We start from the raw sequence: 56,380 nt of genomic DNA, 5'->3' as shown, positions 1-56,380 counted from the left end.
GGGGGCTCGCCGAGTTCGTGGCGGCCGAGGAGATGGACCGTCACCGCGGCTTCTGGTGGGCGCCCGACGGCGAGTCGCTGCTGGTCGAGCGGTACGACGAGTCGCCGGTCACGACCTGGCACGTCGCCGATCCCGCCGACCCGTCGAAGGCGCCGGTCGAGCACCGCTACCCCGCCGCCGGCACCGACGACGCCCTCGTGACGCTGTGGCACGTGCGCCTGGACGGTTCACGCACCGAGGTCGCGTGGGACCGCGAGCGCTTCCCCTACCTCACCCGCGTGTCGTGGACCGCTCACGGCGACCCGCTGATCCAGGTCATGGCGCGCGACCAGAAGGACGCCGCCGTCCTCGCCGTCGAGCTCGAGACGGGCGAGACGACGCTGGTGCGCGGCCAGAGCGACGAGGTGTGGGTCGACGTGATGCCCGGCGTCCCCGCGTACGCGCCCGGAGGCCGCCTCGTCACGCTCGAGGACCACGGCGACACCAAGAGGCTCTTGGTCGACGGCGAGCCGGTGTCGCCTCCGGACCTGCAGCTTCGCGCCGTGGTGTCGCTCGGCGCCGAGGGCGCGATCGTGACGGCGTCCGAAGACCCGACGCAGGTCCACCTCTATGCGGTCGGCTACGACGGCGACACGGTCGCGCTGTCCGACGGGCCCGGCGTGTGGAGCGGCACCGAGCGCGGGGGCACCGCGGTGCGCATCCGCGCCGGCATGGAGTCGCCGTTCCCGACGATCACCGTGATGCGCCGCGGCGAGACGGTCGGCAACCTCGCCTCCCACCCGCTACACCCGGGCCTGCACCCGGAGGTGCGGTTCCTCGAGGCTGGCGACGACGCCATCCGTACGGCAGTGCTGTTCCCACGCGGTCACGAGCACGGCAACGTCGCGAGCCTGCCGATCATCATGAACCCGTACGGAGGCCCCCACGCGCAGCGCGTCCTGCACTCCGCCAAGCCCTACCTCGAGGCGCAGTGGATCGCCGACCAGGGCTTCTGCGTCGTCGTCGCCGACGGGCGCGGGACGCCGGGGCGTGGTCGGGCGTGGGACCGCGCGATCCGCGACGACTTCGCCGGTGTGACGCTGGACGACCAGATCGTCGCGCTCGACGCGGTAGCCGACAAGTACGGCACGGACGTCGACACGTCGCGCGTCGGGATCATGGGCTGGTCGTACGGCGGCTACCTGTCGGCCCTCGCGGTGCTGCGTCGCCCTGACGTCTTCCATGCGGCGGTGGCGGGCGCGCCGGTGACCGAGTGGCGCCTGTACGACACGTTCTACACGGAGCGCTACCTCGGGCATCCCGACGAGCAGCCCGAGGTCTACGACGCGAACTCGCTGCTGACCGGGATCGATCCCGACGTCGCGCTTCCGCCGCTGATGATCGTGCACGGCATGGTTGACGACAACGTCGTGGTCGCGCACACCCTGCGGCTGTCGTCGGCGCTGCTGGCCGCAGGCAAGGCGCACAGCGTGCTGCCGCTGACCGGGGTCACGCACATGACGCCGCAGGAGGTCGTCGCGGAGAACCTCGCGCAGCTGCAGGTCGACTTCCTGCGCCGCGCCCTCCACGCCTGACGCCCCGGGTCACCCTCTGCCGCCCGCGGGTCACTCTCTGCCGCCCGTGACTCTCCGTTGGGGCCAACGCAACGTGCGGGCACCTCGCGAGTCAGTCTTTCCGCTTCAGCCGCTTCAGCCGCTTCGGCCCGGTCGGGAGCGGCGGAGGTGGTACGGGCGCGGGCGCGGCGTGGTCGATCATCCAGGCGAGCTCGACGTCCGCGACCAGCGCGGCCAGCGCATCGGCAGCGGCCGTGCCCTCGACTCGTACGAGCCAGGCGCGGTCCTCGCTGTCGTCCTCGCCGGCGAAGCCCTCGCGCCGTACGACAGCCTCGTACCCGTCGGCCCGCAGCGCGGCCACGACCTGGTCGGCGTCGTCGCCCTCGTCGAAGTGCGCCTCCGCGCCCTCGCTGTGCGTACGACGCAGGAGCGCGGCGACCTCGGGCAGGAACGGCCGGTCGGCGTCGAGCCACGGCACGTCGTCCAGCTCGTCCGGGCCGAGCCAGCGGAGCCGGTCGTGCTCGGTCGGCACCGGATCACCCGACACGACCTCGCCGACGTACACGCGGAGCACCATCCCCGCTGCCAGCGGGACCTCGCCGTCGAGACGCTGAACGACTGCGGCCTCGCACCGCAGTTCCTCGGCGACCTCACGGCGTACCGCCTTGGCCTCGCTCTCACCCGGCTCCACCTTGCCCCCGGGGAACTCCCATCCACCGGCAAGCGCAGGCGGTGACGTCCTCCGCGCCGCCAGCACTCGACCGCCGCGAAGCAGCGCCACGCCGACGACGACCGCCGGCACCGGCGCGGGTTCGGTGCTTCGGGGATCCACAACCGGCGAGATTAGCGCGTACGGTCAAGAGATGGACGCACCCGACGCCTCCGACAGCCTGATGAGCGACGCAGAGATCGCCGAGGCTCTCCTGGAGCGGCCTGCATGGGTCCGCGACGGCGACACGATCGTCCGCTCCGTCCGCGCACCCACCTACATCGACGGGATCGCACTGGTGGATGCGGTCGCCGCCATCGCCGAGGAAGCCGACCACCACCCCGACATCACCATCCGCTGGCGCGAGGTCACGTTCATCCTGACGACACATTCCGCCAGCGGGCTGACGGCCAGGGACTTCACTCTCGCCGGGGTGATCGACGTGATCGCCGACGCCGCCGGCGACACCTGACGGGCGGCCTCGTACCCGCCTGCGGACATGGGACGCTTGGCCCGTGACCCACGACCTCCACAGCCACTTCGGGACCGGCGAGGACGAGGGGCGGCGCGGCCTGGCGACCGTGCTCGCCGGCGTCGTCGGAGCGCTGGCCCTCGTGCTCGGCGTCGCAGTCTGGGTCCTGTGGCCGGACGCGGACGACGTCGCCAAAGCACCCAACCCGTACGGGACGCAGGGCGTGTCGATCGTGTCCGGCACGGTCACCGACGTACGTGCCATCGACTGCGGCGGCGGAGCGGTCGGGCCCGACGGGCTGCCTGCCGTCGAGGGTGACTGCGGTGAGCTGCTCGTACGGACGGCGGGCGACGAGTCCGCGACCGTGACCGTCCAGCCGGCGGTGTTCCGTACGGGTATGGAGGTCGGCGACTCCGTCGAGCTCGTACGGGTCGAGCCCGAGGGCACCACCGAGCCGACGTTCGAGTTCCTCGACTTCGACCGCGGTATGCCGCTCGTCTGGCTCGGCCTCGCGTGCGCGGGCGTCATCGTCGCTGTCGCGCGGTGGCGAGGTCTGCTCGCGATCGTCGGAGTGGTCGCCACGATCGGCGCGATCGTGGTGTTCGTCCTGCCCGCGCTGCTCGCCGGCGAGAATCCGCTCATCGTCGCGGTCGTGGGGTCGAGCACGATCATGCTCGTCGTCCTCTACCTCGTCCACGGCGTCTCGATCCGCACCACCGCGGCACTGTTCGGGACGTTGATCGGCATCGCACTGACAGCAGTCCTGGGATGGTTCACGACCGACTGGACCCACCTGACGGGCATCTCGTCGGAGGACGACCAGATCCTCATGGCGGTCGCGGGGCAGATCAGCCTGTCGGGTGTCGTCACGGCGTCGATGGTGATCGCGGGGCTCGGTGTCCTCAACGACGTCACGGTGACGCAGGCCAGCGCGGTGTGGGAGCTGCGGGCCGCTCAGCCCGAGGCGAGCCGGCGCAGCACGTTCGTGTCGGCGATGCGGATCGGGCGCGACCACATCGCCTCCAGCGTCTACACGCTGGTCTTTGCGTACGCGGGCACGGCGATGACGGTGCTGCTGCTCGTCGCCGCGTACGACCGCTCGCTGATCGAGATCGCTGGGACCGAGCAGGTCGGTGCCGAGATCGCACGGACTCTCGTCGGACTCATCGGCCTCGTGCTCGCGGTGCCGGCGACGACGGCGATCGCCGCCGCGCTCGCTCCCGCTCCCTCCGAACCCGTCCCGGACGTCATCCCGGATGAGGGTCACGACCCTCGTCTCGTATGACGTCAGGGGGTCGGCGCGGAGAGCACCGCGGCGATCTCGTACGAGGCGTCGAGCGCGACGAGGTTCGCCGGACCGCCGACCGCGATCGTTCCTCCGGGCAGGCCGAGCGCGGTCGCCGGAGCGCACGATGCGGCGCTGGCGACGGCGACGGGATCGAGCCCCAGCACGCCCAGCGCGCGTCGTACCGCCGTGTCCATCGTCAGCGTGCTGCCCGCGATCGCGCCGGTGTCGACGAGTCGCGCGGTGCCGTCGGCAACCTCGACGATGAGCCCTCCGAGCTCGTACGCGCCGTCGCGCGCGTCGGCGGCAGCCATCGCGTCCGTGACAAGCACTCCGCGTGATCCGGCATCGAGGAGCAGCCGGCGCGCCCAGGCGTCGTGCAGGTGGACCCCGTCGAGGATGAGCTCGAGCGCGACCCCCGGAGCGTCGAGCGCGGCCACGATCGGGCCGGGGGCGCGATGGTGGATCGGGAGCATGGCGTTCGACGCGTGGGTCAGCACGGTCGCGCCGCGGGCGAACGCCTCGGCGGCCAGCGCGTAGTCGGCGTCGGTGTGCCCGACAGCCGCGGCGACCCCCGCGGCGGCGAGCTGCTCGATGGCCTCGAGCCCGCCGCGCAGCTCAGGAGCAAGCGTCACCATCCGGACGAGACCGCCGCCTGCCTCGATGAGTGTCGCCACCGCCTCCTCCGTCGGGAGGGTCAGCGCGTCCGGGTCGTGCGCGCCGCGGTGGTCCGGCGAGAGGAACGGGCCCTCGAGGTGGATGCCGCGGACGGGCCCGAGCTCGCCCGTACGGATCGCCGCGGCGAGCCCTCGTACCTGCTCGGCGAGGACGTCCACCGGCGCCGACACGAGGCTCGCGAGCATGGCCGTCGTCCCGTGCCGGGCGTGGGTGCGTGCCGCGGTCCGCGCGGCGTCCAGGCCACCGTCGAAGGACGCGCCGCCGCCGCCGTGGCAGTGGAGGTCGACGAAGCCGGGGAGGAGCAGCGGGTACGCCCCTGGCACCGGCGCGTCGCTGCGGCCGACCGCGGTCACGACGCCATCGCGATGCTCGACCCACCCGTGCTCGAGGACGCCGTCGGGAAGCACGAGGCGCTCGGCGTCGACGTGCTCAGGAAGGAGAGTCGGGTGGGCCACGAGATCAGCCTAGAGCGCCAACGGCGGCCGACCCGCCGTGTGCCACCCTCGGAGCATGACGAAGCCTCACACCTCGGACATCCCTGGAACCCTCCCGGGCGGCTCGACCGGGCAGTCTGTCGCACGTGTCGCCGGACCGTTGATCGCCTCCGTGGTCGTGCTGCTGTTCGCGCTCCCCATGGCCTGGATGCTGGCCTACTTCATGAACGACGAGGTCCAGACGGGCGATCATGTCGTCTTCCTGGGCGTCCCGATCGTGGAGCTGGCCGTCACCGGCCTCGTGGCGGGACTGGTGATCGGGCGATCCGCCGACCTCGGGTACGCCCGTGCACTCGGCGGCGCCCTCGCTCTGGTCTTCGTCCCGCTGCTCGTCGTGGCCGCCGGCTACGCCCTCCTGAGCCTCACCCCGCTGTTCGACGACGCGATCGGGAGCTCCGGGAGCAACGGCGTGTGGCTGGGAGTCGCCGCGGCGACGGCCGTGTCGGCGGTGCTGCTCTCCGTCCTCGGAGCTCGCCTTCTGCGGCCGAGGCCGTGACCTCCACTCGCCGCCGTCACGAACGACCGGCCTAGCATCGGACGTATGACCCTTATCAAGATCAACGCGATCACGGTCCCCGCCGAGTCCGGGGACGAGCTCGCCCACCGCTTCGCCGCCCGCGCGGGCGCCGTCGACGGGGTGGATGGCTTCGAAGGCTTCGAGCTGCTCAAGCCCACCGACGACCGCACGACATGGCTCGTCATCACGCGCTGGCGCGACGAGGCTGCGTTCGAGGCGTGGAAGACGTCGCCGGCCTTCGCTCATGGGCACCGTGGCGCGGGTGGCGGCGAGGGCAGCGAGAAGAAGCCCCCTGTCGCCGCCACGAGCGAGCTGTGGTCGTACGAGGTCGCCTGACGCAGATCCCGACAAAAGGACCCGACGTTCCACCCCCTGTTCGTGGAGGAACGTCGGGTCCTGATGTCGTGACGTACGTCGGGGATCAGGCCCAGGCGGCGATCTGCTGCAGAATCTCGGGCCCGCGGCGGTCCACGATCTCCCCGCCCTTGCGGACACCGATGATCAGCAGCGCGATGCCCGAGCCGAGACCTAGCACCACCGTGAGCGCGGTCGCCCACATCCCACCTGTCGCGAGGGCGATCGTGAACGCGACGAGGGTCGGGGCGGACAGCAGGCCGACGGCGAGCATCCCGATCGTCTGGGCGACGAGGATCGCCGTCGTCGATCCCTGCGGCTGCGCGAACATGCCCTCGCCCGGCTTCTGGACCGCGTAGAGGAAGCGTGCCGACAGCACCGACGACGCTCCGAGCGCCACCATCAGCACGCCGAACGAAGCCCCGAGCACGGCAAGCAACCGGTCCCATTCACCCGAGGCCCAGGCTCCGCCGACCGCGAGGAGCAGGACCGTGGGCACGGCCAGGATCGACGCAGCGGTCACGCGTCCCCAGCGATCGGCGACACCGCGCACGCCGGTCGTCACGTGGAGCCAGAAGGCCGTGTTGTCGTACGACAAGTCGGCCGAGATCGCGAAGCCCAGCACGTACGCGACGATCGGCGCCATCAGCAGCAGGCTGGTGTTGCCCTCGAGTCCGCCGAACACGATGAACGGGATCGGGATGAACGGCAAGAACGCCACCGAGCCGGCGTAGCGCGGGTCACGCTGCCAGTACGTGAGGCATCGCGCGGCGATCGCACCCGAACGCGTCGCGGGCAGGCGGTCGAACCAGCCGTAGCCCTGGCCGCGCGCGACCGGGCCCCGCGACGGCGGGCGTACGAGGGTCCGCGTGAGTGCGGCATCCCACGCCACGAGCAGCAGCGCGACGGATGCGACCGAGACGAGGAGGCGAGCTCCGGCGAACAGCCACTGGCCCTCTGCGACATCGCCGCCGAGCGACCACGGAGCCCCGAACGGGGTCCACGACAGCACGTCGGCGACCTGCGGCAACCACTCGTCGGGATCCCCCATGGTGCCGATCAGGCGGCTGGCCATCGGCGCGAGCATGATCAGCGGCACGATGACGACGACGGCCGCGACCTCGCGAAAGCGGCGCCACTCCATCAGCGGAGCGATCAGCGCCGCCAAGGCGCGCGAACCGACCGCGCACATCGCGACCCCGAGCGCGGCGCCGACGACCGCGGCGATCAACGCGATCGGCTCGTGCCACCATGCGAGCGACGTCGACAGCGCCGCCAGAACGGTCGCGGCTCCCGGGACACCGACCATCCCCGCAACCGCGAGGCCGGTCACCAGGTCGCGGCGCGGGATCGCGAACTGCTGGAAGCGCCGCGGGTCGAGCGTCGCGTCGAGCCCGAAGCTCAGCAGCGGCAGCACCCACCACCCGACGACCACGACCGCACCCCCGACCACCAGAACGTCGCGCGCCAGGTCGATGTCGACGAATGAGAGACCGATAGACGCCGCGAGGACGACACCGACGACGAAGAGGGCGTACAACGAAGCCAGGACGAATCCGACCGTCTGCCACACCGAGCGCCGGAACCCGTTGAGGACCAGCGTCAGCTTCATCCTCAGGATGACTGCAACCACGACAACCCTCCCGTGGACTGCGGCCCGCCGACGAGCTGCACGAACCTGTCCTCGAGCGACTCTCCGGCGCGCACCTCGTCGACCGTCCCGGAGGCGAGGAGAAGGCCGCGCGCGATCACCGCGACGTGGGAGCACATCCGCTGGACGAGGTCCATCACGTGCGAGGACACGACGACCGTGCCGCCGGTCTGCACGAACCCGGTCAGGAGCTCGCGGATGCCCGCGGCCGAGATCGGATCGACCGATTCGAACGGCTCGTCGAGGACGATCACGCGGGGGGCGTGGACGAGCGCGGACGCGAGCGCGACCTTCTTGGTCATGCCTGCCGAGTAGTCGACGACCAGGGTGTCGGCAGCCTCGGTGAGACCGAGCGCGCCGAGCAGGTCGGCCGTACGGGAACGCACGGTGGCGCGGTCGAGCCCGCGGAGCTCGCCGGCGTACGCGATGAGCTGAGCACCGGTCAGCCGGTCGAACAGACGCAGCCCGTCGGGAAGCACCCCCAGAAGACGCTTGGCCTCGTACGGGCTGCGCCAGACGTCGACGCCATGGATCGAGACGTGACCGAGGTCAGGTCGCAGCAGGCCCGTCGCCATCGAGAGGGTCGTCGTCTTGCCCGCACCGTTGGGGCCCACGATGCCGTAGAACGAGCCGGCAGGGATGTCGAGGCTCACGCCGCCGACCGCGAGCTTCTCACCGAAGGACTTGCACAGGTTGCGGATCGAGACGGCGGCGGTGGGGTCGGGCGGCACCGCCCCGGCCGGTGAGATCGGGCGGGCGGGGACGGGCCCAGGTTCGGCACGGTGGATGTCCGGGGTGGACAAGGAATCAGCTCCTCGTGAGGGGACGGGGTGCCCAGGTTAAGCGGCGCTGGTGTCATACCAGTCAGGGCGGTGCAACGGGCCAAAAACGGTCGCCGGCCACTCCGGATCCGCGAATCGCCTGCGAGGCGGTGTTGGAGTTCGCGATGATCCGCACGTACCTCGCAGCCGCCGAATGCTTGTCATCGCCCTCGCCTCCCTGGTCGTCCTCACGGTCGTCGGTACGGCCGGATGGGGTCTCGGCCTCCGCGGTCCGCCGGCCGCGTCACCGTGATCTCGGGCATACCGCCGATCTGCGACGACCCGGAGTCGCACGCGGCGAAGCCCGTCCGCAGCAACGGGTGGACTCACGGCTTCACTGCCGCGTCGCCGTCGTCGTACGGAACGATTCCCCCGCGCCGATCACCGTGGAGTCGATCCGGTGGCCGACCGCGAACGGTGTGCGGGCGACGTCGCGCGCCCCGTTGAACTGGGTGCTGTCGACGAACACCGACGACGGCAGCGCGATCCTGGTCTCCGGCACCGGCGGGGAAGAGCTTCCGCGCGGCGGGTCGACGACCAGTTGGACGTGGATGGTGTCCGACCCGAGCGGCTGCCTCTGGCAGAACATGACCCTCGGCTTCGGTGACTCGCCGGAGGTTGTCGTGTCGGTGCTGGGCCGCCCGCGCACCATGAACGCGTCCGGCCCCACCCTCGCGTTCCGGGGCACGGCAGAGTCCGCACGTGGGTGCGACGACGGCGAAGACGGGACCGGCGATCTCACGTGTCAGTAGCCTCGGTCGTGTGACGACCGTCGTGCTCGACCTGCCGTTCACCGGCCGCTGGCTCGTCCAGAACAGCCCCGCCCACCGTGTCCCGAGCCACGGCACGCTGCTGATGGGCAGCGCGTACGCGATCGATTTCGTCGGCGTCGACGACAGGGGCCGCACTGCACCCACCAGGGACTGGCGCACCATCCTCGCGACGGAGCCGCCGGAGCGGTTCTTCGCGTACGGCCGCCCGATCCTCGCGCCGTGCGACGGGACGGTCGTCGCGGTGCACGACGGCGAGATCGACCATGAGGCACGGCGCTCGCAGCTCGCGCTCGTCCGGTACGCGCTGGGGCAGGCGCGGCGGGTCCGCGAGGGGATCCGCGCGATCGCGGGGAATCACCTGACGATCGCATCCGAGGGCGCTTTCGTCACGCTCGTCCACCTCCGGCGCGGCTCGCTGCGGGTCGGAGTCGGCGACACGGTCCGTACGGGCGAGCAGCTCGGTGAGTGCGGCAACTCCGGCAACTCGACCCAGCCGCACGTGCACGTCCAGGTGACCGACAGCGCGGACGTCGAGGCGGCACACGGCCTCCCGGTGGCGTTTCGCGACTACCGCGAGTGGCCCCGCGGTCGCTCCGGATCGGTCGCCCACGCCGAAGGCGTTCCGAACGAGCGTGCCGTGGTCGAGCCCTCGCTCAGGGCGTAGCCGGCCGACTCCCATGGGAGACTCCGCCCATGGCGCTGTTCAGGAGGAGACCGACGCTCCCGTCGACGGGCAACGACTTCGACGACGCCCTGCTCGCCGAACTCTCCAAGCGCAGCGACCTCGCGCACCCGCGTCACTGGTTGCACTACGTCTATGCCGCCGACGAGTCGGGCGCTCGTACGGTCGCCGACGCCTCCCGCGACGCCGGCTGGCACGTGCAGGACGTCGACACCGCCGCCGACGGCAACGGATGGGTGATCGTCGCCGAGCGAGACGAGGCGGTGGTCTCGCCCGACGCGGTCCGTGAGGCGCGCGCGTTCTTCGAGAGCCTCGCCGCCTCGGTCACCGACGGCGAGTACGACGGGTGGGAGGCCAGCACCTAGCTCGGATCGGCCTCGTCCACGCCTTCTCGCGTCCGGTCGTGAGACGATTCCCGCCCGGTGCGCGCCGGTCCTGACCTGGAGGGTGACGATGCACGCGACATCGCTGGGCGACGGTGCGGAGCTGGGCCCTCTCGAACCATGGCGGGCAGAGGAGCTCCTCGACCACATGGACCGAGGACGTGAGTTCATCGGGCAGCATGTCGCGCTCCCCGACGCCGTCACCGACCTGGAGTCGAGCCGCGCCTTCCTCGAGCGGTACGCCGAGAAGGCTGCCACCGACACCGGCCGGATCTTCGGGATCTGGGTGGCGGGAACGCTGGTGGGAGGAGTCCTCTTCCGGACGATGGACGTCCCGCAGGGCACGGCCGAGGCGGGCTGCTGGCTGGAGCCGTCGGCCGTGGGCAATGGCCTCGTCAGCCGGTCCGTCCGCGTGATCATCGACTGGGCTGTCGAGGAGCGGGGCATCCACCGCGTGGAGTGGCGGGTCAGTCCGGCGAACGCGGCCAGCATCGCCGTGGCGCGACGCCTCGGGATGACGAAGGAGGGCGTGCTGCGCGAGAGCTATCTGTACCGAGGGGAACGGCGCGACATGGAGGTCTGGTCGATCCTCGCGCCACAGTGGCGGCGGTCCTGACCACCACTGCGGCGCCTCGTCAGCGCACCGCGGCGGCGCTCAAGCGTCGGCGCAGACCGAGCAGCAGTCCGCCTGCCAGCACGAACAGCAGCCCCAACGCGGCCGGGGCCAGCGCAGTGCCACCTGCGTTCGGCAGCGGCGGCGTGCTCGACGGCGGTTCGAAGCCGACCGGTGTGTCCGGGCTGTCCGGCACGTCCGGCACACGTGTCTGCGGGTTGGCGCAGGTCGACGACTCCGACGGGTACGCGACCGTCGTCGAGTACGTCGGGTTGACGTCGAAGCGCACCGTGACCCCGCGCCGGGTCCACGCGAAGTTGCCGTCAGTCTCGCCGTACGTGCCGTCCGGCAGCAGCTCCCAGCCCGGCCACTGCAGCGGCTCTGTCGCCGACGCCCCCGGCCACAGGAGCCGACCGCTCAGCGGCTGGCCCGTCACACGTAGTCTTCACCGTCCGGGTTGACGAAGGTGATGATCACCGGGTTCGCCCCGACCTCGCCGAAGCCCGCCGGGAGCGTCACCGCGTACGAGAGGTAGGGCGCGGCGCTCACGCACTGCGACACGATGTCGCCAGGGACCAGGTCGCAGTCGTCCGCATCCTCGGTCTCCGTCCACCGTGTCACCGCGCCCGGCGGCAAGGCCCAACCGTCGTCGACGAGCGTGACCGTCTGCACTCCTCCGAGACCGGTGACAACCTCGTAGTGATAGTGCTCGCCGTCCGGCGGCACTACCACCGGCCGACCGTCTCACAGTCGTCGGTCCACACCGGTGGCGGCGCGTCGACGAGGCACGGCTCTTCGGAGTCGGTCTCGGTCCACTCCGTGACGGTGCCCTCCGGGAACGAGTAGCCCTCGTTCGGCGTCACCCGCACGGTGATCGACCCGTCCTCGTTGACCGTCTCGGAGTTACGTGTACGCCTCGGTGCCGGTGAACTCCCAGGAGCCGTTGCCGGGGCCGCAGTCGTCGACCCAGGTCGGCGCCGGCGGCGTCACCTTCTCGACGCAGTCCGGGACGGTGAGCGTGATCGTGTAGTCGGCGTACCCGTAAGCGGCGCTCACCACCCAGCCGTCCGGCAGGTCGTCGGCGAACACCGGCTCCGGGTCGGCAGTGGTCGACAGCAGGTCGGTGTCAGCCGGAAGCGTGATCGACGGCGGCGAGTACTGCCCTGGCCCCGTGCAGACCGCCTGCTGGACGGTCGGATTCACAGGAGTGACCTCCTGGTCGCACAGGTACGGGTCCTCGAGCGTGACGATCCGCGACGGCGCGGGGTCGAGCGACGCGTCCTCTCCCGCCGAGACGCCGCTTGCCTTCAGCTCGCGGAGCCGGTCCTCGTCGGCCTGCTTCTCGATGTCGTACGAGACGACCCGGTAGAGGGTCGGCGTGCAGGTCGAGGGGGCTCGGACGCCCCCGCGTAGACCTGACCTGAGCCGCCGAGCGCGGACTCGTCGACGCGCGTCATCTTCCACCACGCCTCGACCTTGTACGGCGCGAAGTCGGCGCGCGCCGGCGCTTCGGCGTGGGCTTGGGCGTCTCGCCCTCGACCTCCGGCTTGGCCTCGTTCTTCGTCACCGGCTTGGCCTGGTCTTTGTCTCAGGCTTGGCCTCGTCGTCCTTCGATGGCTCCGGCGACGGCTCAGGGGACGCGACGTCGTCGCCTCCGGACTCGTCGGGTGCCTCCGGCTCCTCGGCAGGCTCCTCAGCCTTCGGAGGGTCGGACGGCTCCGCCTGCTGCGCCGCAGCCTGTCCGTCGGTCTCCCTGTCTGCTGCTGCGGCCACGTTGACCTGAAGGCCGACTGCCAACACCCCTGACACACCGAGAACCAGAAGCTTCCTCATCCCAGACTCCCCCGTTTGCACACAACGTCCCCTGAGCGCATGCAGACGAGTGGGCGTTATGTCCGGGTTTTGTCGCAACCCGTCAGGCGGCAGGCCAGATCACGTGGACGCCCTCAGCGCGCGCGCTCGACGGGCAGCCAGAGCTCGCATGCGGCGTGGGTGCCCGTGAACTCGAGATAGCGCAGGATCGAGGGACCGGGACGCAATCGCCACGGGTTCGAAGGGAACCAGTCCGTCGCCGTCGCCGCCCACAGCTGCTGCAACGTCTCCGGGAAGGGCCCCTGCGAAGAGAACACAGCCCACGTCCCCGCCTCGAGCGCGATCACGTCGAGATCTTCTGGCACTGGCGTCGTGTCGGTGACCGCCACTCCGTGCAGGTACGTGAGGGGTGATCCTTCGGGTGCATCAGGATCGATGCCTTCGGTGACGGCCAAGATGCCTGCCGGCTCGCTGTTGGAGAGCGCCTTGAGTCGCGCGTGCTCCTCCGGGGCGAGACCCGCGATGTGCTCCTGGATGTGCGGGTTGACACCCTGGTGGAGGAGCGGGACCTGCGCCGCGTGTCCGGCGAGCGCGAAGGCAGGGCGAGTGGTGATGGTGACGTCCATGGGGACGCTCCCTTCTACGCTCAGACGGAATCTGAGCATGGGCTGGGTGCTGAGCGGACCACCACGTTCACGCGCGTCCGCGGGACTGATCCCGTGCACCGCGCGAAAGGCACGCCCAAACGCCTCGGCCGAGCCATAGCCGTACGCCACGGCGACGTCCAGCAGGCTGGGCGCACCGGAGACGAGGTCAGCCGCCGCACGCGTCATCCGCCGGCGGCGCGCGTACTCCGATAGGGGTATCTGCGCCAGCGCCGAGAACATTCGCCGAAGGTGATACTCCGTGGTGGCGTGCTCGCGGGCGAATGCCTCGACGTCGAGGGGCTCGCCCATATCGACCTCGACCAGGTCGATCAGGGAGTTGAGAGTGCCGATCATGTGGTCCTCCTTTCGACCACGATCCTCGCCCTGAGGGTCGGCATCCCACCCGACTTTCGCTGCCGCATCCGGTCAGACATTGAAACGGAACTTTGGACCGTTGACGGCAAACGATGGTGTGGCGCGGACTTCTTGCGGACCATCACGTGCGGACCAGCTGCCCGGGTCGCTGAGGTGGGCGCGAACGATGATCGACACAGGCCACAAACCACTCTCGAATCACTCCGCTCCGGCCCCGGCCCGGAGCGGATGGCAACAGGTCCGCAACAAGACATGGGCCTCGCCGCGACCGTGATGGCAGTGAACGGGCGCGCGACATCCCTCCACCCGACCATCCTGCACGATGAGATGACAGTGATGAGCCGCGCAGCCTGGATGGCAGGCGTGGTCATGATGGTCTCGAGGCGGACCATGTCGTGACGGCTCAGGGCGCGCACACGTTCTCGGCTCCTGAATTGGGATCCTCGCGCGGTCGGCATTGACCACGCATCCGCTGACGTCGCTGGCCACGCGGGCCAGGTCGCCCGCGGAGCTCCTTCGGGTACGGCTTCGTCACGGCGGAAACCCCTCCAGCCCAACTCACTGGTTAGGCCACTCGGCTGTCACCTCTCCGTGCAACAGCCCCCGTTTGCCGGCAATAGATGTATACGTCTATCGTTCCTCGTGTGCCGACGAACGCCCTCCACAGCAAGTTGTCGCTACCCGCCCTGGGGCTCCTCCTCGAGCAGGCGGACCACCCGTATGGGCTTACTTCGCGCCTCAACGACCGTTACCGACATCTCCACGCCTCCCGAAGCAGCATCACCACTCTCGCCAAGTCGCTGGCCGACGCTGACCTCGTCACGCCACGCTCGCCTGAACGTGTGGGAAACCGGCCGCCGCGGACGATCTATGACCTCACCGAGGCTGGCTTCACACACATGCGGCACCGAGTCGAGGAAACCATCCGCACCGCGCCCGCCATGGATGCCGACTTTGTCACCGCGCTCGCCTACATCGGCCTCCTCGGCAAGGAGCGAGCTGAGGACGCCCTCGATGAGAGAACCCGTCGGATCCGGCAGGAGATCGCCGATCTCAGTGACAGCCCCACCGATCTCGCCGAGATCAAAATGATCGAGGTCGAATACTGGCTGCGCATGCTCGCCTCGGAAGCGAGCTGGCTTGAACAGCTCCGCGACCGAATTGAATCTGCAGAAATCGAATGGATTGGAGACAAGCCCTCATGCAGTACGGCATCTATGTCGCCGGCCGCGCGGGCACAACCAGCGCAAAGCCGGATCGCCCCGAAAGAATCGCCTCGGCCGTCGACGACCTCACAGGCGGATCCCCGCACGTGATCCGCGAGTACATCCACTTCCTAGGTGCCGATCCAGACCCAGAAATCGTCCGTTCACTCGGTGCCGGAGATGAACTCGCTGGCCTCACCATGCCTGACCAGTGGTATCTCCAGAGCCGACGTGAGCTGGATCTTGTGGTCAGCTATCTCCCCTCGACTGAGGACATATCCGGATGGCTCGCGTTTCTCGATGCCGTTCTGCAGCGTTACGGACACATTGTCCGGTACCTCCAAGTGACCTTGGAACCGAACTTCCCCATCCCATTGATCGATGGGAGCTCGCCGGGAGTCATGGAAGCCCTCGTACAAGGACTCCCCCACGCAAAGCGGGCGGCACCCGCACACGTACAGGTCGGTTTCTCGGTCGCTGAGCCGGCCGATTGGCTGGGCGGCGACGACGAGTTCTGGCAGATGCTTGCGAACGTGCCTGCAGAACAGTTCGCCGACTACGTCGACTACGTCGGCCTCGGTCTCTACCCTGATGCCTTCTCGCCCATCCCGCCAGAAGCCGTTCCAGCTCTCACTGAGAATGCGGTACGACACCTTCGCCTGCACAGCCTCGCAGCAGCGAAGATTCCCCACCGGAAACCCATCCACATCGCGGAGTTCGGCTCACCGAGCGGAAACGGCCGAACTGCAGCTGCGCAAGCCCGGTCGATCACTCAGATGGTGGCGACGCTCGAGCACGTGGCAGAAGAACTCAACATCACGGTGTGCGAGTATTTTGGGCTCCGCGACGCGGACACGTCAGGCGGTCAAGCGGTCGGCACCCTTGGCCTGCTCGATGACGACTACATCCCCAAGGGTTCGTTCGACATCTATCGAGGCATTGTCAGAGCCGGAGCTACAGGCAGGGACCAGACGTTGGACCGGAACTCGCCTACACATTGAAACGAAACTCCACCACGTCGCCGTCGGCCATCACGTAGTCCTTGCCCTCCATACGGACCTTGCCCGCCGACTTCGCCGCACTCATCGAGCCGGCGGCGACGAGATCGTCGTACGACACGATCTCGGCCTTGATGAATCCGCGCTGGAAGTCGGTGTGGATGACGCCGGCCGCCTCGGGGGCGGTGGCACCCTTCTTGATGGTCCAAGCGCGAGCCTCCTTGGGCCCGGCGGTGAGGTACGTCTGCAGGCCGAGCGTCTCGAACCCGACCCGCGCAAGCACGTCGAGCCCGGGCTCGTCGATGCCCATCTCGGCGAGCATCTCGCGGGCCTCGTCGTCGTCACCGAGCTCGACCAGCTCGGCCTCGAACTTCGCGTCGAGGAAGACGGCCTCGGCGGGAGCGACGATGTCGCGCATCCGCTGCTTGAGCTCCTCGTCGGCGAGCTCGTCAGAATCGCAGTTGAAGACGAACAGCTGCGGCTTGGCCGAGAGCAGGTGCAGGTCGCGCAGCGGCGCCGGGTCGAGCCCCGCGGCGAACACGCCCGTGCCCGCCTCGAGATGGGTACGGGCCTCCCTGACGGCCTCCACGACCGGCACGAGCTCCTTGTCCTTCTTCGCGTCCTTCTCCATACGCGGGAGGGCGTTCTCGAGGGTCTGGAGGTCGGCGAGGATCAGCTCGGTGCGGATCGTCTCGATGTCGTCGCTCGGCGAGACCTTGCCGTCGACGTGAGTGACGTCGGGGTCACGGAACACACGCGTCACCTGGCAGATGGCGTCGGACTCGCGGATGTGGCTGAGGAACTTGTTGCCGAGACCCTCACCCTCCGACGCACCGCGGACAATGCCGGCGATGTCGACGAACTGCACGGTCGCGGGGATGATCTTCTCCGAGCCGAAGATCTTCGCCAGCTCGTCGAGCCGCGGGTCGGGAACACCGACCACGCCGACGTTGGGCTCGATCGTCGCGAACGGGTAGTTCGCCGCGAGGACGTCGTTCTTGGTCAGAGCGTTGAAGAGGGTCGACTTGCCCGCGTTGGGGAGTCCGACGATGCCGATGCTGAGTGCCACGAGGAACTAGCGTACGGGGCGCTCCCGACGGGCTCCCGTCCAGTGGTCGCGGGTCGTCTGGAAGAGCTGGCTGTCACCGTCGTACCAGGGGTCGTCACGCACGCCGAGATCCTCGAGGCCGAGCCGCCTCGCGATCGCGGCCGACCCTTTGTTGTCCGGGAACATGCCGCACCACACCAGATCGAGCAGTGGCCGGTCCGGTGCGGTGCCGTCGAGGTGCGCGTACGCCGCGTCGAGCAATCCGCGAGCACCCTCCGTGGCGTAGCCGCGACCGGTCGAGTCCGGATGGAGATGCCAGCCGACCTGCAGGTCGAGCGGCTCACTGTGGGGACACGGCGCGATCATCACCGTGCCCGCGACGACGCCGCTCTCGCGCACCTCTGCCGCGAGACCGACGCAGCGAGGGTCGGCCTCATGCAGGCGGTTGAGGTCGTCGATCCATGCTGCGGCCTCCACGAGTGAGGCCATCGGCGTGTACGGGGGGTCGCCGAGCCATCGGATCACGTCGAGCCTGCGGTGGATGTCGAGCACCCGCGGCGCGTCGCGGTGGCCATACGGGCGCAGCACGAGTCGCTCGGTCTGGATCGGGAGCGGCAGTGAGCTGGGCCTCGGCAGTTCGGTCATCCCTCGTTCGTACCACTCGGGACCGACATCCGTCCTCCCCCAGCGACGAGCGCATCCCCGAGCTCCGAGCGCAGGTAGAGCACCGACCTCCCGTGCCGCGCGCTCGTGAGCAGCCCGGCGCCGCGCATTGCCCGCAGGTGCTGGTTGACCGCAGGCGTGGTCACCCCGAGCCGCCCGGCCAGCTCCGTCGACGAGGCCGGCGACGCGAGCGCCGTGAGGAGGCCCGCGCGTGTCGCCCCGAGCAGGTCGGCGAGCACCCTTGACGAACGCCGCGCCTCCGCCTGCCAAAGTGTCCCCGCACCACGCACCCCGTACATGATCATCGGCGGCTCGTCCTTCCCGATCGGCACACTCGCGCCGCGGGTGAAAAGGCTCGGGACGAGGGTCAGTCCCTCACCACCCGTCGGGCGCCGGGTGCGCAGGGGCGAGTTCAGCCGCACCCGTACGACGTCGCCGTCGAGGGAGACGCGGTCGCTGATCCCTCCGAGCATCGCGCCGACGCCCTCCGTGGCCGCGACACGACCACGGTGCACGATGTCGGCCTGCAGGACGCCACGCATCCGTGGCCACCACGGGGCGAAGCAGGAGTCCCAGTACGCCTGCAGCGCACGCAGCATGCGGCGGCGGGCCGCCTCGAGGGACCCCCGCAACGGGTACGGAAGGCCCTCCGGATGGACCGCGCGGAGGTCGGCGCCCAGGCGCCCTTCCTCGACTCGCGCCAGCGCCTGCAGCTCGGTGTCGATGCGGGTCAGTGGACTGTCCGGCCGCGGGCTGAGAAAGTCCGGCGTCGACAAGGAGGCGTTGCTGAGCGCGCGAAGCATCGTCGTGTCGAGCCGGTCACGGGCGTCCTGCGTCTCGCGAAGCCACGGAAGGTGGACAGGGAAGCGGCCCGGTTCCCGGAACGTCCGCAGCGACAGGGCCAGCTCATTGATCGGCGAGATCGCGAAGCGGACATCGCCCAGATCCCTGCCGTTCAGCTCGTACTCGAGGAGGCCGACCATGAAGTCATATGCTATATCTCTTCGCACTCCCCGCGCGATCGGCGAGAACTGATCCGTGATCGAGACATTCTTCCCGCGCGACCGGGTCGCCCGGGCTCTCACTCTCAGCACGGCGGCACACTCCCTGTCGAGCGGCGTCTTCTACACCGTGAGCGCGCTCTACTTCACCCGCGTGATCGGTCTGGAGGCCACCACCGTCGGGCTCGGGCTCGGCATCGCCGGAGGCATCGGGGTCGGCGCCTCGTACGGAGGGGGCTGGTTGTCGGACCGGGTCGGCGCCCACCACGTGCAGTCGTGGGCGATGACGCTGAACGGCATGGCGATGCTCGCGTACACCTTCGCCGCGGACGCTCTCGCCTTCGTCCTCGTCGCCTGCGTCGCGGTCGGCACACGTTCGGCGCAGGGGACGGCGAAGCAGGCGATCATCGCGCGCTGGTACGTCGGACCCGAAAGGGTCGCCCTCCGGGCGCGGATGCGCGTCGTCACCAACGTGTGCATCGGACTCGGCACCGTCACCGCAGCGGCCGCGCTCGTCGTGGACACCTCAGCCGCGTACCGGGCCGCGATGCTCGCCGCGGGCATCCTCCTGCTCGTGGCGGCGGTCCCGGTCGTCCGGCTCCCGCGCGCCGTGCCCGCGCTCGCGCTCGCGGAGGCGATGCTCGCCCAGACCCCGCCGGTCGAGCCTGTCGAGACCACGCTCGTCCGCAGCCTGTCGCCGTGGCGCGACCGCACGTACGTGGCCAGCGTGGTCGCCAACGCCGTGGTCGCGATGCACTTCGGCCTCCAGACGATCGGCGTCCCGCTGTGGATCGCGACGACCGAGGCGCCGACCGCCATGGTCTCGGTGCTGCTCGTCCTCAACACGGTCGTGGTCGCGTCGCTCCAGGTAAGAGCGTCGCGAGGCACGCACGACGTGCGCAAAGCAGGAGTCGCCGTGCGGCGGGGGTCGTGGCTCCTCGCCGGGGCGTGCGTGGCGTACGCGCTGGCGGGCTACGGCGACGTCGTGACCGCGTGCGGCCTCCTCGTCGTGGCTGCTCTGGTCCACGGGCTGGGCGAGATCCTCGGTGAAGCCGGCGGGTGGGGCATGGCGTTCGAGCTCGCCGACCCGCGGCGTGCCGGCGCGTACCAGGGACTGACCCAGACCGGGTACGCCGTCGCGGCGATGGTGTCGCCGGTCCTCGTGACGGCGACGGCGATCGAGCACGGCACGGTCGGGTGGGTCGTGCTCGGGGCGCTCTTCGCGGCGGCCGGGACGGCGGCGGCGTGGGTGGCCCGACACGCCGCGACGCGCGGGGCGCACTCCCGAGAAGTGTCAGTCGCCGCTGACAACCTGACCGCATGACCTTGCTCCTCGTCGCGCTTCTCGCCCTGGTCGCTGGACTCGCCGTCGGACTGGTCCTCGGCAGCGGCCTGCTGCGCCGCCAGGGCGCGACCGCGACCGACCACGCGCAGCTCTCGGCGCACGTCGCCGAGCGGGCCGTCGGGCCGGTCAAAGAGAGCCTCGACCGCTTCGACACGCGCCTGCGCGAGATCGAGGAGGGGCGTGTCTCGTGGCAGAGCCAGCTGCGCGAGCAGGTCGAGCAGGTCCGTACGACCAGCGAGTCGCTGCGGCGCGAGACCGCCTCGCTGTCCACCGCGCTGCGCAAGCCACAGGTGCGTGGCCGGTGGGGCGAGATGCACCTCCAGCGCGCCGCCGAGCTCGCCGGCATGGTCGACCGCGTCGACTTCGACCTGCAGGCGACGGTCCGTGACAGCGGAGCCGCGCTACGCCCCGACATGGTGGTGCACCTCGCCGGCGACAAGCATGTCGTGGTCGACTCCAAGGTCCCGCTCGACGCCTTCCTCGATGCGACCGAGGCCGACGACGAGGACGAGTACGCCGCCCATCTGCGACGACATGCGCGCCAGCTCCGGACGCATGTCGACGGGCTCGCTGCCAAGGCCTACTGGCGCCAGTTCCCCACCGCGCCCGAGTTCGTGGTGCTCTTCGTGCCGGGCGAGGCGTTCCTGTCGGCCGCACTCGACGCCGACCCGTCGGTGCTGGAGGACGCCGCCGCGAAGCGCGTCGTCCTCGCGACCCCCACCACGCTGATCGCGCTGCTGCGGACGGTCGGCTACGCCTGGACCCAGGCGCAGCTCGCCGACCAGGCCCGCGAGGTCCACACGCTCGCCCGTGAGCTGTACGAGCGCCTCGGCACGCTCGGCAAGCACTTCGGCAAGGTCGGTCGCAGCCTCGACGCCGCCGTCGGCGCCTACAACGGCGCGGTCGGCTCGCTCGAGACCCGTGTCCTGGTCACCGCACGGCGGATGTCCGAGATGCACGCCCCCGACACCGAGCTCGACGCGCCTGCGCCGGTGGAGACGCGCGCCCGTGCACTGCAGGCTCCCGAGCTCGAGCCGGCGCCTGCCGACCCCCTCGTCGAGGCGCTGCTGTCGGCCGAGGAGGCTCGCTCCGACGGCTCGAGCAGCCCGCACACGGCGCGCCGTACAGGCTGATCGTGCCCTGACGCCCTAGCGTGGGTGCGTGCAGCAGTGGGCCAGGCTCTCACGTGGGCCGCAACGGTCGAAGCCGCGCCACCGCAGGGCGTGGACGGCCCGTGCCGCCGAGGCGGACCTGACCGCACGAGGCATCGCTCTCGTCGCGGTCACCCTTGCGTTCTCCACAGCCTGGCTCGAGATCGCGACGACCGGCCGGCTCGGCTGGTTCTTCGACACGATGTTCGTCCTGGTGTCGGCAACCAACGCGCTGGCCGCCGCACGGAGCGCCCTGTATGCGCCGATGGTCGTCCCGCCGATCGCGCTGCTCGCGGTGCTGCTCGTCGTCGCGATCGCCCGGCCGTCGGCGATCGACGAGCCCGGCACGCCCCCCGACGCCTCGGTCGTCCAGATGATCGTGGTCGCCCTCGCCCATCACGCGATCGCGCTCGTCGTCGCCTTCGGACTGTCGCTCGGCGCCGTGATGTGGCGCAGCTCCGTCCCGGCACGCTGACCTCCGGACGCACACCGGGACGTCATACGTATGGGGGGTCGGAACCCCCCATACGTATGACGTCCCGGTGGGAGCGGTCAGCCGGCGAGCGCCTTCGCCTTCAGGTGGTCGAACTCCGCCTGCGTGATGGTGCCGGCGTCAAGGAGCGCCTTCGCCGTCTCGATCTGGTGCGCAGGGCTCGCATGCCCCGCAGTCTGCTGGATGTACTGATCCGTCTCCGCCTTGGCCGCCCGCATCGACGCGATCTGCCGCTCGGCCATGCCGCCGCCGCGCGCGATGAGGTACACGAGCGCCGTCAAGAACGGGAAGATGATCAAGAAGATCACCCACACCGCCTTCCACCACCCGCTGAGGTCACGGTCGCGGAAGAGGTCAGTCAGGATCTGGAAGAGCAGGATCAGGTACGCCACGAAGACGAAGCTCCACACGAGGAGCCAGAAGAAGTCCCAGAAATCGTCCATTGGGGTGCCTTTCCGCAAGTCATCGGCCGGCGCACACTGCGCCAGCCGGATCAACTCTCACGCGCCGCGCGACACCCGGCATCGCCCGCGCGGGGTGATTCGGTCAGGCCACCCGCTGGTGCACGTAGTCCGTACGACGCTCACGCACCGGACGCCCGATCCCTTCGGCGATCACTCGCAACTCCTCGACGGTCTTCGCCGAGCCGTGCTGCGACCCGGCCATCCGGCTGATCGTCTCCTCCATCAACGTGCCGCCGAGGTCGTTCGCACCGCCCTGCAGCATCGCGCGCGTCCCCTCGGTGCCGAGCTTGACCCACGACGTCTGGATGTTGTCGATCCGTCCGTGCAGCATGATCCGGGCGAGTGCGTGCACGGCCCGGTTGTCGCGCATGGACGGTCCGGGGCGGGCGACGCCCGCGAGATAGATCGGCGCGTTCGTGTGGATGAACGGGAGTGCGACGAACTCGGTGAAGCCGCCCGTACGGTCCTGCACCTCGGAGAGCGTCCGCAGATGCCCGACCCAGTGGCGCGGGTTGTCCACGTGGCCGTACATCATCGTCGAGCTCGACCGGATCCCGAGCGAGTGCGCCGTCTCGACGACCTCGATCCACTGCGCGGCGGGCAGCTTGCCCTTGGTGAGCACCCAGCGCACGTCGTCGTCGAGGATCTCGGCGGCGGTCCCCGGGATGGTGTCGAGGCCTGCTTCGTGCAGCTCGGTCAGCCAGTCGCGGATCGAGCGCCCGGCCTTCGCCGACGCGGTCACGACCTCCATCGGGCTGAACGCGTGGACATGGATGCCGGGCGACGCCGCCTTCACGGCACGCACGATGTCGGCGTAGGCCGAGGGGCCGAGGTCGGGTGAGATGCCGCCCTGCAGGCAGACCTCGGTCGCGCCGAGCTCGACCGCCTCACGGACGCGGTCGCCGATCTGGTCAAGCGAGAGCGTGTAGGCGTCGGCGTCGGACTTGCGCTGCGCGAACGCGCAGAACCGGCACCCGACGTAGCAGACGTTGGTGAAGTTGATGTTCCTGTTGACGACGTACGTGACGTCGTCACCGACCGCGTCGCGCCGCAGGTCGTCGGCGAGACGGCAGACCGCGTCGAGCGCCGGGCCCTCGGCGGTCATCAGCGCGAGGTAGTCGGCGTCGGACAACCCGCCCGGCGTCGCCTCTGCCCGCGACAGCGCCGTCCGGACGTCGGCGTCGAGCCGCGCGGGGACGGACGGGAGCCCGACTGGTACGGAGGTGCGCGAGGCGTGCTCGCGTACCTCGTCCCAGTCGCCGTAGACCCCCGCGAAGTCGCTGCGCCGGTCCGCGCTGCGCCCGACGGTGTCGACCTCAGTGTGCAGCTCCGTACGACCGGCGGCCTCCATCGGGGTCTCGGGCTCCTGCCACGGGCGCCCGACCACCGGCGCGTCGGCGGCGGCGAGGCCGTCGGGTGCGGCCAGCGCAGACACGTGCGGCGCCAGCCGGGTGTCGAACCACGGCCGCTCCCCCGACAACGTCTCGCGGACGAAGCGCGGGTGCGCGGTCAGCCGCTCGGACAGCTGCAGCCCGGACTCGGCGGTCCAGCGAGCGAGGTCGTCGATCTGCGGCCAGGGACGCTCGGGGTTCACGTGGTCCGGCGTGACCGGCGAGACCCCGCCCCAGTCGTCGACGCCAGCCGCGAGCAGCGGTGCGATCGAGGCTGGGTCGGACAGGTTCGGCGGCGCCTGGATCGTCACCGACGGGCCGAGGACGATCCGCGCGGTAGCGAGCGTCGCGAGGTACTCCTCGACGCCCAGGTCAGGCTCGTTGCGCATCGCCGTGTCGTCCTTGGCGCGGAAGTTCTGGACGATCACCTCCTGCACCGAGCCGTACGTCCGCGCGATCCGGCGCAGCTCGAACAGCGCGTCGACACGCTCGGACACGGTCTCGCCGATCCCGACGAGGATGCCGGTGGTGAACGGGATGCCGATGCGCCCGGCGTCCTCGAGCACGCGGATCCGCAGCGCCGGGTCCTTGTCGGGGGAGGCATAGTGCGGACCGCCCGGCTCCGACCACAGGCGCGTCGCCGTCGTCTCGAGCATCATGCCCATCGACGGCGCGACCGGCCGCAGCCGCTGCAGCTCCGCCCACGACATCACGCCAGGGTTGAGGTGCGGCAGGAGGCCCGTCTCCTCGAGCACACGGATCGCCATCGCCCGCACGTACGACAGCGTGTCGTCGTAGCCGTGCTCGTGGAGCCACTCCTCGGCCTGGGGCCAGCGGTCCTCCGGACGGTCGCCGAGCGTGAACAAGGCCTCTTTGCACCCCTGAGCCGCGCCCTGCGCCGCGATCGCGACGATCTGGTCCGGTGATAGGAAAGGCGCGTCGACGCGGTTCGGCGTCGTCGCGAACGTGCAGTAGTGGCAGCGGTCTCGGCACAGCCGGGTGACGGGGATGAAGACCTTGCGGGAGTACGTGACGACGCCGGGCCGGCCTGCGGCCTCCATCGCCGCGTCCCGCACGCGGGTGGCGACGGCGGACAGGCGGACGAGGTCGTCGCCTCGCGCCGACGCCAGCGCCAGCGCCTCGTCGTGGTCGAGGGACTTCCCGGCCTCTGCGCGGGCCAGCGCCCGTCGGATCTCGCGATCGCTCGTCATGATCGCCTCATCGTAATCCCGTTCCGTCACGCGTGAGACGATGCGTCCTGCCATGGAAGGCAGCACTCAGTCTGAGCGAAGGACACCATGACTCACACCATCGCCGTCGTCGGAGGAACCGGGCCCCAGGGTCGCGGACTCGCCTACCGCTTCGCCCTCGCGGGCCACACCGTCGTCATCGGATCGCGCTCGGCCGAGCGCGCCGGCGAGAAGGCCGAGGAGATCGCGGCACGCGTCGCCGAGAACGGTGGCACCGGCACGCTGTCCGGCGCGACCAACACCGACGCCGCCGCCGGGGCGGACATCGTGCTGCTCGCCGTGCCGTGGGACGGCTACGTCGAGCTCGTCGCCGATCTCGCTCCGGTCCTCGACGGCAAGACGGTGATCAGCTGCGTGAACCCCCTCGCGTTCGACGCCGCCGGCCCGTACGGTCTGACGCTGCCGGAGTCCGCTGCTGAGCTCACGCAGGCCGCGGTCCCGAGCGCGAAGGTCGTCGGCGCGTTCCACCACGTGGCCGCACTGTCGCTGTGGAAGACGCCGGAGCCGCTGTCGCACGAGGACGTGCTCGTGTGCGGGGACGACGCGGAGTCGAAGGACCTCGTCGCCGACCTCGCCCGTACGGTCAGCGGCCTGCGCGGCATCGACGCCGGCGCCCTGCGGATCGCACGCCAGCTCGAGCCCTTCACGGCCGTGCTGATCAACGTGAACAAGCGCTACAAGGTCCGCTCGGGCCTGCACCTGGCGGGCCTGCCCGAGGACGCCCGCGCCTGAGCCTGGTCCCGTCCCGTCCGCGATTCGGGCAGTTTCCCTCTGCTTCGGCGCACGCGATCGGTGGGAAAGTGCCCGAATCGCGGACGGGACGGAGCTGCGTCAGACGGGCTGGCCGGCCTTGCGCAGGTCGCGGCGCAGCTCCGGCGGAAGCGCGAAGATCAGGCTCTCCTCGGCGGTGTGCACCGCGGTCGCGGGTGGGAAGCCGCGCTCGTTGAGGAACGCGATCACGCCCTGCACCAGCTCCTCGGGCACCGACGCGCCGGAGGTGACGCCGACCTTGTCGACACCCTCGAGCCACTCCTCGCGGATCTCGCTCACGTCGTCGACCCGGTACGAGGCCTTGGCTCCGGCCTCGAGCGCGACCTCGACGAGGCGTACGGAGTTCGACGAGTTGGCCGAGCCGACGACGATCATCAGGTCGGCGCCCTCGGAGATCTCCTTGACCGCGAGCTGGCGGTTCTGGGTGGCGTAGCAGATGTCGTCGCTCGGCGGGTCCTCCAGCTGCGGGAACTTCGCGCGCAGCGCATCGACGATCGCCATCGTCTCGTCCACGCTGAGCGTGGTCTGCGACAGCCAGGAGAGCTTGGTGTCCGCAGGGAACGACAGCGCCTCGACATCGGCGACGGTCTCGACGAGCGTGATCGCCTCGGGTGCCTCGCCGTGGGTGCCTTCGACCTCCTCGTGACCGGCATGCCCGATCAGCAGGATGCGGTAGTCCTCACGGGCGAACCGCTTCGCCTCGTGGTGCACCTTGGTCACCAGCGGGCAGGTCGCGTCGATGGTCTTGAGTCCGCGGGCGGAAGCGTCGTCGTGGACGGCCGGCGAGACGCCGTGCGCCGAGAACACGACCGTGGCGCCGGTCGGCACCTCGTCGAGCTCCTCGACGAAGACGGCGCCGCGGTGCTCGAGGGTCTGCACGACGTGCTTGTTGTGGACGATCTGCTTGCGGACGTAGACGGGCGCCCCGTACAGGTCGAGCGCCTTCTCGACCGTGATGACGGCGCGGTCGACGCCTGCACAGTAGCCGCGTGGCGCGGCGAGCAGGAGATCGCGGTCCGCGCCGAGCGCGGGCATGCCGAGTGTCACGGTGTCCGAAGCCATGCCCCCATCGTAGGGGAGTCCTCCACAGCTCCTGGCGCCGTCGCCGCTTGCTGTCTGCCGATGCGCCTAGGGTTGCTGCATGGCCCTCGAGACCACCCCTGACTCACCCGCGCCGCTGCGCGTGATCTCCCAGCTGATGGGCGACTACATCGCACGGCTCGGCGCCCAGTGGATCGAGGGCGAGATCGCTCAGCTCACCCGTCGCCAAGGGGTGTGCTTCCTGACCCTGCGCGACCTCGATGCCAAGATCTCGATGTCGGTGACCTGCCGCCGGATCGTCCTCGACCGCTCCGCCACGCCGATCACGGAGGGCGCGCGGGTCGTCGTCCACGCCAAGCCCGACTTCTATCCCGCCAACGGCACCTTGTCGCTCAACGCGCGCGAGATCCGCCCCGTCGGCATGGGCGAGCTGCTGGCCCGCATCGAGCAGCGTCGCCAGCTGCTCGCCGCCGAGGGCCTGTTCGACGCCGCACGCAAGCGGCCGCTGCCGTTCCTCCCGCACCGCATCGGCCTGATCACGGGCAAGGGCTCGGCAGCCGAGCGCGACATCCTCGAGAACGCACGCCTGCGCTGGCCCGGTGTGGAGTTCGAGATCTCGTACGCGCTCATGCAGGGCAACTCGTCCGCCGCTCAGGTCATCACCGCGCTGCGCGCGCTCGACGCCGACGAGTCGGTGGACGTCATCATCGTCGCCCGCGGCGGCGGCTCCGTCGAGGACCTCCTGCCGTTTTCAGACGAGGGCCTCGTGCGCGCCGTCGCCGCCGCCCGTACGCCGGTGGTGAGCGCGATCGGCCACGAGCCCGACGTGCCCCTCCTCGACCACGTCGCCGACGTCCGTGCGTCCACGCCCACCGACGCGGCGAAGCGGGTCGTCCCGGCCGTCGCCGACGAGCTCCAGCACCTGACCCAGCTGCGCCGCCGCGCCTGGTACGCGGTCGACCAGCGCCTCGGGCGCGAACAGCACCGGCTCGACGCGGTCCGGAGCCGGCCGTCGCTGGCCCGACCCGCGACGCTGATCGACGAGCAGACCGCCCGCGTCGACGAGCTTCTGGGGCGGGCACGCCGGTCGCTCGGCCACCGGCTCGACCTCGCGCACCACGACGCCGCCGCGCAGCTCGCCCGGGTGCGCGCACTGTCGCCGCTGCGGACGCTCGAGCGTGGCTACGCGGTCGCACAAACCGCTGACGGCACCGTCATCACGTCGATCGACCAGCTTTCCCCCGATGCCGAGGTGTCCCTGCGGGTGGTCGACGGCCACGCCACCCTCCGTACGCTCTCTACCGCCCCTTCACCGCACGCCGACCTCACCGATGACGACGAGGAGTCCCGATGACCGAGCCGAGCGACGACGCCACCGCGTCGACCCCGGAGATCCCGTACGAGCAGGCACGCGAGGAGCTCGCCGAGGTCGTCTCCAGGCTCGAGGCCGGCGGGACGACGCTCGAGGAGTCGCTCACGCTGTGGGAGCGCGGCGAAGAGCTGGCCGCGATCTGCCAGCAGTGGCTCGACGGCGCGCGGGCGCGCCTGCAGCGCGCTCAGGAGAAGGCGGCGCAGCGCGGTGACTCGGGAGCCGCCGCGCAGTGAGTCGAGGGGCTACTCGGAGGAGAGGAGCCCCATGAAACGCTCGATGTCCTCGCGGGGGGCGGGCCCGGTGACGAGCACCGTCATCTCCCCCTCCTCGCGGACGAAGGTGGTCTCGCCGCCGCCGGTCCACAGCTGCCAGGTCTTGCCGGCGACCTCGACGTCCGCACGCTGCTCGACGCCGGGCGCATAGGCCTCGATCATCCGCGGCGCGGAGTCGAGCGCCTGCTCGAGGCCGATGTAGCGGTCGTCCTCGGTGAGAACCCCCAGGTGCCACCGCCCGGACTCGCCAGGCTTGAACGTGACGCCGTTCGCACGCCACCCGTCAGGAAGCGAGGTGGGCGAATACACCGGGTACGGAGCCGTCTGACGTACATCCTCGACGGTCTGCTCGTACGCGACCGGCGGCCGCTCGTCGGGCGTGTTGCCCCAGAAGAACTGCCCAGCCAGGTACAGCCCGACCACGATCACCGCCAAGACACCCATCGAGCGGGCGATGTCGGCGAACGCCGGGTTGCCGTACGTCGACCGCGGCTTCGCGGGGGCCTGGTCCGGCTCCGGCGTCGGCTGCTCCTGCGTCGGCTGCCCGGGCGTCGGGGAAGGATCGGTGCTGCTCACCCGGCCATTCTCCCAGGCGCCCCCAGGCAACCGAACCACCCACTCGCCAATACTCCGCACACACGAGCCGAATCTCCTCATCTACTCCGCATATGCGGTCATTTCTGCTAGTCTGCCGCCGTGCCTGCGTATCGCTATTCCGAGGCCGCCGAGCTCCTCGGCGTCAGCGACGACACGGTCCGTCGCTGGGCCGACCAGGGGCGGTTCGCCCCGACGCGGCTCGCGAACGGCGCCGCAGCAGTGGAGGGACGTGACCTCGCCACACTCGCCGTCGAGCTCGCCGACGCCCCCGCGGACCCCGAGCGCAGCCAGGTCCGCAGCACCCGCAACCAGCTGCGCGGCATCGTGACCCGGGTCGTCGCCGACACGGTGATGGCGCAGGTCGAGCTGTGCTGCGGGCCTTACCGGATCGTCTCCCTCATCAGCGCCGAGGCCGTGAGCGACCTCGGCCTCGAGGTCGGGGTCGTCGCGTTCGCCGGCGTGAAGGCCACGAACGTCACCCTGGAGGTCACCCCGTGAACCGTTCGCCGTTCCGTACGGGCGCGGGCCTCGCGCTCGCCGCAGCCGCCACCTCCCTCGTCCTCGCCGGCTGCGGGGGCGCCGACAAGGACGAGCGCGGCGCGGCGCGGGACCGTACGCTCACCGTCCTCGCAGCCGCCTCGCTGACCGAGGCCTTCGACGACCTGGAGACGGTATTCGAGCAGCAGCACGACGGGGTGGACGTCCGGCTGACGTACGACTCCTCGGCCGTGCTCGCGGAGCAGGTGATCCAGGGCGCACCCGCCGACGTCCTCGCGACCGCCGACGAGACGACGATGCGCAAGGTCGTCGAGGCGGACGCCGCCGACGGTGACCCCGTGCTCTTCGCGAGCAACACCCTCGTCATCGCGACCCCGCCCGACAACCCCGGCAAGGTCCGCGGCGTTCAGGATCTGGGCCGCGCCACGTTCGCCGTGTGCGTGCCGCAATCACCGTGCGGCGACGCCGCGCAGCGCCTGCTCGCCCTCGACGGCAACACCGCGAAGCCGACGACCGAGGAGCAGAACGTGAAAGGCGTCCTCACCAAGGTGACGCTCGGCGAGGTCGACGCCGGGCTGGTCTACCGCTCCGACGCGCAGGCGGCCGGCGACGACGTCGAGACGGTTGAGGCGGAGAATGCCTCGGAGGTCGTCAACGTCGATCCGATCGTCGTCCTCGTCGATTCCCAGGGCGCCGACCTCGGTCGCGACTGGGTCGACCTCGTCACGAGCAAGCAGGGGCAGAAGGTCCTCGCGCAGCACGGGTTCGGGCCAGCCGCGTGACCAGTCGGGGCGCTCCCGCCCTCGGACGGGTGCCGGTCACGCTTGTCATCCCGTCCGTCGTCGGCCTCCTCCTCCTGCTGCTCCCGCTCGGCGGGCTGCTGCTGCGTGCTCCGTGGGGCACGTTCCTGGAGCGGCTCGGCAAGCCGGAGATCCTCGACGCGCTCCGGCTGAGCCTGGTCACGTCGACGGTCGCCACCGCCGTGTGCCTTGTGCTCGGGGTGCCTCTGGCCTGGGTGCTCGCCCGTACGGAGTTCCGCGGGCGCAGCGTCGTCCGGGCGCTCGTGAACGTGCCGCTGGTCCTCCCGCCGGTGGTCGGCGGCGTGGCCCTGCTGATGGTGTTCGGGCGGCGGGGTGTCGTCGGGCAGTGGCTCGATGAGGCCTTCGGCGTCACGATCCCGTTCACCACGGTGGCGGTCGTCCTCGCCCAGTCGTTCGTCGCACTCCCCTTCCTCGTGATGAGCGTCGAAGGCGCGCTGCGGACCGCGGGCCACCGGTACGACGAGGTCGCCGCGACGCTCGGCGCCCACCGTCTCGTCACGTTCTGGCGGATCACCCTGCCTCTCGCCGCACCCGGGATCGCCGCGGGTGCCGCCCTGGCGTGGGCACGAGCGCTCGGCGAGTTCGGGGCGACGATCACGTTCGCCGGGAGCGTGCCGGGCGTGACACGGACGATGCCGTTGCAGATCTACGGCGCGATGCAGTCCGATGCCGACACGGCCATCATGCTGAGCGTGATCCTGCTGGCGATCAGCGTCGCGGTCCTCGTGGCGCTGCGCTCGTCGTGGACCGGCCGCGCATGGGCGGGGCAGGCGTGACTGGGCTCGACGCGAGGCTGCGGCTGCGTCGTGGGACGTTCGACGCCGAGGTCGCCTTCGCGGTGCCGCCCGCCGAGGTCCTCGCGCTGGTGGGCCCGAACGGCGCCGGCAAGAGCACGCTGCTGCGCGCTCTCGCCGGGCTCACACCGCTCGACGAGGGCCACGTCGTCCTCGGCGGCGCCGTCCTGGAGGACACGGCGTCGGGTGTCCGGACGCCGACTCCCCAGCGTGACCTGACGATGGTGTTTCAGGACCCGCTGCTGTTCCCGCACCTGTCGGTCCGCGACAACGTGGCGTTCGGCCTTCGCCACCACGTGGGCGCCGCCTCGGTGTCGCGTACGCGGCGTGGCCGCGCTGCCCGGGAGCGCGCCGACGAGATCCTGACCCGTACGGGGCTTGCCGACCTGGCCGCTCGCAAGGCGGCCCGGTTGTCCGGCGGTCAACGCCAGCGGATCGCGATCGTACGGGCGCTCGCCTGTGATCCCGCCCTGCTACTCCTCGATGAGCCGACGTCCGCGCTCGACGTCTCGGTGACGACGGAGGTGCGGGCGTTCCTACGCCAGCACGTGCGCGACTTCGGCGGCGTCACGGTGCTGGTCTCGCACGACCCGCTCGACGCGTTCGTGCTCGCGGACCGGGTGGCGGTCATCGAGGAGGGCCGGCTCACCCAGGCCGGCACGCCCGACGAGATCTCCCGCAGGCCCCGTACGGACTACGTCGCGCACCTGATGGGACGCAACCTGATGCGCGACGGCGACACGTACCGGACCTTCAGCCCGACCGCGGTCACGCTCTTCCGCGAAGAGCCCGTCACGTCCGCGCGCAACCTCTGGCAGCTGCGGATCGTGAGCCTCGTCCCGCACGGCGACGCCGTCCGCGTGCACCTACGCGGGGCGGTGCCTCTGGTCGCCGACGTGACCCGCGAGGCCGTCGCCGCGCTCGACCTGCACGAGGGCGTCTCCGTATGGGCGAGCGTCAAGGAGACCGAGGTGACGACGTTCGAGGACTGACGCCGCGAAATCCGCACCGCGCGCCCGCACTTTGCGTTGGCCCGGGCGCGATCGACGAGGTTGGTGAGCGTTTCCCTGCATCTACGCGTCGATCTGATCATCATTCGCGCCGTTCCGTTCCAGGCGCACGCTAACCGAATGACGCGCCTTCCTGGCGATCGCCAAGACCGCGAAGAGCGGGGAGGCTGCAGATAGAGCGACAAATAGACCCGTGATCTGCTTCGATTCGGGAAGCAGAGCCAGGGCAGTGAGCGATGCACCGAAGATCGCAATGAGGATTCCGATGACCGCCAGCGTCGGCCGCCAGCCATCCGGCATCCGGCGATCGAACCACCGCCAAAAGACATGGCCGAATATCCCGCCGGCCAGAGCAGTCGCAACCCAAGGCGCGGATTCGAGAATTAACGACCACATATCGGAAACCCTCTCCTGAAGAGGAAAGCCTTCGAATTCAGTCGCTTCAAATCGCGTACAGCGCCTGGCCTATTCATAGAGCCAGATTCTGAAGAAGTACTCGACATAGTACCTGACAGTGACTACAAAATCAGTGACCCTATTCGCCAGACTCCGCAAACCATACTTGCCAGCAAATTTCCGAAGCTTCTTTGCCATGCGGTCAATCGCCCGGTTAGTACCGCGGATCAACTTCTCCGCATTGCTCTTAACCCAGTTCCCGAATTTTGGGCCGATGTACCCTACAACTCCGGCAAGTGCTCCGTAGCTAGCCGCCATCCCAAGCCCGTTCCAGCTGAACTTATTCGACGAGAACCCTACTTTAAAGGCGTACCCCGCGGCACCCATAAGCCCGCCAAGGCCGGCAGCGCAGGCGAAGCCAGCAAGTCCAGTCGTCCTACAAAATGTACCTAGCGCAGTCTCGAGGAAGACGAGCGCCAGATTACCGAGATCCGCCCATCCCGCCCCAGTTGGGTCCCAGACGTTGATGGGGTCGGTGGGATACGCGTACGGGTTTGCTCCGCCGTTGCGGATGGGGTCTGGGGAGGTGAAGAGGCCGGTGCTGGGGTTGTAGAGGCGGGCGCCCATGAGCACCAGTCCGCCGAGGGTGTCGGACGATCGCTGATGGGAGCCGAGCCACCCGTATCGGCTCGAGTGGGCCGACTCGATCGGGTTGCCGTATTCGTCACTTTCGGTATAGGTGTCGATCGCGATGGGGACGTCGGGGGTCTGGTTCTGTGTTGCGACGATGTCCCCGTGAAGGTTTGCCAGCTGAAACACGGTGTCGGTGCCCGAGACGGAGGCGACCATGCCGAGGTCGGGCAGGGTGACGTATCGGGTGCTGGTCCAGGTGTCTCCGCCGTCGATGGAGGATTGGACACTCGTTGGGGAGTCGGAGTCGTCGGAGTACCGGTACCTGAGACGACTGCCCTCGACGTCGTTGCTTGCATTGATGATCGATCCGATACGGTCGATCGGTTCGAGCACATAGGAGATCCGACGCTGATTCGTCCCGCCCATTCCGTTGTCGACATCCTGGGTGAGTGACTCCACCATATCGTTCGCGAAGTAACTCACGCCCAACGCGCTAACAGCGCCCGGACCGGTGTCTGACTTGGGGATGGTGATGGTTCTACCGAAGCCGTCGTAGGCATAGCCGTCGTCACGGATCCGCGATGCGGTGTCGTACTCGCTGATCTCCTGGACGGAAGGTGTTGCGCTCTGGCAAGTTCCGTCTTCGGCCGCTGCGAAGGCTGCGAAGGTTTTTCGCTCGGACGCTGGGGTGAATCCGTAGGTACGAGTGAGGCACTCACCTGCCCGACTGTCTTGGACTTGCGTCAGTCGGCCGAGGTCATCGAAGGAGTAGGCCTGGCTTGAGACGTCGGATGAGCTGGCGATCGTGCGCCCGCGCACATCGGTTGTGGCGCCGAAGGTGAGGATCGGCTGTTCGTCAGGGTCGAGGTACTCCAGCCCTGTTCTAACGCCGGCCTCGTTGGTGGTGGTGCGGGACGACATCCCGTTGGGGTAGGTGACCGACGTCTGGGCGCCGCGTGCGTCGTGCGTGAGGGAGAAGGTCCCGGCTGCGCCGTCGATGAGGCCACCAACCGTGACCGCGGTCGCGAGCCCTCGGTGCTCGCCGGTGTTTCCGTCGTAGACGAAGCTGTAGTTTCCGGCGCCGTCGTCGACGGTTGCAATTTGGTCGTCGACGGTGAATGTGGTGGTCGATGTCATCCCGCTCGCGTCGGTGTACTTCCAGGCCCGTCCCCAGCTGTCGTACTCGGTGAGGACGCTCGCACCGGCGGCCGACTGCGTGGTCGGCAGGCCGGACTCGGGGTCGTATTCGAATGTGGACGTGCGGGTGTCGCCGGGTGCTTGGACCGTGGTGGCGACGCTTCGCCCGAGCGCGTCGTAGGTGTGGGTCGTGACCCGGGTGTCCGAACCGGACGTCTCTTCAATGCGCGTGGGCTGGAGGTCCTCGTCATAGTCCGCGTAGTAGACGATCGGGATAGAGGGGTCGGTCGGTTGCACGGCAGGACCGACCTTGCAGGTGAGCCCGATCCAGGCCCGGCGCTGTTGCTCGCTGGCAAGGTTCGCTCGACAGTCTCCGTCGACGGCGTCGACTGCGAAGTAGGTCGTGACCGTCGCATAGGCATCGGATCCGACCCCCGAGCTGTCCGATGCTCCGCCGGGAAGCCGACTCTCGATTTCGGCCCCGGCAGCGTCGTAGCGCGTGACCGTAGTCGACCACGACCCATCGTCGAGTCGGATGCGTTGGCGGGTCGGCCTCCCGAGTGTCCAACCGTTGCCGTCGCCTTCGGCGACAGGTGAATAGTCGAGCCGAACCATCGTGGGATCGTGGGCGCCTCCGAAGTCGGGATCGGCGGCAGAGCGAGTCGTTTCGACAACGAGATTGAAAGAGGTCTTTCCGGCCGGCAGTTCTGGCTTGTTGTCGCCACCGAGTGTGGGGTCTTCGTCGTCGTAGGTGAAGCTCTGGTGGGGTCGGTACGGGCCAGTCGTGCCGTCACGCAGCGTGGCGGTGCGGACGGGCCCGAACTGATCTTCCGCTCGGGTGCCGTCACCGTCGTCGGGATCGTCGTCGCCGTCGTCGTTGTAGACGGTGAAGGCTGACGCCTCCGCGGCCACGCTCGGGCGCTCGGCGGCCGGTGCGGCCAGTGCGCGCGCACGCCCGGCGCCGTCGAGTGTCCGCACCACGTTGCCGTTCTCATACCAGATCGAATCGACGAGCCACTGACCGATGCCGTCGACGTTGCCGTGGATCGCGGTGTTGGTGACTGCACCGACAGCATCGACGAACCACAGGCTCGCGTGTTCGAGGTCCGCGCTCGTCGGGGTTGCCGCCGGGATGTGATCAGGGCTGAAGACGGCGTAGGCCTTCGTCGGCACCGTGCTCTGCCCCCACTCCGCGGCTGATGCCGCAGAGAGGTCAGGTAGCCCCGCCGTGATGGTCGCAAGGTCGTAGGACACGGTCCAGGTGACGGGCGTCCCGGTGGCGTCGTTCGAGTGCTCATCCAGCGGACGGGTGACCGTCGTCAGACGACCGGAGGCGTCGTAGGTGAACTGCCACGAGACTTGCCCCGGCGGCGCGAACCGCTTCAGCAGGGTACGACCGGCGACCGTCGTCGTGTCGTACTCATACGTCGAGCACAACGGCTTGCCGGCGCCTGCACCGTCGGGGTCGCGGCTACACACCGTGCCGAGACGCCCGGCGGCGTAGGTGTAGGTCGCCAGCGTTACCGCAGGCCGCCCAGCCACGACACGTTGGATGGTCGAAACCCGTCGAGCATCGCCGGTGCCGGTGTAGTTGACCTTGAGACCCCGACAACCCGTCTCCTGAACCGACGCCGTGCAGGTTGCGGCAGCCCCGGGTTCGGTTTCGGCGATCCAGGTGAGGAACCTGTCGTCATCGAACGTAAAGGTCGTCTCGGGCTCTTCCTCGGGTGTGTTGCTTGCCTCGAGCAGGACCCACGATCCGTCCTCGCCCTGCTCCCACACCGTCTCCGAGGACGGTGCCCGCGTCAACGTCACCGTGGCACCGTCGAGGGTGAGGCGGCTTCCGTCGTCGACACCGGCCGGTCGGAACTGCACAGGCCCGTTCGGTGCCGTCGGGTCGATGCCCGGGTCCACCGTTGTGAACATCTGGGACGCGCCGCCTGCGGTGACCAGCACGAAGGTACGGTCCTTGGCGCGGTGATCAAGCAACTCTGCAGTGGATTCGCCCGGGGCGAGCAGTGTGTCCGACCAGCCTGGTCCGAACGGCCCGGGCGTCGTGGTCGATCGGTCGAACGAGGAGAACGTGCGCCCCACTCCCGCCAACGTGTCGGTGGCGTCAGTCTCCATCAACGACATCTCACCCGTCAGCAGCGCCACCTGGGCCGGCCCGACCGCGGTCACGGGGAGGTTCGGGCCGAATGCATTGTCGACGAGCTGGACCTTCCGCGGCCCCGAGCACACCTGCGACGGCGTTCCCGCGTAGGTGAAGCACGCATTCAGCTCGATCAGGGCAGGCGCCTTGATCGCCGCCTTCGGCACCGCAGCGCTTGCGGGGTCTTCCTGCGCCGTTGCGTCCCACAGAAGCGCAGGTGAGGTCGACGCCGATCCGTCGCTGGCGTTCGTGACCGTTCCCAGCCACGGCTCACCATCGTCGGCGAGTCCCTGGACCGGATGCCACGCGGTTTGCCCCGAGTAGCGCCACGACAGTGCCGCTGTGGTGGCATTCGGGGGACCAGACACCTGCACGGCGAACATCGCTGTCGAGCGAGTGGAACTGCTGGGTGCAAGGAACGACGCGCCGCCGTACCCGAAGGTAAAGGTTGCCGTCGATCCGACATTGCCGGCCTTGTCAGTCGGGGTCACCGTCAGCTTGTGGGAGCCCTTCCCGGGAAGCCACGCCAGCGATGCGGCGCCGCCCGTTCCCGCAGACAACCGAGGCTTGGACACGCCGTCTAATGTGTACGCGAACGATGCAGTATCGCTGGCACCTGTTAGCGTAAACACGTTCGACGACGGCGTGTCCTGCCGCCATTGCCCATTTGTGAAAGCCGATGCGGTTATCGCTACCGCGGGCTTCGCGGTGTCGGTCGTGAAAGCCGTCGAGGCCGAGTATGCCTTCGAGCTCAGACTTCCGTCGTTGGCGCGCACCTTTACCGAGTAGGCGACGCCGTGAGCGAGTGTCCCGGCCGGGACCGTCACAGATGCGCTCGAACCAGACGCGACGTAGGCGGACGTCCCGGTCCACTTGAGTGTTGCTCCTTGGTAGACCTCGAAGATACCCCGCACGTTGCCACCGTTGGGGTCCGCCACCGTGGACCGAAGGGTCGGAGTGAGCAGTACCGAGTACCCGGACGAGCTTGCAGGCGAGGTCGTGACCGAAGGAGTTCCGGCCGTGTTTGGGTATGAGTTGTAGGTAACCGCCATCCGTGGGCGCGTATCGGGGTTAGAGTGCTCGCTGGAACGGTACTTGCGCCAGGTGTAGTTGCTGGCCTCGTTGTCGGCGGCGATCCGGATGCCCCAGTTGCTCGACCCGTTGGCCCACGCCTGCACGATCGCGGTTGCATCCCACGCCGCCTGGTACCCGTCCGCATCACAGGACGCCGAGTAGCCGTATGCGGGCGAGAACGTACTTGAGCCGGTTGAGGTGACCGTCGGTTGGTTCGCCCAGGTCAAATCTCCGACCGACCAGGTCTCGGTGATGCGGCTGATCCGGATGGCCGAAGCTGTGCACGAGCCGGAGTACCAGTTCCGCATCTTGAACGTCGCCGAGACGATGTCCTGACCGGACCCGCCGTTGTCTGCCAGCATGCCGATGAACTTCACGAACGAGCGCGCCTTGTGACCGCCGGCGTCGTACGTGCCCGCCCGAAGCTCGCTCGAGCCGCCTTGGCTGGTGGTGTAGTCGGCGTTCTGGACCCAGGAGTCGCCGTTGGCGTAGCTGGTGTAGGACGGGTCCACCGTGACCGGATACTGGGTCGCCGGGTCGGACAGCCACGCCTCGTCGGGCGACAGCACCAGCGTCTGCTTCTCCTTGGCACCGCTGCCGCTGGTCTCAACGGCGGTCTCGACCGGCTCGACATTCGCCGGGAGCCCGTCGTGGCCTTCAGTGGCATCCCACATCAGCGGCTGCGGGGCGGTGACCACCTTCTTGCCGTCCGCCTTCAGCACCAGCGACCCGTTGGCCTTCTCAATCAGCTCACCCTCCGGGGTCTGCAGCGGGATCGGGATCTCCAACGGACCCGTCGGTGCCTCACGCAGCACAACCGAGTGCGAGAACCCCGTCGGCAAGGCCGTCACCACAAGATCGCCGTTCTCGACCGCGCCGGGATAGGTAACGATGTTGCCGTCCACGACCGGTTTCGGCAGCACCGTCGGCCACCCGAACGACGACCGGTTGCCGTCCTTGTCGGTCACCGTCGCGAACGTCTTGTCCCCGCCGTCGGAGAACACCACATCCGCCGACGCATACCGCGCCGCCAAACCCTCATTGTCGGCGGTCGCGACCACGTCCGTGTCGATGACGCGCCATGCCCCGGCGTCGTCGGCGACGCGGACAGGCCCCGACGCCGTCTCCGACGTCCACGTTCCATCCGGGTTCGCAAACACCTGCGCTGACTCGGTACGAGCGGACAGGTCCTCCACCGGTTCGCCAGTAAGCCGGGCGGTGACCGCCGCCGACACCGCATCCGGACGCTCCGTCACGCCGTCGCCGTCCGAATCCGACGCAGCCTTCGCTGGTGGTGGGTCCGCTGGAGCCGAAGGCTCAGCCGCCGCTGGCGACCCCGCCAGCAGTCCTGCAACCAGCGCCAGAGTCACAACCGCGACAACCGCGACGACCAACGACGACCAACGACGACCAACGACATCAGGTACAACCTGCCGCATCATTCGCTACCCCGACGGCAGCATCACAGCCGCAAATCTCGCGGGCCGCTACAGTGGAACACCACTCCATCTGCCGGAACGTGACCAACCCGTGATAACCCGAGGCGCCCTTTCCAGACTCGTCGGCACGTTGTGGACCAAACTGCTCCGCGAGCGACGTTCGACTCCTGATGAAGGTCAACTCACCGGAGAGCGAGCGAACGCCCAGACCGCGATCGCGAATGCGGGCCCATGCCGACAAGAGCAGTGACGGCGCGCCACCGTCCGCTCAAGCGCTCCACGGGGACGGTGGCTGCGAAAGACGATCGCGCATGCAGCATTCGCGTGGAACACCCCCGGCCAGGGGATCGTCTTATCGCGTCGACCACGCTCGCTCGCACCAACCTCTCGACGCGACGATCCAGAAGAGAGCACCGACCCGAAGACCCAAGAGTCAATCAGATGGTCGCCCTCCTGACAGCCGCACCGCTGCGCCGCCAGCCAGTGCCGCCAGCGAGCACCGGCGGCAATTGTGGTGCGGTCCGCGAAAATGCCGCCCCCGGCCGCGCGGCGCCCCGGACGTAAGATGCGGCCATGACCGCCAGCGCGCACGGATCGAAGCTGCCAGGCCCACTCACCCCCGCCGCGGAGGCACCCGACCGCAACCTCGCCCTGGACCTCGTCCGGGTCACCGAGGCTGCGGCTATGGCTGCTGGACGCTGGGTCGGGCGGGGAGACAAGAACGGCGCGGACGGTGTCGCGGTGAACGCGATGCGGTCGCTGATCAACACCGTCGGCATGAGCGGCGTCGTCGTCATCGGCGAGGGCGAGAAGGACAACGCGCCGATGCTCTTCAACGGCGAGCAGGTCGGTGACGGCACCGGTCCGGCTGCCGACGTCGCCGTCGACCCGATCGACGGCACCACCCTGACCGCCAAGGGCATGCCCGGCGCCGTGTCCGTGCTCGCGGTCGCGCCTCGTGGGGCGATGTTCGACCCGTCCGCCGTCTTCTACATGGACAAGCTCGCCGTGGGCCCCGAGGCCGCCGACGTCATCGACATCCGCCTCCCGATCTCAGAGAACATCCGGCTGGTCGCCAAGGCCAAGAACCTCTCCGTCTCGTCGGTCACGGTCTGCGTCCTCGACCGACCGCGTCACTCGCAGCTCGTCGACGAGATCCGCGCGACCGGCGCCCGCATCAAGTTCATCTCCGATGGCGACGTCGCGGGCTCGATCTACGCGGCACGCCCTGGCACCGGCGTCGACATCCTCGCCGGCGTCGGCGGCACGCCGGAGGGGATCATCAGCGCCTGCGCGATGAAGGCCCTCGGCGGTGCGATCCAGGGCAAGCTCTGGCCGACCGACGACGAGGAGCGCCAGAAGGCCGTCGACGCCGGGCTCGACGTCGATGCCGTGCTCGGCACGGACGACCTCGTGAAGGGCGACGACTGCTTCTTCGTCGCGACCGGCATCACCGACGGCGAGCTGATGAACGGGGTCCGCTACGGCTCGGGCATCGCCGTCACGGAGTCGCTCGTGATGCGCTCGCGCTCCGGCACGTACCGCAAGATCATCTCCGAGCACCGCATGGAGAAGCTCAGGGCGTACGCCGCGATCGACTACGACGGCTGACACGCGATGCCCGTGCCCACAGCCCGGACGCTGGTCGTCGGCGAGGCGCTGGTCGACCTCACCGAGAGCCCGACGGGCCTCGTCGAGGCACGTCCGGGCGGTTCGCCGCTCAACGTCGCGGTGGGGCTGGCCCGGCTCGACGTGCTCACGACGCTCGCGGCGCAGGTCGGCGACGACGACGAGTACGGCGAGCTGATCCGCGACCACGTCGACGCCTCTGACGTCGACCTCCGCTCGCTCCCGCCTCACCACGGAGACACGTCTCTGGCTCAGGCGCGGCTCGACGCCGACGGTGTGGCCTCGTACCGGTTCGACCTCGCGTGGGACCCGACCGAGATGCCGAGCGCGAGCGACTTCGACCTCGTCCACGTGGGCTCGATCGGCGCGACGCTGCTGCCGGGTGCCGACGCGGTCGGTCGTCTCGTCGACGAGGCGTACGCGGCAGGCGTCGCGGTCTCGTACGACCCGAACGTCCGCCCCGCGATCACCCCGGACCTCACCGACGTACGGCGCCGGGTCGACCGGATCGTCGCCCGCGCGTCGTTCGTGAAGCTGAGCGACGAGGATGCGCGCACGCTGCGTCCGGACCTCGAGCCGTCCGTCTACGCCGACGAGATCGCGGCTTCCGGGCCACGGCTCGTGGTGCTCACCCGTGGCGGTGCCGGGGCTCGGTTGACCAGTGGCGACGTCTGCGTGGAGCTCGCCGCACCGCCGGTCACGGTCGCCGACACGATCGGCGCCGGCGACTCCTTCATGGCGGCGCTGCTCGCGGGCCTCGCCGTCCGCGAGTGGCTCGGACGGCCCTCGTACGACGCCGACGCCCTCACGTGGCTCGGGACGCTCGCGGCCCGCGCGGCAGCGATCACCTGCTCGCGGCCGGGCGCCGATCCCCCGTGGCGGCGGGAGCTGCTGCCTACGATGGAGGCGTGACCGAACGCCTCGCCACCCTCGACAGCGGGATCACCCTCGCGTACGAGACCTTCGGTGACGCTCACGATCCCGCCCTGCTCCTGATCATGGGACTGGGATGCCCGATGAACTGGTGGCGGACCGAGTTCTGCGAGGAGTTGGCGGCCCGGGGATTCCACGTGATCCGGTACGACAACCGTGACACCGGGCGCTCGACGCGTCTCGACGACCGACCGGTGACCCGCCGGCAGGTCGCGGCCACGGCTGCGGGGTCGCGCCGCCACGTGCCGTACACGTTGTCCGACCTCGCGGACGACGCCGTGGGGCTGCTGGACGCGCTCGGCATCGACGCCGCGCACGTCGTCGGTCAGTCGATGGGTGGGATGGTCGCGCAGACGATGGCGATCGAGCACCCGGACCGCGTCCTCTCCCTGACGTCGATCATGTCGACGACGGGCCGCCGCACGGTCGGGTGGCAGCACCCCCGACTCGCCGGCATGCTGCTCGCGACCGGCGGCGTGGGCGAGGACGGCTACGTCCGCCAGTCGATGCGCAGCGCGCGGGCGATCTCGAGCCGCCTCTACGGCCTGCCGCCCGCTGCGGTCGAGGAGCGCGCCCATGAGACGTACGGACGCGGCTGGTCGATCCAGGGCACGATGCGGCACATGCTCGCGGTGTTGACCCAGCCCGACCGCACCCACGCCCTCGGCGACGTCCGTGTGCCGACGCTCGTGATCCACGGGGGCGCCGACCGGATGGTCGACCCGTCAGGGGGCCGCGCGACCGCGGCCGCCGTACCGGGTGCGATGCTCCTGATGGTCCCCGGGATGGGGCACGAGATCCCGGTGGCGCTCGAAGGTCTCTTCGCCACCGCCATCGCCCGCAACGCACGGAGGTCCCATGCACACACGCGGTGACGCGGTCGTCCGGCGACGCGAGGACGGCGCGCTCGAGCTGCGGGTCAACGGCGTGTTCGTCATGGACGACGTCGAGACCACCTCGGAGCGCCTCCTGGCCCGCGCCGCGCTCGCCGGGTGCGCCGACCCCAGGCACGTCGTCGTGGGCGGGCTCGGCATGGGCTTCACGCTCCGCGAGATCCTCACCGACCGCCGCGTCAAGCAGGTCACCGTCGCCGAGCTGGAGTCCGCGATCCCCGCGTTCATGCGCGAGGGCACGCTGCCGGGCGCCGACCTGCTCGAGGACCGCCGGGTCGCCCTGCGCGTCGACGACGTCCAGGCCGTGGTGGCCGCGTTGCCCGAGCGGAGCGTGGACGTGATCCTGCTCGACGTCGACAACGGGCCCAACTTCCTCGTTCACGACACCAACGCCGCCGTGTACGAGGCGCCGTTCGTGGCGACCTGCGCGGCGCGCCTGCGCGAGCGCGGTGAGCTATGCATCTGGTCGATGGACGACTCCGCTCCGGTGCGCGAGGCGCTGACCGCCTCCTTCGCCCACGTGTATGCCGAGCGGGTCCCCGTACGGCTGCAGGGACGCGAAGAGGCGTACTGGCTGCTGCGGGGGCGGGTCCCCCGCCGTTGAGCCCATGCCGTACGGATAATCTCGGCCCATGAGCACTGAGACCGAGTACCGCATCGAGCGCGACACCATGGGCGAGGTCAAGGTGCCCGCCAACGCGCTCTACAAGGCCCAGACGCAGCGCGCCGTCGAGAACTTCCCGATCTCCGGCAGCACTCTGGAGCCGCAGCACATCCGCGCGATCGCGCTGGTGAAGCTGGCCTGCGCCAAGGCGAACGCCGAGCTCGGCGTCATCGACCAGGACGTCGCCGACGCCATCATCGCCGCCGCGCAGGAGGTGGCCGACGGCAAGCACGATGACCAGTTCCCGATCGACGTCTTCCAGACCGGGTCCGGCACGTCGAGCAACATGAACATGAACGAGGTCATCTCGACGCTCGCGACCCGCAGCCTGGGTCGCGACGTCCACCCGAACGACCACGTCAACGCGTCGCAGTCGTCCAACGACACCTTCCCGACGTCGATCCACGTCGCCGCCACCGAGGCCGCGACGAACGACCTGATCCCGGGCCTCGACCACCTCGCGGCCGCGTTCGAGGCGAAGGCCTCGGAGTGGGCCGCGATCGTGAAGTCCGGCCGCACGCACCTCATGGACGCGACGCCGGTGACCCTCGGCCAGGAGTTCGCCGGGTACGCGGCGCAGATCCGTCGCGGCATCGAGCGCGTCCGGTCGGCGCTCCCCCGCGTCGCGGAGGTCCCGCTCGGTGGTACGGCGGTCGGCACCGGCATCAACACGCCGGCCGGCTTCCCGCAGCGCGTCATCGCGATCCTCGGCGAGGAGACCGGTCTGCCGCTGACGGAGGCGGTCGATCACTTCGAGGCGCAGGGCGCGCGCGACGGTCTCGTCGAGCTCTCCGGCCAGCTCCGTACGATCGCGGTCAGCCTCATCAAGATCAACAACGACCTGCGGTGGATGGGCTCCGGCCCGCGCACGGGCCTCGGGGAGCTGCAGCTCCCGGACCTGCAGCCGGGCTCGAGCATCATGCCGGGCAAGGTCAACCCGGTCGTCCCCGAGGCCGTGCTCATGGTGTGCTCACAGGTGATCGGCAACGACACCACGATCACGTTCGCCGGTCAGTCGGGTGCCTTCGAGCTCAATGTGCAGATGCCGGTGATGGCGCGGGCGCTGCTCGAGTCGATCCGCCTGCTCGCCAACTCCTCGCGCGTCCTCGCCGACAAGTGCATCGCCGACACGGTCGCCAACGAGGAGCGCTGCGCCGAGCTCGCCGAGTCGTCGCCGTCGATCGTGACGCCGCTCAACAAGTACATCGGCTACGAGAACGCCGCCAAGGTCGCCAAGACGGCGCTCAAGGAGAAGAAGACGATCCGCCAGACGGTGCTCGACATGGGCTTCGTGGACGACGGCAAGGTCACCCTCGAGGAGCTCGACGCGGCGCTCGACGTCTTGTCGATGACGCACCCATGATCTGACTCGTACCGAGGCCTCAGTCCGTGAGGAGCGAGTCGACCTCGGCGGCTTCCCAGCGCAGGGCGTACGCGGGGCCGCGGACCGTGACGCCGCCGGCGAGGTCGACGTGCAGCGCATCGTCCGCGGAGGAGCCGAACGGGTCATCAGCGACGAGCATCCGAGGGATCCCCGTACGCCGGACGGTGATCTCCCGCAGGCCTGGGACCACCAGCAGCTCCGTGCGCTCCCGCCGTACGACACAGACCTGCGCCGGGCCCGACTCGGTCCCGCAGGCGAGGGTCCGCTCGTCGACGCCGAGGTTGGTGCTCCCGATCACCGTCCGTACGACCAGGAGGGCGGCCAGGGTCGCGAACGTGCCGAGGGCAGCGCCGAGCAGGAGGACGAGAGGTCGGGGCATGCCGCACAGTCTGGCGTGCGCGCCGACCCGGGAGGCGCAGAACCCGACCCGGCAGCGTCAGGAGATGCGGCGCGCGACCTGGTAGCCGTCGCGGTCGAGGGCGAGCTCCCACTCCGTCCCGGGGTGCTGGACCTCGGCGTACGCGACGGCGTCGGGCGCGGCCTGGCCCCACCCGGCATAGGCGTCGATCACCACCCAGTCAGGCACCGTGTCTCCGACCGTGCCGGTCCAGTAGACCGTCCGCCCCGTCGACAGGTGGGTGATGAGTCCGATGTCCGTCTCGACGCTCGCCCCCTCGGGGACCAGGTCGAGCACCTCCCGCGCGGCGGCGGCACGCGGGCTGGCCTCGTACGTCGCCGCGTCGGCGAGCTTGGCCAGCGGGAACTGCGAGACCAGCGCGAGCGCGACGGCAGCGGCCACTGCCGGGACGTGCGTGGCGTAGCGGCGCATCCAAGCCGGCGCACCGCCCTCGCGCAGCCGCACGATCGCGTCGAGCATCGCCGCGAAGACGATCGGCATGAGCACCAGGCCGTAGTGCCAGTCGGTGCCCCAGTAGTAGGGATTGTCGCCGACGAAGCGCCACAGCAGGGTCGGTCCCGCGACGAGCACCCACGGCGAGCGCAGCGCGAGGAAGCCGGTGACCCCGAAGGTCGCGATCAGCGTGGGCAGCTTGGCGTCCCACCCCGTCCAGAACGTCTCCCACGGACCTGGCCCAGCCTCCTCGCCCGCGCCGATGACGCTGACGTAGTCGTACCCGCCTCCGGGGTTCAACGCCGGGATGATCACGAACAGGGTGAGCAGGAAGCCGCCGAGCCCGGCCAGGGCGGTCGCCAGGCCGATCCTGCGGGCGCCCGACAGCGCGAGGGCGACGCCGACCGCTAGCACGGTGAGGCCGAGGTCCTCCTTGACGAGCAAGAGCGGCAGGGACCACAGCGCCGCGGCTCGCCAGCGCCGTTCGACGTACGCGATGCCGGCGAGCGCGAGGAACAGCGCGGCGAACGCGACCTCATGGAAGTCGACCCACACCGCCGAGGCGATGCCGAACGACAGCCCGTACGCGAGCCCGACGGCGAGACCACCTGCCGTGCCGAGCAGCCGTACGGCGCCGCGCGCGATCACCCAGACCGACAGCGCGACGAGCACCGCCTGGGCGACGAGCAGCGTCCGTCCGTCGGGGAACATCCGGTAGAACGGCGCCACGAGCGCGGTGATCGGCGAGAAGTGGTCGCCCAGGATGTGGTAGCCGGGGCCCTTGATGTCGACGATCGGCGCCTCGAGGCGCGAGTACGCGGCGATCGCCTGCTCGAAGATCGCGTTGTCCCATGACGGCGTCTCGTACCGGCCGAAGCGCAGCAGCGACAACGTCGCGTACGCCCCGCCGCACAGCACGGCGAGCACTGCGGGCCCGACCATGCCGAAGATCCCGGCACGCCTGCGCACGCCGGGGTCGTCGTCAGTCCTCGGGTCGCTCATGCCGTCACGTTATCCGCCGCGGCATGAGCCGCCGCCAGGAACCTCAGCTGGGTCGGGGCCATCCTCCGCCAGTAGCCAACGTCGTGACCGCCACGTTCGAAGTCGCCCGCAGGTCGTGTGTCGAAGCCCTCGACGAAGTCTCGCGTCGCGTCGTAGAACGGGTCACCTCGCCCGCAGTCAACACGCAGACGGGTTCCCGCGAGGCTGCGTTGGCGCTTCATGACGCTCACGCGCGCGAAGTCCGCCGCGTCGTCATACGCACCCGGCGTGGTGTCGTCGTACGAGCGCCACAGTGCCGGCCTCATCACAGCGACCCCGGCGACGCGGCCGCGCCCGAGCGTCCGTGCGAGGTGCAGCGCGCCGAAGCCGCCCATCGACCAACCGGCGAGCCCGATCCGCTCAGTACGCAGCCCGCGGCGCTCCAGGAGCGGCAGCAGCTCGTCGATGACCATCGCGGCGGCGTCGTCGCCGTCGGCTCGGCGATGCCAGTACGACTCGCCTCCGTCGACGCTCGCGAGGGCGAACGGCGCCGCGCCGCCGCGTACCGCCGCGACGAGGAAGCGGTCCAGGCCGAGGTAGCGGCTGCTGAAGGCCGAGGCATGATCGTTGCCGCGGCCGTGGAGGACGACGGTGACAGGAAGGTTCTCGCGGTGCCCCGGTGGCCACGCGATCGCCCATCCGCACGACCGTCCACGGCGTGCCTTCGAAGCGAACGACCCTCCGATGACCTCACCGCCCTCGACGCGGGGTACCTTGCCGTCCGGCCCGTCGAGGACGTCGCGGCCGACCGCGAACGCGCCCGCGCCGGTCGCCGTCACCGCCACCGTGGCGCCGAGCCCGACGAGGAGTCTGCGGCGCGTGATCGGATGCGCCGGCGGACCGGCAGTCGGGAGGGACATACCGACATCGTGGTCCACCGCGGCGAGAGTGTCACCGGAAACACTGACCCGGGGGCGCCAGATACTGACCCGGGTTGGTCAGTACCAGCCGTTGCCTTGCTTGAACGACAGCGCCGAGCACGGCGTGCCGTACGCGTCCTTGATGTAGCCCAGGCCCCACTCGATCTGCGTGGCCGGGTTGGCCTTCCAGTCCTTGCCGGCCGAGGCCATCTTGGACCCGGGCAGCGACTGCGGGATGCCGTACGCGCTGGACGTCGGGTTGTCGGCGTTCCAGCGCCAGTTGCTCTCGCCGACCCACAGGCTGTTGAGGCACGAGAACTGGCGCTGGCCGAACCCGAAGTCGGCGAGCATCGACCTGGCGATCTTGCGGGGATTCTTGGCCTGCATCTTGGCGATCCTGGCCTTCTCGGCCTTGCGCTTCTGTGCCGCCTTGGCGGCCTTCGCGGCATTCTGCTTCTTGAGCTCTGCGGCCTTCTGCTTCTTGACGTCCGCGGCGGACGGCGTAGGCGCGGGCCGCTCGCCGGAGCGCGAGGTCTGGGGCTCGGCGCGGTCACCGGTCTCGCCGGACGACTCGCCCTTCAGCACCTCGAGGCCGCGGACAGACGCCACCTCGGCCTCGGGTGGAGCCGCCGTGGCTCCGGCGACGGCACCACCGACGAGCGCAAGCGTCGCCAGCGCGGACAGGGTGACCGCGATGCGGGCTCGCGGGGTACGCGCACGAGTCAGAAGACGGCTCGCGAGCGGGGCCCGTGCGGCTTTTCGGCGCGCACGGGTATAGGGGGATGACACGCTATGTCCTCCGGGGGAAAGGAATGGACGCGGATTTACCCAGCGTGCGACGAGATCAAACCGTAATCAACCGGACAACTCGCCTAAACTCCCGCAGATGCGGCCCTGACCTGCGCAAACGGACTTTCCTGAGAATCGTACGGGCGGGCGCGTGGACCCGGCCTACCCCTCGTCGGTCGGCGCCGCGTGCCCGCCCGCCGCGGAGGCAGGACGTGCGGCCCCGGCATCGCCGTCGCCACCGCCCTGCGGCCGCAGCATGAGATTCTCGCCGGTCTCGGGATCGAAGAGGTGGAGCTTCCTCACGTCCATCACGAGCTCGGCATCATCGCCCTCACGAATCCGGGTGGTGGGCTCGAGCGTCACGACGATCTGCTGCTGCATCTTCTCGCCGTCGAGGTCCTTCGCCAGCTCGTCCAGCGTCGTGCGGACCTCCGGCGGTGCCTCGAACGGGATGTAGGCGTACTGCTCGTTGCCCAGCCACTCGACGACGTCCACGCCGGCGGTGAAGCGCACTCCGCCTTCGGGAGCACGCGATGCGGAGGCGTCGGTGAAGTGCTCAGGCCGGATCCCGCCGATGAGCAGCTCGCGACCCTTCGTCGCCTCCGCCATCTCGGGCGGCATCGTGAACGACACGAACGGCAGCTCGAGCTGGTCGCCCTTCGGCCTGGCGGGGAGCATGTTCATCGGCGGCGACCCGATGAAGCCGGCAACGAACAGGTTGACCGGGTTCTCGTAGAGCTCACGCGGCGTCGCGACCTGCTGCAGCACGCCCTTTTTGAGCAGCGCGACCCGGTCGCCGAGCGTCATCGCCTCGGTCTGGTCGTGGGTCACGTAGACGGTCGTCACGCCGAGCTTGCGCTGGAGCCGCGCGATCTCGGTCCGCATCTGGCCGCGCAGCTTCGCGTCGAGGTTCGACAGCGGCTCGTCGAAGAGGAACGCCTGGGCATCGCGGACGATCGCTCGCCCCATCGCGACGCGCTGACGCTGGCCGCCGGACAGGTTCGCTGGCTTGCGTTCGAGGAACTCGGTGAGTTCCAGCGTCTCTGCAGCATCGCGCACCTTCTTGTCGATCTCCTCGTTGGAGCTGCCCTTGTGCAGGCGCAACGGGAAGGCGATGTTCTCGTAGACGTTCAGGTGCGGATAGAGCGCGTAGTTCTGGAACACCATGGCGAGGTTGCGATCGCGCGGCGGGAGGTCGTTGACCCGCTTGCCGTCGATGAGCATGTCACCGGAGGTGATCTCCTCGAGCCCGACGATCATCCGCAGCAGCGTGGACTTGCCGCAGCCGGACGGACCCACGAGGATCACGAACTCGCCATCGGCGATCTCGAGGCTGACGTCGCGCACGGCCGGAGCATTGTCCCCGTACTGCTTGACGATGTTCTTCATCTCGATGGTGGCCATGGGTCAACCCTTCACTGCACCGGACGTGAGGCCGGAGACGATCTTGCGCTGGAACAGGAGGACGATGATGAAGATCGGGACGGTCACGACGACCGAGGCCGCCGCGATCGCCGCGATCGGCTGGTCGAACTGTGACGCGCCGGTGAAGAACGCCAGCGACGCCGGGACGGGGATCGCTCGGCTCGTCGATGTCAGGGATATGCCGAACACGAAGTCGTTCCACGCGAAGAAGAACGTGATGATCGCGGCCGTGAAGACGCCGGGCGCCGCAAGAGGAACGATGACCTTGCGGAAGGCCTGCCACGACGTCGCCCCGTCGACCTGGGCCGCTTGCTCCATCTCCCACGGGATCTCGCGGAAGAACGCCGAGAGGACCCAGATCGACATCGGGAGCGTGAAAGAGAGGTAGGGGATGATCAGGCCGAGCCAGGTGTCGTAGATGCCGATCGCGCGCCACATGTCGAACAACGGGCCGACTAGCGCGACGACCGGGAACATCGCGATCGCCAGAGCCATCGAGAGCACGAACTTCTTGCCCCGGAACCGCAGCCTCGCGATCGCGTACGCGGCGAAGGTCGCCAGGACCACCGAGATCGTCGTCGCGATGACCGAGATGCCAAACGAGTTGATCAGCGCGTGCTGGAACAGGTCGAACTTGAAGACGGTCTCGAAGTTGTCGAACCCCGGGTCGTGCGGCAGGAACCCGCCCTGGTTGACGTCGGCGTTGCCGCCCTTGAGGGACAGCGAGACGAGGTAGACCACCGGAGTCAGCGTGTAGAGCACGATGAGCTCCGCGCCCAGGATCGATCCCCACGAGATCTGCGGGGCCTTCTCACCGAGCAGCAGCCCGACCGCACCGGTGATCACGAAGACGGTGCCGGTGATCAGCCACAGCCACAGGTCGGGCCGCTCGATGAGCCACAGCCCGGCTCCGGCGAAGAGCAACCCGATCAGGATCGCGACCAGCGACCACAGCACGCGGGCCTTGCGACGCGGTGACATGTCAGTCTCCCCTCACCTGGCTCAGGTCCACCCGGAACACCTTCATCAGTCCGAACGCGATGATCAGCACGGAGAGGAACAGCAGCACGGACATGGCCGACCCGAGGCCGAGCTCGACGCGTTGGATCATCGCGTTGTAGACCAGACCCGACGGTGGAGCGGTCCCGTTCGCGAAGCCGGTCATGATGAACGGGCTGTCGAAGATGCGGTAGGCGTCGAGCGCCCGGAAGAGCACGGCGACCATGATCGCGGCGCGCATCGACGGCAGGATCACCTTCCGGAGACGCTGCCACCACGTCGCGCCGTCGACGGTCGCCGCCTCGATCGCGTCGTTCGGGACCTGCGAGAGGCCGGCGAGCAGGAGCAGGGACACGAACGGCGTCGTCTTCCAGATCTCGGCCAGGCAGATGACGAAGATCGACCCCCAGAAGTCGTCGAACATGTTGGTGCCGGGGTCCAGGTGAAGCCACTGGTTGACGAACCCGGTCGTCGGTTGGAACGCGTACAGCCACGCGTACGCCGAGACGACGGTGATGATCCCGTACGGGACGAGGATCGACGCCCGGACGATCCCGCGGGCGACGAGGATGTTGTTCATCACCATCGCGAACCCGAAGCCGATCACCAGCTCGACGGCCACGGTGACGACCATGATGAACACCGCCACTCCCACCGCGCGCCACCATAGCGAGTCCGACAGGACCACTCCATAGTTGGAGATCCCGACGAACTCACGGTTGTCGGGGTCGGTCAGCCGGTAGTTGAACAGCGAGAGATAGAGGGCCCGCAGCATCGGCCACGCGGTCACCAGCAGCATCACCGCGACGGCAGGGCCGGCAAGCTTCCAGCCGAGCCGGTTCTCGGCGCTCTCGGGCGTACGGGTCTTCGTCCGCCGCTCCGTGGCTGCGTGTTTCGGCTCGTCGGTCGTGGTCGCCATCGTCATCGCCTCCTGCTTCCCGCCGCGCCCGTCACAGAAGTGCCTTGCCCTGCAAGACGTCCTCGATGTATTGCTGCGACTCGGCAGGGGTGGTGTCCGGATCGACCGACGACGGCGGGTGCCAGCTCGAGTAGAGCGCAGTGCTGATGTCGCTCCAGTACGGCGTCAGCGGCCGCGGCGCGGCGGCGTCGATGCTCTCGCGCCACAGGGCAGCCATCGGGAACGCCTTCTGCATCTCCGGGTCGTCGTAGACCGCCGACCGCGCCGGCTGGTTGCCGGACGCCATCGCGTAGGTCTTCTGGCTCTCCTGCGAGGTCAGGCACGCCGCAGCGTCGTAGGCGAGCTCGGGGTGCTTGCCGTAGCGGGAGACACCGATGTTGATGCCGCCGTACGGCGGTCGGCTCTCGTCGCTGTCGGTGGTCTGCGGGTAGCGGGCCCAGCCGATGTCATCCTTGAACGGGGCGACGTTGGGATCGGAGTAGACGTACGTCCAGTTGACGAGGAACCCGCCGTTGGCCGCCGAGAACGATGCCACCGTGCCGCCCTCGTCCGCGTTCGACAGCGCGGGCGGCGCGGCCGACGAGTTGCCGAGCTTGGAGACGATCTCCGCAGCGTCCTTGCCGGCAGGGCTGTCGATGGTGATCTTCGCGTCCTTGCCCGCCTCGGGGTCCTCGACGATCTGACCACCCGCGCCCGAGACGAGGGCGTTGATCCAGACCGAGTAGCCCTCGTACCGCTTGGCCTGCACGCTGACGGTGGTGCGGGTCTCCTCAGCGGCGTCGATGACCTGGTCCCAGGTCACCGGCTGGGTCATGTCGAGCCCAGCCTTCTCGGCGACGGACTTCCTGTACCAAAGCACCTGGGTGTTCGACCAGAGCGGCACCGCAACCAGGTTGTCGTCGTACGTCGCCGCCGCGACGGCGCCGTCGAGCATGCCCTCCGAGAGGGTGGTCTGCTGCTCCTTGGGCATCGTCTCAAGGAAGCCGGCATTGGCGAACTCCGCGGTGAACGCCGGGTCGAGGCTCATCAGGTCGATCGACGTGTCCTCTGCCGCGAGGCGTCGGACGAGCTGCTCGCGCTGCTGCGACGCGTCGTTCGGCAGCAGCTCCACCTTGATGTCATAAAGGCCGTCGGACTCCTCGCTGCACTTCAGTGCGAGGTACGCCTGACCACCCGGAGCTTGCTTGCCGTCCTCGCCCGTGACGTACGGCTCGAGGTTAGAGACGTCCGGGTTGATGTACCAGGTGAGCGTCGGTGTGTCCCCGCTCGACTCGCCGCCGCACGCGGCCAGTCCTGCTGCCGTGCCGACCACGGCGATGGCAGCCGCCAACCGCCGCCCAGCCTTCGTCCCCATCGACTGCTCCCGTCCGTTGATGCGTCCTGGGACGCCTGACGTACGTGACCTCTCACACTGAACCACAGCGGTGGGACTCGTGCAGCCCGACACGGCGCTACAAGGCGGGGTCTTCGAGCATCTCCGTGACGAGCGCCGCGACCGGCGAACGCTCCGACCGCGTGAGCGTGACGTGGGCGAACAGCGGATGGCCCTTGAGCTTCTCGACCACGGCCACCACCCCGTCGTACCGTCCGACCCGCAGGTTGTCGCGCTGGGCGACGTCGTGGGTGAGGACGACACGCGAGTTGGCCCCGATGCGCGACAGGACGGTGAGCAGCACGTTGCGCTCGAGCGACTGCGCCTCGTCCACGATCACGAAGGCGTCGTGCAGCGAGCGGCCGCGGATGTGGGTCAGCGGGAGGACCTCGAGCATCCCGCGGTCGATAACCTCCTCGACGAGGTCACCGGACGTGACGGCGCCGAGCGTGTCGAACACGGCCTGTGCCCACGGCCCCATCTTCTCGGCCTCGGAGCCCGGCAGGTAGCCGAGGTCCTGACCGCCGACGGCGTACAACGGCCTGAATACCACGACCTTCTTGTGCATCCGCCGCTCCATCACGGCCTCCAGACCGGCGCACAGCGCGAGCGCGGACTTGCCCGTACCGGCGCGCCCACCCATCGAGATGATCCCGATCTCGGGGTCGAGCAGCAGCTCGAGAGCGACTCGCTGCTCGGCCGAGCGGCCGTGCAGCCCGAACGCCTCACGGTCGCCGCGGACGAGCTTCACACGCTTGTCCGGAGTGACCCGTCCGAGGGCGCTCCCCCGCTCGGACAGCAGCACCAGACCGGTGTGGCACGGCATGTCCAGCGCCTCTTCGAGGTCGACGAAGCCGCCCTCGTACAGGACGTCCACGTCGGCGCCGGCGATCTCGAGCTCGGCCATGCCGGTCCAGCCTGACTCCAGCGCGAGCTCGGCGCGGTACTCCTCGGACGTGAGCCCGACGGCCGAGGCCTTGACCCGCATCGGCAGGTCCTTGGAGACGAGCGTGACGGCGTTGCCCTCGTCCGCCAGGTTTTTGGCGACCGAGAGGATCCGCGTGTCGTTGTCGCCGAGCCGAAAGCCCGACGGAAGCGCGCCCGGGTCGGTGTGGTTGAGCTCGACACGGACCGTGCCCCCCTCGTCGTTGACGAGCAGCGGGCTGTCGAGGGTGCCGTGGCGGACCCGGAGGTCGTCGAGGAGCCGCAGCGCAGCGCGCGCGAAGTAGCCGAGCTCGGGATGCGCCCGCTTGTCTTCGAGCTCGCTGATGACGACGATCGGGACGACGATCTCGTGCTCGGCGAAGCGGGTCAGCGCCCGGGGATCGGCGAGAAGCACGCTGGTGTCGATCACGTACGTCCGGCGCTGAGCGGAGGTCACACTGTCTGCAGCCACGACTGTCTCCTCGTCACGAGCCCACGCGCATCCCCGCGTCGGCTCACTCTCTCGCAGATGGAGCCGGGACGAGGGCGGCGGACCCGGGGGCGGGACCACCTCCGTCCGCGCGCACCGAAGCCGTGACGACGCCTGTGACGGCGTGCGCTCCGAACGATCGATGATGCACGGTCGGGCCTCCCGGTGCCGGTGGGATGTGGGCCCCGCCGACGAGACGACCGTACGACCGACGCGCGTGTGTTCTGTTGCGACACGCCACCGAAGCGATGAACGTCTGGTTACGCGGTCGGGGCTCGGCGCGCGCGCCGGGTGAGGCGTCGTACGAGGCTCCAGACCAGGACGGACGTGGAGAGTGCGGCGAGCGCGAGCCCACCCCACTGATACCAGGGGGCGCGGGTACGGGCGCGGTCCAGGCGGGCCGCCGTCTCGTCGGTGTTCACGAACGCGGTGTGGCCGGTGGGGTCGAAGATCACGGGCACCGTCGAGCCGAGGTCGGGGAGGTCGTCGGGGTTTCGTGCGCAGCCGCTGGTCAGCCGGCGGCTCCGCTCCCCGTCCGGGTAGGTGTAGACGGCGCACTGGACGGTCACCATGCGTCGGCGGGCTGCCTGCTGGCGCTCCTGCGTCCCCGTCATGGTGCCGGTCGCGGTGACACCGTCACCCGCCCGCAGCCGCGCGAAGTCGTCGGCGTCCCGGTTGGCGATCTCCACCGACGAGCTGCTCGTGCTGAGCCAGAAGACGAGACCGCCGAGCACACCGAGGACAACCAGCACGCCCCCTGACCGCGGCGTCACTGACCGAAGCGCCGCTCGCGCTCTGCGTACGAGCGGATGGCGCGCAGGAAGTCGACGCGCCGGAACGCGGGCCACAGGGCCTCGCAGAAGTAGAACTCGCTGTGGACGCTCTGCCACAGGAGGAAGCCGGACAGCCGCTGCTCTCCGGACGTGCGGATCACGAGGTCGGGGTCGGGCTGGCCCTTGGTGTAGAGGTGGTCGGCGATGTGCTCGACGTCGAGGACCTCGGCGACCTCGTCGATCGTGCGGCCCTGCTCGGACTGCTCGCGCAGCAGCGAGCGGACGGCGTCGGCGAGCTCCTGGCGTCCGCCGTACCCGACGCAGAGGTTGACCTCCATGCCGTCGGTGTCGCTGGTCGACGCGACGGCTTCCTGCAGGGAGCCCGCGAGATCGTCGGGGAGGAGGTCGAGGTTGCCGATGAGGCGGACGTGCCAGCGGCGCAACGCGGTCAGCTGGTCGACGAGGTTGCCGATGACACCGAGGAGAGCCCGGATCTCGGGCTCGGGACGCTGCAGGTTATCGACCGACAGGAGCCAGAGGGTGACGACCTTGACGTCGAGGTCGTCACACCAGCCGAGGAACTCGATGATCTTGTCGGCGCCCGCCTGGTAGCCGGAGGTGACGTCGCCGCCGGCCCCCTTGGCCCATCGCCGGTTGCCGTCGACGATCACGCCGACGTGTGCCGGGACCTGGTCCTGACGCAGGCTGCCGAGCAGCTGTCGCTCATAGACGGAGTAGAGCAGGTCGCGTACCGACACCGATGGTCCTCCCGTGAGGAGTGTTACCTACGCTCGCGTAGGTTCGTTCGTTAAGGTCGTACTTGTGAGTAAGCATGAGGCGTTCCCCCCAGCTTCCTTCGACGTCGGCGATCGTATCCGCGACGTCGTGGTCGAGATCAAGCCTAGACTGCGCGGCTGGCTCCACGCCGCCACCTGGCCACTCGCCCTGGTCGCGTTCGTGGTCCTCCTCGTGCTCGCCCCCGGCGCGAGGTCGAAGACGGGCGTGGCGATCTACATGGCCAGCGCGCTGCTGCTGTTCGGAGTCAGCGCCGTCTACCACGTCGGACGCTGGGGCCCTCGCGCCGAGATGCTGCTCAAGCGCTTCGACCACGCCAACATCTTCTTGCTCATCGCCGGCTCGTACACGCCGTTCGCGCTGATCCTCCTCGCCCCCCACGACGCCACGATTCTGCTCACGCTCGTGTGGGTCGGCGCGATCGGCGGGGTGGCATTCCGGGTGTGCTGGGTGCACGCACCGCGATGGCTCTACACCCCGATCTACGTGCTGCTGGGCTGGGCGGCCCTGTTCTGGCTCGACGAGTTCGCCGCCGCCTCGTCGACCGCGGTCCTCGTGCTGATCATCGTCGGAGGGGGCCTCTACTCACTCGGCGCGGTCGTGTACGGACTGCGTTTCCCCGACCCGTTCCCGCGATGGTTCGGGTTCCACGAGGTGTTCCATACGCTGACGATCGCGGCGTTCATCGTGCACTACGTCGGCATCTCTATCGCCGCGTACACGACCTGAGGCCGACCGCCTAGCCTGGGAGGATGACGCACCCTATCGGCCTGCCCCCTCTACGGCCGCTGACGCGGGCCGACCT

The 56,380-nt window shown here is 69.5% G+C and carries 58 protein-coding genes (2 of these 58 cut by a window edge); 27 read left to right on the top strand and 31 right to left on the bottom strand.

All coding sequences use genetic code 11. The features are described from left to right. Positions 1–1,574, top strand: the 3' portion of a protein-coding gene (locus HCT63_RS05775) for a prolyl oligopeptidase family serine peptidase (RefSeq protein WP_167001910.1). 538 nt of this gene lie to the left of the window's left edge; 1,574 of the gene's 2,112 nt are visible here — the last part of the coding sequence; its start codon lies off the left edge, out of view; its stop codon occupies positions 1,572–1,574. A gap of 91 nt (positions 1,575–1,665) precedes the next feature. On the opposite strand, the gene HCT63_RS20405 is transcribed toward HCT63_RS05775, so the two are convergent. Then, the gene (locus HCT63_RS20405) at positions 1,666–2,385 is read right to left on the bottom strand and encodes a (deoxy)nucleoside triphosphate pyrophosphohydrolase (protein WP_243842897.1); all 720 of its coding nucleotides are present in this window, start codon (positions 2,383–2,385) and stop codon (positions 1,666–1,668) included. Between the two features lie 31 nt (positions 2,386–2,416). Here HCT63_RS20405 and HCT63_RS05760 point away from each other — a divergent pair, with 31 nt between their 5' ends. Together HCT63_RS05760 and HCT63_RS05755 are read left to right on the top strand one after the other, a co-directional pair. Beyond that, a complete protein-coding gene (locus tag HCT63_RS05760) occupies positions 2,417–2,734 on the top strand; it encodes a 4a-hydroxytetrahydrobiopterin dehydratase (protein ID WP_167001908.1) in 318 nt (105 codons plus the stop codon). A 43-nt stretch (positions 2,735–2,777) separates the two neighbouring features. Continuing rightward, positions 2,778–4,019 (top strand): YibE/F family protein, encoded by a 1,242-nt coding sequence (locus HCT63_RS05755; protein WP_167001906.1) that lies wholly within the window; start codon positions 2,778–2,780, stop codon positions 4,017–4,019. A gap of 2 nt (positions 4,020–4,021) precedes the next feature. Here HCT63_RS05755 and nagA read toward each other — a convergent pair whose 3' ends face one another. Beyond that, positions 4,022–5,152, bottom strand: coding sequence for an N-acetylglucosamine-6-phosphate deacetylase (gene nagA / locus HCT63_RS05750; protein WP_167001904.1), 1,131 nt, complete (start codon positions 5,150–5,152; stop codon positions 4,022–4,024). A gap of 55 nt (positions 5,153–5,207) precedes the next feature. Between nagA and HCT63_RS05745 the strand changes: the two genes are divergently transcribed. Together HCT63_RS05745 and HCT63_RS05740 are read left to right on the top strand one after the other, a co-directional pair. Then, on the top strand, positions 5,208–5,687 hold the full coding sequence (locus HCT63_RS05745; RefSeq protein ID WP_167001902.1) for a hypothetical protein: 480 nt from the start codon (positions 5,208–5,210) through the stop codon (positions 5,685–5,687). A 45-nt stretch (positions 5,688–5,732) separates the two neighbouring features. Beyond that, positions 5,733–6,044 carry an antibiotic biosynthesis monooxygenase gene (locus tag HCT63_RS05740; RefSeq protein ID WP_167001900.1) on the top strand — a complete coding sequence of 104 codons (312 nt, stop codon included), beginning with the start codon at positions 5,733–5,735 and terminating at the stop codon, positions 6,042–6,044. A gap of 85 nt (positions 6,045–6,129) precedes the next feature. On the opposite strand, the gene HCT63_RS05735 is transcribed toward HCT63_RS05740, so the two are convergent. The 3 genes from HCT63_RS05735 to HCT63_RS05725 all read right to left on the bottom strand — a co-directional run bounded on the left by HCT63_RS05735 (position 6,130) and on the right by HCT63_RS05725 (position 9,123). Continuing rightward, positions 6,130–7,695, bottom strand: coding sequence for a hypothetical protein (locus tag HCT63_RS05735; protein WP_167001898.1), 1,566 nt, complete (start codon positions 7,693–7,695; stop codon positions 6,130–6,132). Next, the gene (locus HCT63_RS05730) at positions 7,677–8,516 is read right to left on the bottom strand and encodes an ABC transporter ATP-binding protein (protein WP_167001896.1); all 840 of its coding nucleotides are present in this window, start codon (positions 8,514–8,516) and stop codon (positions 7,677–7,679) included. Before HCT63_RS05730 ends, HCT63_RS05735 begins: the two co-directional genes overlap by 19 nt. 352 nt (positions 8,517–8,868) lie before the next feature. Continuing rightward, entirely contained in the window at positions 8,869–9,123 is a 255-nt protein-coding gene (locus tag HCT63_RS05725) for a hypothetical protein (protein WP_167001894.1), read from the bottom strand. A gap of 173 nt (positions 9,124–9,296) precedes the next feature. Between HCT63_RS05725 and HCT63_RS05720 the strand changes: the two genes are divergently transcribed. From HCT63_RS05720 to HCT63_RS05710, 3 genes are all read left to right on the top strand, one after another. Next, positions 9,297–9,971, top strand: coding sequence for a M23 family metallopeptidase (locus tag HCT63_RS05720; protein WP_243842896.1), 675 nt, complete (start codon positions 9,297–9,299; stop codon positions 9,969–9,971). A gap of 29 nt (positions 9,972–10,000) precedes the next feature. After that, a complete protein-coding gene (locus HCT63_RS05715; RefSeq protein ID WP_167001892.1) occupies positions 10,001–10,354 on the top strand; it encodes a ribonuclease E inhibitor RraB in 354 nt (117 codons plus the stop codon). 88 nt (positions 10,355–10,442) lie between these two features. After that, positions 10,443–10,988 (top strand): GNAT family protein, encoded by a 546-nt coding sequence (locus HCT63_RS05710; protein ID WP_167001890.1) that lies wholly within the window; start codon positions 10,443–10,445, stop codon positions 10,986–10,988. A 19-nt stretch (positions 10,989–11,007) separates the two neighbouring features. On the opposite strand, the gene HCT63_RS05705 is transcribed toward HCT63_RS05710, so the two are convergent. The 6 genes from HCT63_RS05705 to HCT63_RS05680 form a co-directional block, all read right to left on the bottom strand. Further along, a complete protein-coding gene (locus HCT63_RS05705) occupies positions 11,008–11,421 on the bottom strand; it encodes a hypothetical protein (protein WP_167001888.1) in 414 nt (137 codons plus the stop codon). Continuing rightward, positions 11,418–11,717, bottom strand: a complete 300-nt coding sequence (locus HCT63_RS05700; protein WP_167001886.1) for a hypothetical protein — start codon at positions 11,715–11,717, stop codon at positions 11,418–11,420. Before HCT63_RS05700 ends, HCT63_RS05705 begins: the two co-directional genes overlap by 4 nt. Next, positions 11,711–11,848 (bottom strand): hypothetical protein, encoded by a 138-nt coding sequence (locus HCT63_RS05695; RefSeq protein WP_167001884.1) that lies wholly within the window; start codon positions 11,846–11,848, stop codon positions 11,711–11,713. The genes HCT63_RS05700 and HCT63_RS05695 overlap by 7 nt, the downstream gene beginning before the upstream one ends. 40 nt (positions 11,849–11,888) lie before the next feature. Beyond that, complete coding sequence (locus HCT63_RS05690) at positions 11,889–12,452, bottom strand: hypothetical protein (protein WP_167001882.1); 564 nt, start codon at positions 12,450–12,452, stop codon at positions 11,889–11,891. 96 nt (positions 12,453–12,548) lie between these two features. Continuing rightward, positions 12,549–12,818, bottom strand: coding sequence for a hypothetical protein (locus tag HCT63_RS05685; RefSeq protein ID WP_167001880.1), 270 nt, complete (start codon positions 12,816–12,818; stop codon positions 12,549–12,551). Between the two features lie 113 nt (positions 12,819–12,931). Continuing rightward, positions 12,932–13,798: an AraC family transcriptional regulator gene (locus HCT63_RS05680; RefSeq protein ID WP_167001878.1), complete on the bottom strand. Its 867-nt coding sequence runs from the start codon at positions 13,796–13,798 to the stop codon at positions 12,932–12,934. 665 nt (positions 13,799–14,463) lie between these two features. On the opposite strand from HCT63_RS05680, the gene HCT63_RS05675 reads away from it, so the two are divergent. Beyond that, entirely contained in the window at positions 14,464–15,135 is a 672-nt protein-coding gene (locus HCT63_RS05675; protein WP_167001876.1) for a PadR family transcriptional regulator, read from the top strand. Then, positions 15,132–16,025: a hypothetical protein gene (locus HCT63_RS05670; RefSeq protein WP_167001874.1), complete on the top strand. Its 894-nt coding sequence runs from the start codon at positions 15,132–15,134 to the stop codon at positions 16,023–16,025. The genes HCT63_RS05675 and HCT63_RS05670 overlap by 4 nt, the downstream gene beginning before the upstream one ends. On the opposite strand, the gene ychF is transcribed toward HCT63_RS05670, so the two are convergent. Genes ychF through HCT63_RS05655 form a run of 3 tightly spaced genes read right to left on the bottom strand, consistent with a single transcriptional unit; the run spans position 16,015 to position 18,716 of the window. After that, positions 16,015–17,091, bottom strand: a complete 1,077-nt coding sequence (gene ychF / locus HCT63_RS05665) for a redox-regulated ATPase YchF (protein ID WP_167001872.1) — start codon at positions 17,089–17,091, stop codon at positions 16,015–16,017. The two genes, HCT63_RS05670 and ychF, sit on opposite strands and share 11 nt — an antisense overlap. Before the next feature lie 6 nt (positions 17,092–17,097). After that, positions 17,098–17,715: a GNAT family N-acetyltransferase gene (locus tag HCT63_RS05660; RefSeq protein ID WP_167001870.1), complete on the bottom strand. Its 618-nt coding sequence runs from the start codon at positions 17,713–17,715 to the stop codon at positions 17,098–17,100. After that, positions 17,712–18,716 (bottom strand): DUF5937 family protein, encoded by a 1,005-nt coding sequence (locus tag HCT63_RS05655; RefSeq protein WP_167001868.1) that lies wholly within the window; start codon positions 18,714–18,716, stop codon positions 17,712–17,714. The genes HCT63_RS05660 and HCT63_RS05655 overlap by 4 nt, the downstream gene beginning before the upstream one ends. 55 nt (positions 18,717–18,771) lie before the next feature. Between HCT63_RS05655 and HCT63_RS05650 the strand changes: the two genes are divergently transcribed. From HCT63_RS05650 to HCT63_RS05640, 3 genes are read left to right on the top strand one after another with little or no spacing between them, the layout of a single operon-like run. Next, positions 18,772–20,058, top strand: coding sequence for an MFS transporter (locus HCT63_RS05650; RefSeq protein WP_167001866.1), 1,287 nt, complete (start codon positions 18,772–18,774; stop codon positions 20,056–20,058). Continuing rightward, complete coding sequence (locus tag HCT63_RS05645) at positions 20,055–21,212, top strand: DNA recombination protein RmuC (protein ID WP_167001864.1); 1,158 nt, start codon at positions 20,055–20,057, stop codon at positions 21,210–21,212. Before HCT63_RS05650 ends, HCT63_RS05645 begins: the two co-directional genes overlap by 4 nt. A 28-nt stretch (positions 21,213–21,240) precedes the next feature. Then, a complete protein-coding gene (locus tag HCT63_RS05640; protein ID WP_167001862.1) occupies positions 21,241–21,705 on the top strand; it encodes a DUF6542 domain-containing protein in 465 nt (154 codons plus the stop codon). Between the two features lie 77 nt (positions 21,706–21,782). Here HCT63_RS05640 and HCT63_RS05635 read toward each other — a convergent pair whose 3' ends face one another. Both HCT63_RS05635 and HCT63_RS05630 read right to left on the bottom strand, forming a co-directional pair. Next, positions 21,783–22,166 carry an SHOCT domain-containing protein gene (locus HCT63_RS05635; RefSeq protein WP_167001860.1) on the bottom strand — a complete coding sequence of 128 codons (384 nt, stop codon included), beginning with the start codon at positions 22,164–22,166 and terminating at the stop codon, positions 21,783–21,785. Between the two features lie 103 nt (positions 22,167–22,269). After that, on the bottom strand, positions 22,270–24,789 hold the full coding sequence (locus tag HCT63_RS05630) for a bifunctional FO biosynthesis protein CofGH (RefSeq protein WP_167001858.1): 2,520 nt from the start codon (positions 24,787–24,789) through the stop codon (positions 22,270–22,272). A gap of 87 nt (positions 24,790–24,876) precedes the next feature. Between HCT63_RS05630 and npdG the strand changes: the two genes are divergently transcribed. Beyond that, entirely contained in the window at positions 24,877–25,560 is a 684-nt protein-coding gene (npdG, locus tag HCT63_RS05625) for an NADPH-dependent F420 reductase (RefSeq protein ID WP_167001856.1), read from the top strand. Positions 25,561–25,659: 99 nt separating this feature from the next. Here npdG and HCT63_RS05620 read toward each other — a convergent pair whose 3' ends face one another. Beyond that, the gene (locus tag HCT63_RS05620; RefSeq protein ID WP_167002397.1) at positions 25,660–26,634 is read right to left on the bottom strand and encodes a 4-hydroxy-3-methylbut-2-enyl diphosphate reductase; all 975 of its coding nucleotides are present in this window, start codon (positions 26,632–26,634) and stop codon (positions 25,660–25,662) included. Between the two features lie 106 nt (positions 26,635–26,740). On the opposite strand from HCT63_RS05620, the gene xseA reads away from it, so the two are divergent. After that, positions 26,741–27,994 carry an exodeoxyribonuclease VII large subunit gene (xseA, locus tag HCT63_RS05615; RefSeq protein ID WP_167001854.1) on the top strand — a complete coding sequence of 418 codons (1,254 nt, stop codon included), beginning with the start codon at positions 26,741–26,743 and terminating at the stop codon, positions 27,992–27,994. Beyond that, complete coding sequence (locus HCT63_RS05610) at positions 27,991–28,245, top strand: exodeoxyribonuclease VII small subunit (protein WP_167001852.1); 255 nt, start codon at positions 27,991–27,993, stop codon at positions 28,243–28,245. The genes xseA and HCT63_RS05610 overlap by 4 nt, the downstream gene beginning before the upstream one ends. 9 nt (positions 28,246–28,254) lie before the next feature. On the opposite strand, the gene HCT63_RS05605 is transcribed toward HCT63_RS05610, so the two are convergent. Beyond that, entirely contained in the window at positions 28,255–28,860 is a 606-nt protein-coding gene (locus HCT63_RS05605) for a DUF4245 domain-containing protein (protein ID WP_167001850.1), read from the bottom strand. A 120-nt stretch (positions 28,861–28,980) separates the two neighbouring features. Here HCT63_RS05605 and HCT63_RS05600 point away from each other — a divergent pair, with 120 nt between their 5' ends. The 4 genes from HCT63_RS05600 to HCT63_RS05585 are packed head-to-tail and all read left to right on the top strand — an operon-like array spanning position 28,981 to position 31,986. Continuing rightward, a complete protein-coding gene (locus tag HCT63_RS05600) occupies positions 28,981–29,379 on the top strand; it encodes a TOBE domain-containing protein (protein ID WP_167001848.1) in 399 nt (132 codons plus the stop codon). Beyond that, a complete protein-coding gene (gene modA, locus HCT63_RS05595; RefSeq protein WP_167001846.1) occupies positions 29,376–30,161 on the top strand; it encodes a molybdate ABC transporter substrate-binding protein in 786 nt (261 codons plus the stop codon). Before HCT63_RS05600 ends, modA begins: the two co-directional genes overlap by 4 nt. Continuing rightward, positions 30,158–30,976, top strand: coding sequence for an ABC transporter permease (locus HCT63_RS05590; protein WP_208322275.1), 819 nt, complete (start codon positions 30,158–30,160; stop codon positions 30,974–30,976). The genes modA and HCT63_RS05590 overlap by 4 nt, the downstream gene beginning before the upstream one ends. Next, complete coding sequence (locus HCT63_RS05585; RefSeq protein ID WP_243842895.1) at positions 30,973–31,986, top strand: ATP-binding cassette domain-containing protein; 1,014 nt, start codon at positions 30,973–30,975, stop codon at positions 31,984–31,986. Before HCT63_RS05590 ends, HCT63_RS05585 begins: the two co-directional genes overlap by 4 nt. Before the next feature lie 81 nt (positions 31,987–32,067). On the opposite strand, the gene HCT63_RS05580 is transcribed toward HCT63_RS05585, so the two are convergent. Together HCT63_RS05580 and HCT63_RS05575 are read right to left on the bottom strand one after the other, a co-directional pair. Next, a complete protein-coding gene (locus HCT63_RS05580) occupies positions 32,068–32,400 on the bottom strand; it encodes a hypothetical protein (protein WP_167001842.1) in 333 nt (110 codons plus the stop codon). Positions 32,401–32,469: 69 nt separating this feature from the next. Next, positions 32,470–38,652, bottom strand: a complete 6,183-nt coding sequence (locus HCT63_RS05575) for a DNRLRE domain-containing protein (RefSeq protein WP_167001841.1) — start codon at positions 38,650–38,652, stop codon at positions 32,470–32,472. Positions 38,653–39,408: 756 nt separating this feature from the next. Here HCT63_RS05575 and glpX point away from each other — a divergent pair. The 5 genes from glpX to HCT63_RS05550 are packed head-to-tail and all read left to right on the top strand — an operon-like array spanning position 39,409 to position 44,317. After that, on the top strand, positions 39,409–40,446 hold the full coding sequence (gene glpX, locus HCT63_RS05570; protein ID WP_139087654.1) for a class II fructose-bisphosphatase: 1,038 nt from the start codon (positions 39,409–39,411) through the stop codon (positions 40,444–40,446). A gap of 12 nt (positions 40,447–40,458) precedes the next feature. Then, on the top strand, positions 40,459–41,376 hold the full coding sequence (locus HCT63_RS05565; protein WP_208322274.1) for a carbohydrate kinase: 918 nt from the start codon (positions 40,459–40,461) through the stop codon (positions 41,374–41,376). Next, positions 41,373–42,272, top strand: a complete 900-nt coding sequence (locus HCT63_RS05560) for an alpha/beta fold hydrolase (protein ID WP_243842894.1) — start codon at positions 41,373–41,375, stop codon at positions 42,270–42,272. The genes HCT63_RS05565 and HCT63_RS05560 overlap by 4 nt, the downstream gene beginning before the upstream one ends. Beyond that, positions 42,256–42,894: a hypothetical protein gene (locus HCT63_RS05555; protein WP_167001837.1), complete on the top strand. Its 639-nt coding sequence runs from the start codon at positions 42,256–42,258 to the stop codon at positions 42,892–42,894. Before HCT63_RS05560 ends, HCT63_RS05555 begins: the two co-directional genes overlap by 17 nt. A 28-nt stretch (positions 42,895–42,922) precedes the next feature. Then, positions 42,923–44,317: a class II fumarate hydratase gene (locus HCT63_RS05550; RefSeq protein WP_167001835.1), complete on the top strand. Its 1,395-nt coding sequence runs from the start codon at positions 42,923–42,925 to the stop codon at positions 44,315–44,317. 19 nt (positions 44,318–44,336) lie between these two features. On the opposite strand, the gene HCT63_RS05545 is transcribed toward HCT63_RS05550, so the two are convergent. The 11 genes from HCT63_RS05545 to HCT63_RS05495 form a co-directional block, all read right to left on the bottom strand. Further along, positions 44,337–44,717: a hypothetical protein gene (locus HCT63_RS05545; protein ID WP_167001833.1), complete on the bottom strand. Its 381-nt coding sequence runs from the start codon at positions 44,715–44,717 to the stop codon at positions 44,337–44,339. A 57-nt stretch (positions 44,718–44,774) separates the two neighbouring features. After that, positions 44,775–46,190 (bottom strand): DUF2079 domain-containing protein, encoded by a 1,416-nt coding sequence (locus HCT63_RS05540; RefSeq protein ID WP_167001831.1) that lies wholly within the window; start codon positions 46,188–46,190, stop codon positions 44,775–44,777. Continuing rightward, complete coding sequence (locus HCT63_RS05535; RefSeq protein ID WP_167001830.1) at positions 46,187–47,089, bottom strand: alpha/beta hydrolase-fold protein; 903 nt, start codon at positions 47,087–47,089, stop codon at positions 46,187–46,189. Before HCT63_RS05535 ends, HCT63_RS05540 begins: the two co-directional genes overlap by 4 nt. A 78-nt stretch (positions 47,090–47,167) precedes the next feature. After that, complete coding sequence (locus tag HCT63_RS05530; RefSeq protein WP_167001828.1) at positions 47,168–47,878, bottom strand: lytic transglycosylase domain-containing protein; 711 nt, start codon at positions 47,876–47,878, stop codon at positions 47,168–47,170. A 162-nt stretch (positions 47,879–48,040) separates the two neighbouring features. Beyond that, positions 48,041–49,282, bottom strand: a complete 1,242-nt coding sequence (gene ugpC / locus HCT63_RS05525) for a sn-glycerol-3-phosphate ABC transporter ATP-binding protein UgpC (RefSeq protein ID WP_167001826.1) — start codon at positions 49,280–49,282, stop codon at positions 48,041–48,043. A 3-nt stretch (positions 49,283–49,285) separates the two neighbouring features. Then, the gene (locus HCT63_RS05520) at positions 49,286–50,284 is read right to left on the bottom strand and encodes a carbohydrate ABC transporter permease (RefSeq protein ID WP_167001824.1); all 999 of its coding nucleotides are present in this window, start codon (positions 50,282–50,284) and stop codon (positions 49,286–49,288) included. Position 50,285: 1 nt separating this feature from the next. Next, complete coding sequence (locus HCT63_RS05515) at positions 50,286–51,221, bottom strand: sugar ABC transporter permease (protein WP_167001822.1); 936 nt, start codon at positions 51,219–51,221, stop codon at positions 50,286–50,288. Between the two features lie 31 nt (positions 51,222–51,252). Then, on the bottom strand, positions 51,253–52,575 hold the full coding sequence (locus tag HCT63_RS05510; protein ID WP_167001820.1) for an extracellular solute-binding protein: 1,323 nt from the start codon (positions 52,573–52,575) through the stop codon (positions 51,253–51,255). A 97-nt stretch (positions 52,576–52,672) separates the two neighbouring features. Next, positions 52,673–53,989: a PhoH family protein gene (locus tag HCT63_RS05505; RefSeq protein ID WP_167001818.1), complete on the bottom strand. Its 1,317-nt coding sequence runs from the start codon at positions 53,987–53,989 to the stop codon at positions 52,673–52,675. Positions 53,990–54,267: 278 nt separating this feature from the next. Continuing rightward, a complete protein-coding gene (locus tag HCT63_RS05500; protein WP_167001816.1) occupies positions 54,268–54,759 on the bottom strand; it encodes a DUF3592 domain-containing protein in 492 nt (163 codons plus the stop codon). Positions 54,760–54,776: 17 nt separating this feature from the next. Further along, entirely contained in the window at positions 54,777–55,538 is a 762-nt protein-coding gene (locus HCT63_RS05495; RefSeq protein ID WP_167001814.1) for an isoprenyl transferase, read from the bottom strand. A gap of 64 nt (positions 55,539–55,602) precedes the next feature. Here HCT63_RS05495 and HCT63_RS05490 point away from each other — a divergent pair, with 64 nt between their 5' ends. Both HCT63_RS05490 and HCT63_RS05485 read left to right on the top strand, forming a co-directional pair. Then, positions 55,603–56,304, top strand: coding sequence for a hemolysin III family protein (locus HCT63_RS05490; RefSeq protein ID WP_208322273.1), 702 nt, complete (start codon positions 55,603–55,605; stop codon positions 56,302–56,304). Positions 56,305–56,327: 23 nt separating this feature from the next. Next, a protein-coding gene (locus HCT63_RS05485) for a Uma2 family endonuclease (protein ID WP_167001812.1) crosses the window boundary here: on the top strand, positions 56,328–56,380 show its start. The gene runs 502 nt beyond the window's last position; the window shows 53 of its 555 coding nt (coding positions 1–53); its start codon is at positions 56,328–56,330; the stop codon falls past the right edge of the window.

The sequence above is a fragment of the Mumia sp. ZJ430 genome, from assembly GCF_011751845.1.
GTDB lineage: Bacteria > Actinomycetota > Actinomycetes > Propionibacteriales > Nocardioidaceae > Mumia.
The sequence above is the reverse complement of the archived record's forward strand: the minus strand, read 5'-3'. Positions and strand labels throughout refer to the sequence as shown.

Coding starts and splice junctions, on each gene's coding strand:
- HCT63_RS05760 (WP_167001908.1), top strand. CDS start 2,417: ATGGACGCACCCGACGCCTCCGACAGCCTGATGAGCGACGCAGAGATC.
- HCT63_RS05745 (WP_167001902.1), top strand. CDS start 5,208: ATGACGAAGCCTCACACCTCGGACATCCCTGGAACCCTCCCGGGCGGC.
- HCT63_RS05740 (WP_167001900.1), top strand. CDS start 5,733: ATGACCCTTATCAAGATCAACGCGATCACGGTCCCCGCCGAGTCCGGG.
- HCT63_RS05725 (WP_167001894.1), bottom strand. CDS start 9,123: ATGTTCTGCCAGAGGCAGCCGCTCGGGTCGGACACCATCCACGTCCAA.
- HCT63_RS05715 (WP_167001892.1), top strand. CDS start 10,001: ATGGCGCTGTTCAGGAGGAGACCGACGCTCCCGTCGACGGGCAACGAC.
- HCT63_RS05710 (WP_167001890.1), top strand. CDS start 10,443: ATGCACGCGACATCGCTGGGCGACGGTGCGGAGCTGGGCCCTCTCGAA.
- HCT63_RS05685 (WP_167001880.1), bottom strand. CDS start 12,818: ATGAGGAAGCTTCTGGTTCTCGGTGTGTCAGGGGTGTTGGCAGTCGGC.
- HCT63_RS05680 (WP_167001878.1), bottom strand. CDS start 13,798: ATGATCGGCACTCTCAACTCCCTGATCGACCTGGTCGAGGTCGATATG.
- HCT63_RS05660 (WP_167001870.1), bottom strand. CDS start 17,715: ATGACCGAACTGCCGAGGCCCAGCTCACTGCCGCTCCCGATCCAGACC.
- HCT63_RS05655 (WP_167001868.1), bottom strand. CDS start 18,716: ATGGTCGGCCTCCTCGAGTACGAGCTGAACGGCAGGGATCTGGGCGAT.
- HCT63_RS05645 (WP_167001864.1), top strand. CDS start 20,055: ATGACCTTGCTCCTCGTCGCGCTTCTCGCCCTGGTCGCTGGACTCGCC.
- HCT63_RS05635 (WP_167001860.1), bottom strand. CDS start 22,166: ATGGACGATTTCTGGGACTTCTTCTGGCTCCTCGTGTGGAGCTTCGTC.
- HCT63_RS05630 (WP_167001858.1), bottom strand. CDS start 24,789: ATGACGAGCGATCGCGAGATCCGACGGGCGCTGGCCCGCGCAGAGGCC.
- npdG (WP_167001856.1), top strand. CDS start 24,877: ATGACTCACACCATCGCCGTCGTCGGAGGAACCGGGCCCCAGGGTCGC.
- HCT63_RS05620 (WP_167002397.1), bottom strand. CDS start 26,634: ATGCCCGCGCTCGGCGCGGACCGCGATCTCCTGCTCGCCGCGCCACGC.
- xseA (WP_167001854.1), top strand. CDS start 26,741: ATGGCCCTCGAGACCACCCCTGACTCACCCGCGCCGCTGCGCGTGATC.
- HCT63_RS05610 (WP_167001852.1), top strand. CDS start 27,991: ATGACCGAGCCGAGCGACGACGCCACCGCGTCGACCCCGGAGATCCCG.
- HCT63_RS05580 (WP_167001842.1), bottom strand. CDS start 32,400: ATGTGGTCGTTAATTCTCGAATCCGCGCCTTGGGTTGCGACTGCTCTG.
- glpX (WP_139087654.1), top strand. CDS start 39,409: ATGACCGCCAGCGCGCACGGATCGAAGCTGCCAGGCCCACTCACCCCC.
- HCT63_RS05555 (WP_167001837.1), top strand. CDS start 42,256: ATGCACACACGCGGTGACGCGGTCGTCCGGCGACGCGAGGACGGCGCG.
- HCT63_RS05550 (WP_167001835.1), top strand. CDS start 42,923: ATGAGCACTGAGACCGAGTACCGCATCGAGCGCGACACCATGGGCGAG.
- HCT63_RS05545 (WP_167001833.1), bottom strand. CDS start 44,717: ATGCCCCGACCTCTCGTCCTCCTGCTCGGCGCTGCCCTCGGCACGTTC.
- HCT63_RS05540 (WP_167001831.1), bottom strand. CDS start 46,190: ATGAGCGACCCGAGGACTGACGACGACCCCGGCGTGCGCAGGCGTGCC.
- HCT63_RS05535 (WP_167001830.1), bottom strand. CDS start 47,089: ATGTCCCTCCCGACTGCCGGTCCGCCGGCGCATCCGATCACGCGCCGC.
- ugpC (WP_167001826.1), bottom strand. CDS start 49,282: ATGGCCACCATCGAGATGAAGAACATCGTCAAGCAGTACGGGGACAAT.
- HCT63_RS05520 (WP_167001824.1), bottom strand. CDS start 50,284: ATGTCACCGCGTCGCAAGGCCCGCGTGCTGTGGTCGCTGGTCGCGATC.
- HCT63_RS05515 (WP_167001822.1), bottom strand. CDS start 51,221: ATGGCGACCACGACCGACGAGCCGAAACACGCAGCCACGGAGCGGCGG.
- HCT63_RS05510 (WP_167001820.1), bottom strand. CDS start 52,575: ATGGGGACGAAGGCTGGGCGGCGGTTGGCGGCTGCCATCGCCGTGGTC.